This is a genomic window from Streptomyces sp. NBC_01314, from assembly GCF_041435215.1.
Classification (GTDB): domain Bacteria; phylum Actinomycetota; class Actinomycetes; order Streptomycetales; family Streptomycetaceae; genus Streptomyces.
This window is the reverse complement of the sequence record NZ_CP108394.1, coordinates 7,353,637-7,411,307: the sequence shown is the minus strand read 5'-3', so window position 1 is coordinate 7,411,307 and position 57,671 is coordinate 7,353,637. Positions and strand designations below refer to the sequence as shown.

Sequence of the window (57,671 nt, the reverse complement as noted above, 5' to 3'; positions counted from 1 at the left end):
GGACCCACCAGAGGCGGAACAGGCCCATGACGTGGTCGATGCGGAGGGCGCCCGCGTGGCGGAGGAGGGCGCGCAGGAGGTGGCGGTAGGGGGCGTAGCCGGACTCGGCGAGGCGGTCGGGGCGCCAGGGGGGCAGGCCCCAGTCCTGGCCGCGGGAGTTGAAGGCGTCGGGGGGCGCGCCGACGGACATGCCGGCCGCGAAGTGCTCCTGCTGGGCCCAGGCGTCGGCGCCGCCGGGATGGACGCCGACGGCCAGGTCGTGCACCAGGCCGATCGGCATGCCCGCGTCGCGCGCGGAGCGTTGCGCGGTGCCGAGTTGGGCGTCGGTCAGCCAGGCCAGGCGGGTGTGGAAGTCGACGCGGTCCATCAACTCGCCCCGGGCGCGGGCCGTTTCGGCGGAGCGCGGGTCGCGCAGGCCCGTCGGCCAGCGCGACCAGTCGGAGCCGTGGACCTCGGCGAGCGCGCACCAGGTGGCATGGTCCTCCAGCGCCTCGCCCTCCTCGGCGAGGAAGTCCCAGTAGGCGGCCCGCCGCCCGGGACCGAGCGGCACGGCGCGCACCAGTTCCAGGGCCTCGCGTTTGAGGTCCCACACCGCGTCCCGGTCGATCAGCTCGCCCTTGGACAGGACGGACTCCCGCAGGCGCACGGCCCGTTCCAGCAGCGCGCCGACGCGGTCGCGCTCCTCGGGGGACGAGGAGGCGGAGGAGAGGGCGTACGGGTACTCCGGTACGTCCTCGACGCGCAGGTGGACGGGGTCGGGGTAGCGGCGGGACGAGGGGCGGTACGGGGAGGGGTCGGTGGGGGTGCCGGGGACGGCCGCGTGCAGCGGGTTGACCTGGACGAATCCGGCGCCGAGGGCGCGGCCGGCCCAGGCGGTGAGTTCGGCGAGGTCTCCGAGGTCGCCCATGCCCCAGCTGCGCTGCGAGAGGAGGGAGTAGAGCTGGACGAGGAGACCGTACGTGCGGCCGGGCGGGGCGGGCAGCCGGGCCGGGGCCACGACGAGGTTGGCCTCGGCGGTGCGGCCGTCGGGGGCGGCGGCACGCAGGGCGTGGACGCCCGGGGGCAGCTTCTCGACGCCGGAGCGGAGTTCGCCCTGCTCGGTCTCGATGCGCAGCCGGGTGCCGTCCGGGAGGGCGGTCAGCGCGGCGGGGGGCCCGCCGTCGGCCCAGCAGACCACGGTCGGCGGCAGCAGCCGTGCGCCCAGCTGCCGTTCGCGTGCCGCGAGGGCGGCGGTCACGGCCTCGGGGGTGCTCGCGTCGACGTCCAGTGCGGCGAGAGCGGCCACGACCGCGCCGCCCGAGGCCGCGACCGTACGGTCCGGGGAGGGGCTGTAGGAGGTGGCGACGCCGTGCAGGGCGGCGAGCCGGGCCAGCGGGGTCTCGGGCATCGGGCTCGAACCCCCTGGGTCTTCGTGCATCTAGACCCCCGATGCGGCGCCGTGGGACGTGGGTTCACTGGTGAGGGGGGCCGCCTCGGTGAGGGGCGGCTCGCTGGTGAGGGGTTCGGCGTCGGGGAGCGGAGGCTCGCTGGTCAGCGGAACGTCGGCACAGGGGCCCTCGGCGCTGAAGACGCAGACATGGGGCTCGTGGAGCTCGTAGGGCTCCGCCGTGCGTTTGGAGCGGGCCGGGGTCGGAAGGTGAGCCGGTGCGGCCATGGGGGGCCTCCTTGTCGTCGTACGGCGATGGGGTGCGGGTCCGGGGTACTCCAGCCCTACCCAGCGGGCGCCGCCGCAGACGTGGGTGACCGTACATCGTGGTTTTGGTCACTTGTACGGAGGGGCCCCGGCTCCTCCGGCATCGGCATGGCCGGACCGTTCCTCCGATCACTATTCACTCAGTACATGTACTCAGTGCATACTGATCTCCATGAGCACCCGTCACATCCTGTTGGGCCTGCTCGCCAGTGGGCCGAGCCATGGCTACGACCTCAAGCGACGGCACGACGAACGCTTTCCGCAGGCCCGCCCGCTGGCCTACGGGCAGGTCTACACGACCCTGCAACGGCTGGTCCGCGACGGGCTCGCGGAGATCGACGGCACCGCGGCGGACAGCGGCCCGGAGCGGACGTCGTACCGCTCCACGGACAAGGGGGCCCGCGAACTGGCCGAGTGGGCCGGGGAGATCACGCCGCCCGCGCCGTTCGTCACGAACGAGATCTTCGCCAAGCTCGTCGTCTCGATCCTCGCCGACGGCGACCCGGCCGCCTACCTGCGGGCGCAGCGCACCGCGCACATGGCACGCATGCGGGAGCTGACCGCCGTGAAGACCGCGCCGGGTGCCGATCTCGCGACCGTGCTCGCGGCGGACTACGCCCTCAACCATCTCGACGCCGATCTCCGCTGGATGAACACCACCGCGGCCCGGCTGACCACCCTGACCGCGGAGGTCGACGCAGCATGAACGAGAAGAACCCCAGCCCTGTGCCGCTGCTCGCGGCCCGCGGCCTCGTGAAGGAGCACGGCAGGACGCGGGCGCTGCGCGGCACCTCGGTGGAGCTGGGCGAGGGCGAGATCCTCGCCGTCACCGGGGCCAGCGGCAGCGGGAAGTCCACGTTGCTGCACTGTCTCGCGGGCATCGTCCGCCCCGACGAGGGCTCGGTGGCGTACGCCGGGAAGCGGCTCGACCAGCTTCCCGAGAAGGAGTTGAGCGAGCTGCGCCGGACGGACTTCGGGGTCGTCTTCCAGTTCGGGCAGCTGATACCGGAGCTGACGGCCGTCGACAATGTCGCGCTGCCGCTGCTGCTGGCCGGCACGGCCCGCAAGGAGGCGCGGGAGCGCGCCGGTGAGTGGCTGGAGCGGTTCGGCGTGCGTGGGCAGGAGGAGCAGCGGCCCGGTGAGATGAGCGGCGGGCAGGCGCAGCGGGTGTCGCTGGCGCGGGCGCTGGTGACCGCGCCGAAGGTGGTGTTCGCGGACGAGCCGACCGGGGCACTGGACTCGCTGGCGAGCGAGCAGGTGATGGCGGCGCTGACGCACGCGGCCCGGGAGTCCGGTACGGCGATGCTGCTGATCACGCACGACGCGCAGACCGCGGCGTACGCGGACCGGGAGGTCACGCTGAAGGACGGGGTCGTGGCGTCCGAGGCCGACGCCGCGCTGGAGGTGACCCGGTGAGCACGCTGGCGAACGATCTCCGGCTGGCCGTCCTGCTGACGCGGGGCTCCGACCGGCGGGAGTGGTGGCGGGTGACGCTGACCGCCCTCGGGGCGGCCCTGGCCACCGGCTTCGGCATGGCGGCGGCCGCACTGGCCTCGCTGGAGGGCCAGTACAGCGTGCAGTTCGCCAGCGGGCTGCTGAACCACCCCGGCGAGCGCTCCGGGGTGATCGTCACCCTGCTGCTCCTGCTGGTCCCGGTGCTCGGGTTCCTCGGCCAGTGCACCCGTGTCGGCGCCATGCACCGTGACCGGCGACTGGCCGGGCTGCGGCTGGCCGGGGCATCGGCGGCCCAGGTGCGCCGGATCGCGGCGCTGGAGACGGCAGCGGCCTGTCTGGTCGGCTCCCTGGTCGTCACGGTCTTCTTCGTGCTGCTTCTGCTGGGCGTGTGGTCCAGCCCGCCCGCCCTGGCCTGGGTCGGCATCGCCCTGGTGGCGCTGGGGGTTCCGGCGCTGGGCGCGGTCGCGAGTGCGCTGGCGCTGCGCCGCGTGGTGGCCTCTCCGCTGGGCTGGGTGCGCCGGGTGCGGCCGAGCACGGGCCGTGGGCCCGGGTGGGTGTTCCTGGGCGCGGTGGCGCTGGTGGTGCTCGGGGCACTGCTCTTCGTCGCCAACACCAACCGCGACATGCCTGACCGTTCACCCAGCTACGCCCCGCTGACCATCTCCGGCGCACTGCTCGCGGTGGGCGCGGGCGCGGTGTGGCTCTCGGGCACGGTCTCGAAGCTCACCGGCCGACTGCTCGCCGCGCGCGCCGAGACCCCGGCGGTGCTGATCGCCGCCGAGCGGCTGCGCGACGACCCGTGGACCTCGGCCCGCACCCACGCGGCCGTCCTCATGGGGACCGTCGTGGGCAGCGGGTTCATCGGCATACGGCAAGGACTGCTCGCGGTGGTGAACGGCACCGACTACCTCGCCGAGAGGGCGTTCTACGTCACCGGGCTGAACCTGGCGGCCGCCGCGATCCTCGTCGGTTTCGCCATCACCCTTTTCGGGCTGGCCGTCGGCACCGCCGAGTCGCTCGCCACCCGCCGCCGGGGCCTGGCCGCGCAGGTCGCCGCGGGGGTGCCCTACGAGGTGCTGGGCCGGGCCCTGCTCCTGGAGACCGCCCTGCCGCTGGTGCCGTCGATGCTGGTGGCCGGGGTCGGGGGCACGGCGATCGCCATCTGGTACGCCCTGGTCGTGGGCGGCGTCTCGATCCTGCCGCTCGGGGCACTGCTCGTCCCCCTCGTGGTGTACGGGGCCTGTCTGCTGGCGGCGGCCACATCGCTGCCGCTGCTGCGCCGGTCGGTGCGTCCGACGGAGCTGCGGTACGCGTAGGGCCTCAAGACCGGGCGTCCCAGGAGGCACGGGGGTGTTCCTGGGCCGCCGGTAGGTGCGGGGGAGCAGTGGGGGCGCCCGGAGAATTCCGGGCGCCCCCACTGTCATGCACAACCGCTAACGCGCGTCGCGCTACTTCGGCGCCCCCGAAGGCGCGATCGGCGTAGCCCGCTCCGACTGCGGGGACGTGCTGGAGGCGTAGGCCGACGGGGGTGAGACGCCGGCCGACGGGTCGGCGTCCGGGTTGTCGGCCGCCTGGGCCGGAGCGCCGCCGACGATGGGGATGTCGGCGGCGTCGAAGGCCTTCTTGATGCGCCAGCGCAGTTCGCGCTCGACGGTGAGGGCCTTGCCGGGCATGGTCTTGGCGGAGACGCGGACGACCATCGAGTCCAGGAGCACGTCGTCGAGGCCGAGGACCTCGATGGGGCCCCAGAGAAGCTCGTTCCAGGGGTCCTCCTTGCTCATGGCCTCGCCGACCTCCAGGAGGGTGCGGCGGACCTTGTCGAGGTCCTCGTCGTAACGGACGGTGACGTCGACGCCGGCCGTGGCCCAGCCCTGGGAGAGATTGCCGATGCGCTTGACCTCGCCGTTGCGGACGTACCAGATCTCGCCGTTGTCACCGCGCAGCTTGGTGACGCGCAGGCCGACCTCGATGACCTCGCCGGAGGCGACACCCGCGTCGACGGTGTCGCCGACGCCGTACTGGTCCTCCAGGATCATGAAGACGCCGGAGAGGAAGTCCGTGACCAGGTTCCGGGCGCCGAAACCGATGGCGACGCCCGCGACACCGGCTGAGGCCAGCAGCGGTGCGAGGTTGATCTCGAAGGTGGCGAGGACCATCAGGGCGGCGGTGCCCAGGATGAGGAAGGACGCGACCGAGCGCAGTACCGAGCCGATGGCCTGGGAGCGCTGGCGGCGGCGCTCGACGTTGACCAGCAGACCGCCGAGGGTGCCGCCCTCCACGCCCGGCACGGAGCGGTTCATCCGGTCTATGAGCTTGGTGATCGCCCGCCGGACGAACACTCTCAGCACCACCGCTATCACCACGATCAGCAGGACGCGCAGACCGATGGCCAGCCATGTGGACCAGTTCTCCTCCACCCAGCTGGCGGCGTTGGTCGCGCTCTCCTGGGCGTCCTCCAGCGACGGCACCGCGGGGGTCGTCGACGTCTCCGAGGGGGACGGCGACGGCGTGGCGGCGGCCAGTAGGAGGGACAGGGAAGAAACGGACGACACGGCGGGTACCTCCAGGTGCGTTATCTGCCCTCCGGTGCGGCGGTCAAGATCCGTCGGGTCACGGATGGGTCACCGGACGGGCATGCCCACCACACTAACGGGGCATTGTGTGGAGGTCGTCGCCATGTTCGAGGGAGACAGGGCGCTCACCAGGGAGTGAAGGGAGCACGCGGCGGGGGATGTATCAGGGTGTGGTCGAAAACACTCCCAGCCCGTTACCGGGACATGGTGGCGCTTCCACCAGGCATGAGGGGAGACTGACTACGGATCGTCCACGGCGCGAGCCACGCGCCGCCGGCGTACAAGGAGGCATCCGTGCCGCACGTCCTGGTCCTCAACGCGTCGTACGAGCCGCTCGGTGTCGTACCGCTCCGCCGCGCGCTCGTCCTCGTCCTGGAGAACAAGGCGGTCGCCCTGGAAGAATCGGGCGCCTATCTGCACAGCGCGACCGTCACAGTCCCCGCACCCAGCGTGGTCCGGCTCAAGCGATTCGTCCGGGTTCCCTATCGGGGGCCCGTTCCTCTGACCCGTCGGGCACTGTTCGCCCGCGACGGGGGCCGGTGCATGTACTGCGGTGGCGTCGCAACCAGCGTCGACCACGTCATCCCGCGCAGCCGCGGGGGCAAACACGTCTGGGACAACGTCGTCGCGTCGTGCCGCCGTTGCAACCATGTCAAGGCCGACCGCCATCTCGTCGAGATCGGCTGGCGGCTCCGTCACAAACCCGCTCCGCCCTCGGGTCTGGCCTGGCGCATCATCGGCACCGGCCATAGGGACCCGCGTTGGCTGCCCTACCTGCAGCCGTTCGGCGCGGACGACGCGTTGGCCCGGATCGACGGCATCTCCGCCTGACGGTCCGGGTTTTTGCATGTCCGGGTTTTGCATCTCCGGGTGCCCCTCACGGGGGCACCCGGAGCGCTTGCATCCGCTTGACCTGCGCATTCATTACCGTCTTCACAGGTACCCCGCGTTCCCCACACAAGCGTGATCGCCTAGTGTCACTCCTACAGGGGGCGGGGCCCTTGTTCTGGAGCGAAACGCCCAGGGGCCCGCTTCGAATGTGGGGACTCATGCGCAAGCTCGCCATAGGTGCCGCCGTGTCCGGCGCCCTGGCTCTCACCGGCCTGGCCGCGCCGACCGCGCTGGCCGACTCGCCGGACCTGACCTTCGGCGCCATCACGGTCAACAGCGGCAAGCCGATCGTGGTCGGTACCAAGGCCAAGGTGACCGTGCCGGTCACGTACAGCTTCACCCGGCCGTCGGATCTCGCCATCGACTACAAGAACAACTTCCTGGGCGTCGCCCTCTACCGGGGCAGGCTCGCGGAGCCCGACAACTCCATCGAAAGCTCCTCCAAGAAGCCCACCTGCACGACGACGGCGACGACCGACACCACGGTGACCGAGTCCTGCGCGACGACGCTCACCATCGCTCCTCGGTCGTACCTCTACGAGGGCGCGGACGCGACCACCTGGAAGGCGGCCGCGTTCTACACCGACGTGGCGATCGACGAGGACGACTCCGACGACCACATCGGCTTCCACGTGGGGTCCGACATCTGGGGCAACCTCGGCACCGCCAAGCTCCAGCGGCTCGCGAAGGCCACCGTCAACGCCACCCCGGAGCCGGTCACCAAGGGCAAGACCCTGACCGTCAAGGGCAAGCTCACCCGCGCGGACTGGAACACCCGCAGCTACGCGGGCTACAAGGGCCAGAAGGCGACCCTCCAGTTCAAGGCCAAGGGCGCCCCCGCCTTCACGGACGTGAAGACGGTGACCTCCGGCACGGCCGGCGCCCTGTCCACCACGGTGAAGGCGTCGAAGGACGGCTCGTACCGCTACACGTTCTCGGGCACGTCCACCACCGCGGCCGTGACGTCCGCGTCGGACTACGTCGACGTGAAGTGACGTGAAGTGAAGTGAGATGAAACGGCACCGCCTTCCGCGGTGCCGACACCGCCCCCGGGTAACGACTCCGTTGCCGGGGGCGGTTTTTTGTTGGCCGGATATTGACGCTCATCTGGTCTAGTCCTATCGTCCTGGTATCCGACAGGAAACTTTCCTAACAGTTGACAGGTGGCGGACCATGGCAGGAACCCCCCGTGTACTGCGCGCCATGAACGACCGCGCCGCGCTCGACCTGCTGCTGGAGCACGGGCCGCTCTCCCGGACCCGGCTCGGCAGGCTGACGGGGCTGTCCAAGCCGACCGCCTCGCAGCTTTTGGCCCGCCTCGAAGCCGCCGGGCTCGTGATCGCCACGGGCACCGACACGGACGGACCCGGCACGGACGGGCCCGGCGAGAGCGGATCCGGGGCGGGCCGGCCCGGCCCCAACGCCCAGCTCTACGCGGTCGACCCGACCGCCGCGTACGCCGCGGGCCTGGACGTCACCCCCGAACGCGTCCTGGCCGCCGTCGCCGACATCACCGGCCGTACGGTCGGCGAGCACGCCGTCCCCACCCCCGGACGACGCCCCGCCGAACCCGTCGTACGGCAGGTCACCACCGCCCTCGACGGGGCGGTCAAGGCCGCCGGACTCGTCCGGTCCGACGTGCGCCGGCTGGTCATCGGCACGCCCGGCGCCTTCGACCCCAACACCGGGCGGCTGCGGTACGCCTCGCACCTGCCCGGCTGGCACTCCCCCGCCCTCCTCGACGAACTCGCCGCCGCGCTGCCGATGCCGGTGGAGTACGAGAACGACGTCAACCTCGCCGCCCTCGCCGAACAACGGCTGGGCGCGGCCAGGGGCCACGAGGACTTCGTCCTGCTGTGGAACGAGGGCGGTCTCGGCGCCGCCGTGGTCCTGGGCGGACGCCTGCACCGGGGATTCACCGGGGGCGCCGGCGAGGTCGGGTTCCTGCCGGTCCCCGGTGTGCCGCTGGTCCGCCACGTCACCAAGGCCAACAGCGGCGGCTACCAGGAGCTCGCCGGTTCGCAGATCATTCCCCGGCTCGCCCGTGAGCTGGGAATCTCTCCCGTACCGGAGGGGGCGTACGCCGAGGTCGCGGCGGCGCTCGTCGCCCGGGCCGCCGCCGACATCGACTCCGGGTCCCACCGACAACTTCTGGCCACCTACGCCACCGGGCTCGCCACGGGTATCGCATCGCTCGTAGCCGTACTCGACCCCGAACTCGTCGTCCTCAGCGGTACGGCGCTGACCGCCGGCGGCGAGCCGCTGCGGGCCCTTGTCGAGGCCGAGCTGGCGGAGCTGGCCGCGTCCAGGCCGCGGCTCGTTCTCGGTGACGTGCGTGAACACCCCGTGCTGCGGGGGGCGTTGGAGAGTGCGCTCGCCGCGACCCGGGACGAAGTCTTCGACACGTTGACGCTCCGCTGAATCGACCGCGTCACAGACCGTCCGAAAACTGCGGGCCGTTCGTGGCTGGTCGCGTCGCGCCCACGCGGCGGAGCCGCACATCGATACAGCCCCGCGCCCCTTCGGGGCACTTCACCTCATCCCTCTCCTCAGGAGGCCTCGCCATGTCCGGAATATCCAAGAAAGCGGCGATCGCGCTCGCCACCGCCGCCTCCCTCTCCCTCCTCGCCACCGCCTGTACCGGTGAGGCCGGCACCGCCGCCTCCGACGACCCGAGCGCCAGGACGACGATCACCTTCTGGCACGGGTGGAGTGCGCCCGGTGAGGTGAAGGCGATCCAGGCGAACGTGGACCGGTTCGAGAAGGCACACCCGAACATCACGGTGAAGGTCGTCGGGAACATCAACGACGACAAGCTCAACCAGGCGCTGCGGGCGGGTGGTTCGAACGGGCCCGACGTGGTGTCGTCGTTCACGACGTCGAACATCGGCAAGTTCTGTTCGTCGGGGGCGTTCCTCGATCTGAAGCCCTTCATCGACAAGTCGAAGCTCGATCTCGACAAGATCATCCCGAAGCCGATGCTGGACTACACCCAGTTCGAGGGCACCCGGTGCGCACTGCCGCTGCTGGGTGACGCGTACGGGCTGTACTACAACAAGGACGCGTTCGAGGAGGCGGGCATCAAGTCGCCGCCGAAGACGTGGACGGAGTTCGCGAAGGTCGCGAAGAAGCTGACCAAGGCCAAGGGCGACAGCTACTCGCAGCTCGGGTTCATGCCGAACTACCACGGCTACGAGACGGTCGTGGACCACTACATGTCGCAGTGGGACCACGCGTACTTCAACGCGGAGGGCAGGTCGAACATCTCCGAGGACCCGGCGTTCGCGGAGATGTTCACGTACCAGAAGAACCTGGTGGACTCGCTCGGCGGCTTCGCGAAGCTGGAGAAGTACCGCAACACCTTCGGCGACGAGTGGGGCGCCAAGCACCCGTTCCAGACCGGCCAGGTGGCCATGCAGCTGGACGGCGAGTGGCGGCTCGGGATGGCGAAGGACGCCGGGACCGACTTCGAGATCGGCACCGCGCCGATGCCCGTGGCCGACGACGAGGTCGACGAGTACGGCAAGGGCTTCCTCTCCGGCACGATCATCGGCATCGCCCCGCAGAGCCAGAAGCAGAACGCGGCCTGGGAGCTGGTGAAGTACCTGACGACCGACACCGAGGCCGTCGTCTCCTTCGCCAACGCCATCCACAACGTGCCGTCCACGTTCGCGGCCCTGAAGTCGCCCGACCTGACGGTGGACGAGGGCTTCCAGACGTTCCTGGACATCACCCAGAACACGCACTCGAACACCCCGCCGGCCTCCATCAACGGCTCCACGTACCAGACCACGCTCCAGGACTTCGGCTACCAGTACGAGTCCGGCAAGGTGACGGATCTGCACAAGGGTCTGGAGAAGACCGCGGCGCAGATCGACACCGACATCGCGCAGGCGAAGTAGCGGTACGGAATACCGGAAACGGAAAACGGGATCCGTCCTATGTCCACGCACTCCCCGCGCGTGACCCTCGCGTCCACGCACACGCTCCGTTCGAAGCGCCGCCGGTCGGCGCTTCGTACGGTGGCCTTCCTGTCACCCTGGCTGATCGGGTTCGGCGTCTTCTTCGCCTATCCGCTGGTGTCCACCGTGTACTTCTCCCTGATGAAGTACGACGGCTTCGGTACTCCGGTCTTCCGCGGCCTGGGCAACTGGTCCTACGTCTTCAACGACTACCCGCTGTTCTGGCCGGCCCTGCGCAACACGCTCTGGCTGGTCCTCGTGATGGTGACCTGCCGGGTGGCGTTCGGACTCGGCGTCGGCCTGCTGATCACGAAGATCAAGACCGGCGCGGGCGTCTTCCGCACCCTCTTCTACCTGCCCTACCTGGCGCCGCCGGTCGCCGCGACGCTGGCCTTCGTCTTCCTCCTCAACCCCGGGACCGGGCCGGTCAACTCCCTCCTCGAAGGGCTGGGCCTGCCGACGCCCGGCTGGTTCACGGACCCCGCCTGGTCCAAGCCGGCGCTCACCGCGCTCGCACTGTGGGGCGTGGGCGACCTGATGGTCATCTTCATGGCCGCGCTGCTCGACGTGCCGAAGGAGCAGTACGAGGCCGCCGAACTGGACGGGGCCTCGGCCTGGCAGCGGTTCCGGTACGTGACGCTGCCGACCATCTCGCCGATCGTGATGTTCGCCGTGGTCACGGGCGTGATCCAGACCATGCAGTACTACACGCAGCCCCTGGTGGCCGGGAAGGTCGCCTCCGGCATCATCGGCGGCTCCGGTCAGCAGTTCGAGCCGGGCTACCCGGACAAGTCGACGCTGACACTGCCCCAGCTCGTCTACAACCTCGGCTTCCAGCGCTTCGACTACGGCTCCGCGTGCGTGGTCGCCCTTGTGCTGTTCGCCCTGTCGATGGTGTTCACGGCGCTGCTGATGCGGCGCCGAGGCGGACTGATCGGAGCGGGTGACTGATGACCCAGGTACTCGACAAACCCGTACTCGTGGGCGCGCCGTCGGCGAGTGAACGCACCGCCCGCCGCCGGGCGCTGCTGGAGTGGATAGCCGTCCACTCCCTGGGCGTGGCCGTCGCGCTCTTCTTCACCCTGCCCTTCGTCTTCGTCGTGCTGACCTCGCTGATGAGCGACCAGCAGGCCCTCACCCGCGATCTGGTCCCGGACACCTGGGAGTGGGGCAACTACCGCCAGGTCCTCGACACTCCCGGCTTCCTGACCTGGTGGAAGAACACCCTGATCTACGCGGGACTCGGCACCGTCCTGACCGTCGTGTCGTCGATCCCGGTGGCGTACGCGCTCGCCAAGTTCCGCTTCCGGGGCCGCAATCTGGCGTTGATGCTGGTCATCTCGATGATGATGCTGCCGCCGCAGGTCGTCGTGATCCCGATGTACCTGTTCTGGGCCAAGCAGATGGACCTGTCCGGCTCACTGTGGCCGCTGATCATCCCGATGGCGTTCGGCGACGCGTTCTCGATCTTCCTCCTCCGGCAGTTCCTGACGACCATCCCGAACGAGTACCTGGACGCGGCGAGGGTGGACGGCTGCGGCGAACTGCGCACCCTGCTGCGGGTCGTCCTGCCGATGGCCAAGCCGGGCATCGCCGCCGTCGCGCTCTTCCAGTTCTTCTACGCCTGGAACGACTACTTCGGCCCGCAGATCTACGCCTCCGAGAACTCGGCCGCCTGGACGCTCAGTTACGGCCTGGAGTCCTTCAAGGGCGCGCACCACACCGACTGGAATCTGACCATGGCCGCGACCGTCCTGGTCATGGCCCCCGTGATCCTCGTGTTCTTCTTCGCGCAGAAGGCGTTCGTCGAGGGCGTCACCCTGACCGGCGTAAAGGGTTGATCCACGTATGCAGTGCTTTCCCGGGGGACACCCCCCGATCCCCCGGCCGCCGTCTCTCGGCGTAACCCGTGTCCTGAAGTCAGGGAGTCGTCAGTGAAGCTCACCGTGGTCGGCGGAGGGTCGACCTACACACCCGAACTCGTCGACGGGTTCGCCCGGCTCAGGGACACGCTGCCGATCGAGGAGCTGGTGCTCGTCGACCCGGCCGCCGACCGGCTGGAGCTGGTCGGCGGCCTGGCCCGGCGGATCTTCGCCCGCCAGGGGCACCCCGGGCGGATCGTCACCACCGGCGATCTGGACCGGGGCGTCGAGGACGCCGACGCCGTCCTCCTCCAGCTCCGCATCGGCGGCCAGGCCGCTCGTGAGCAGGACGAGACCTGGCCGCTGGAGTGCGGCTGCGTGGGCCAGGAGACCACCGGCGCGGGCGGCCTGGCGAAGGCGCTGCGCACGGTCCCGGTCGTCCTGGACATCGCCGAACGGGTCCGCCGTACCAACCCCGACGCCTGGATCATCGACTTCACCAACCCGGTGGGGATCGTGACCCGCGCCCTGCTCCGGGCCGGCCACAAGGCGGTCGGCCTGTGCAACGTGGCGATCGGCCTGCAACGGAAGTTCGCCGCGCACCTGGGGGTGACCCCGGCCGAGGTCCACCTCGACCACGTGGGCCTCAACCACCTCACCTGGGAGACCGGCGTCCGCCTCGGCGGCCCCTCGGGCGAGGACGTCCTGCCGACGCTGCTGGCCGGCCACGGCGGCACCATCGCCGCGGACCTGCGTCTGCCCCGCCCTGTCCTGGACCGTCTGGGCGTGGTCCCCTCCTACTACCTGCGCTACTACTACGCCCACGACGAGGTCGTACGGGAGCTGGCGACCAAGCCCTCGCGGGCCGCCGAAGTGGCCGCGATGGAACGGCAGTTGCTGGAGATGTACGCCGACCCGGCGCTCGACGAGAAGCCCGCGCTGCTCGCCAGGCGGGGCGGGGCCTTCTACTCGGAGGCGGCCGTGGACCTGGCCGCGTCGCTCCTGGGCGACGGGGGCAGCCCGTACCAGGTGGTGAACACCCTCAACCACGGCACGCTGCCCTTCCTGCCCGCCGACGCGGTGATCGAGGTGCAGGCCGCCGTGGGCAGGCAGGGGGCGGCACCGCTGCCGGTGCCGGCCGTGGACCCGCTGTACGCGGGCCTGATGGCGAACGTGACCGCGTACGAGGACCTGGCCCTGGACGCGGCCCTGCGCGGCGGCCGGGACCGGGTCTTCCGGGCGCTGCTCTCCCATCCCCTGATCGGGCAGTACGAGTACGCCGAGGCCCTCACCGACCGGCTGCTCGCACACAACCGGGAGCACCTCGCGTGGGCGTGAGCGACGAGGTGAGCGACGAGGTGAGCGACGGCGCGAACGACAACGTGCGCGCGGGTTGGGACGCGGGCGGGCGTACGGGTTCGGACATCGGCGTGCGCCGGCGCGACGGCGGGCGCGGGAGTGTGCTCGCCGTCGACGCGGGCAACAGCAAGACCGACGTCGCCGTGATCGCGCCGGACGGGGAGGTACTCGGCGCGGCGCGCGGCGGCGGGTTCCAGCCGCCGGCCGTGGGCGTGACGCCGGCGGTCGACGGCCTCGCGGAGGTCGTACGGCAGGCTTTCGCCGAAGCCGGGGTCGGCTCGGTCGACCATGTCTCGGCCTGTCTCGCCAACGCCGACTTCCCCGTGGAGGAGGAGCGGCTGGCGGCGGCGCTGCGCACGCGCGCGTGGGGCACGACCGTCGAGGTCCGCAACGACACCTTCGCCATTCTGCGGGCCGGCGTGGCCGAACCGCGGGGCGTGGCCGTGGTGTGCGGAGCCGGCGTGAACTGCGTCGGGATGCGCCCCGACGGCCGTACCGCCCGTTTCCCGGCGCTCGGCCGCATCTCCGGGGACTGGGGCGGCGGCTGGGGCCTCGCCGAGGAGGCGATGTGGCACGCGTCGCGCGCGGAGGACGGCCGGGGCGGCCCCACGGCCCTCGCCACCGCGCTGCCCGCGCACTTCGGCCTGGACTCCGTGTACGCCCTGGTCGAGGCCCTGCACCTGGAGCACATCCCGGCGATCCGCCGCCACGAACTCACCCCGGTCCTCTTCGCCACGGCGACCGCCGGCGACCCCGTGGCCCGTTCCCTGGTGGACCGCATGGCCGAGGAGGTGGTGGCCATGGCGACGGTCGCCCTGACCCGCCTCGACCTCCTCGGGGAGGAGACCCCCGTCCTCCTCGGCGGCGGTGTCCTCGCCGCCCGGCATCCCCTCCTGGACGCCCGGGTCCGCGAGGCGCTGGCGGCCGCCGCGCCCAAGGCCGTCCCCCGGGTGGTCACGGCCGCTCCGGTGCTGGGCGCGGCGCTGCTCGGGCTCGACCACTTGGGGGCGCCGAAAACCGTGCACGCGCGCGTGCGGGCGTATTACGAAGGAGGGTGAGCCGACGGCCCGTGCCACCCCCGATCTCCCCCTCGAACGCGTTCGAACCCCAGGGAACCGAACCCGACCGAAGTGCGTATTCATGGGCAGGGGGTGGTGCGGAGGGCCTTGTGCTGCGCCGGAATTCGACAAGCGCAGCACGTACGGACACGATCGGGGAACAAGATCGAGTCAAGGTCTGTGCGTTGTCAGTCCCGACGGCGATACTTGCGGCCGTGCACCTCTGTCCGTGCGAGCGGGCGGACGTGACGGACGGATGACCAGGGGGAGGTCAGGTGACATTCACGCCGGAGGGCAGCACGGCACCGACGGCACCACCCGCGGGCCCGGGCCCGGCCGTGCCGCCACAGGCCTCGCACCCGCCGAGGCCCCCCGTGCCGTCCCCGGACCCGCACGGCGGCCCGCCCCGCCGGACGGCGTTCGCGGAGGGCGTCGACCAGCTGCGCGCCGCCGCGACGACCGAGCCCGGCCGGCTGCGCATCATCGGCGCCGTCCTCGCCCTCCTGGTCGTCGTGTTCGGCTCCGTCACCGCCTGGCAGATGAACGACCGCTCGGCCGCCGCCGACGACGTACTGCACGGCAGCCAGCCGCTGAGTTCGGCGGCGGCGGAGATCTACAGTTCCCTGGCCGCCGCCAACACCGCGGCCTCCAGCGGATTCCTGGCGGGCGGGCAGGAGACCGAGGAGTCGCGCGAGGAGTACGAGCGGGAGATGCGGGAGGCCGCGAAGCAGCTGGCCCTCGCCGCGACCGCGTCGGAGGCCGGCTCCGAATCCGAGGAACGCATCGCCAAGCTGAACGCCCTGCTGCCCGAGTACAAGGGCCTGGTCGAGCGGGCCCGCGCCAACAACCGGCTGGGCTACCCGCTGGGCGGCGCCTATCTGCGCTACGCGAACGACAAGATGCAGAAGATGCTCGAAGAGGCGCAGAGCATCTACGACAACGAGAACGAGCAGCTCCGCGACGACTACGCGGACGCCACGTCGTATCCGTGGGCCGCGATCGCTCTCGGCGTCCTCGCCATCGGCGGCCTCGTCTGGGCCCAGCGCCGTAACTACCAGCGAACGAACCGGGTGTTGAACCACGGTCTCGTCGCGGCGACGGCCGCGTCGGCCGTCGTCCTGCTGTGGCTGGCCGGCGGTCACACCCTCGCCCGCTCGGGACTCAACGACTCCTACGACAACGGTGTGCGGTCCCTGACCGTGCTGAACGACGCGCGCATCGCCTCCCTCACCGCACGCGGCAACGAGAACCTGACCCTGATCAGCCGGGGCGCGGAGACCACCGAGAACGCCAAGGGCGACAGCGTGGACAAGTTCGACTACGCGTTCGAGGCCAGTATGGCGAAGCTCAAGAAACAGCTGGCCGCCGCCGAGCGGGTCGCCGACGACGCCGGTGGCGAGAAGCCCCTTCAGGCCGCCGGCGCCGGCATGGAGGAGTGGCAGGCTCGGCACAAGAACGCCCGCGCGGCCGACAACAAGGGCGACTACCAGTGCGCTCTCGCCCAGGTGATCGGTGGCAAGTCCACAGCCGCCTGCGAGAACGGCGACAAGCCGACCGGCGAGTGCTTCGACCAGGTCGACAAGAACCTGGGCATCGCGAGCGTGTACGAGGCGAAGGAGTTCGAGCGAGCAGCCCAGGACGGCCGCGACGCGATGCTCGGCCTCCCCGTGGGCGCCGCGGTGCTGGCCGTGATCGGCGCGGCGGGCGCGGTGCTCGGCATCGGGCGCAGGCTTTCGGAGTACCGGTGACGGCGGCGGGAGGAGGCGCGGTGGAAGGGGTCGCGATGAATGCGGTACGACGCCTGCGGGCCGGTCTCAGGGGCTGGGGCGGCGTGGGCGCGATGGCGGTCCTCTGCGCCCTGGCCGTGGTCTTCGCCCTGGTGCTGCCGGTGAGCGGGACACGCGGCGACGGCGTCACGGGCAACGGGGGCCAGGGGGTCACCCGGGGAACGCAGGCGCGGGCGGACGACTGCAAGAAGAAGGGCGACCCGCAGAACCGGAGCCTCAGCCCCTCCTCGGACCAGTCCGGCAAGACGATTCAGCGGATCAGGGACAAGGACTACATCACGGTCGGCGTCGACCAGAACAGCTTCCGCTGGGGCTACCGCGACCCGAACAGCACGAACGACGACGCCCAACTGGAGGGCTTCGACATCGACATCGTGCACCGCATCGCCAAAGAGATACTCGGCAACCCGGACAAGGTGCGCCTCAAAGCGATTCCCACGAACCAGCGCATCACCGCCCTCCAGAAGGGGACCGTCGACATGGTGGTCCGCACCATGACGATCAGCTGCGATCGCATGGCGGAAGTCGCCTTCTCCCAGCCGTACTTCAAAACCGGGCAGCAGGTCCTGGCCCCCAGGTCCTCGACGATCAAGGGCTACGGCAAGACACTGGCGGACAAGAGGATCTGCACGGCGGCCACGTCCACGGCCCTGTCCGCCCTTACAGCCGGCAAGGACTCGGGCCAGGTACCCGCCTCCACCGACATATCCCTGCAGGTCCCCAACCAACTCGACTGCCTGGTAAGGCTCCAGCTCGGCGAGGTCGACGCCGTGGTCACCGACGGCGCCCTCGCCGCGAGCCAGGCGGCGCAGGACCCGACGGTCGATCTGAAGGGTGAGCCGTTCACCACCGAGTACTACGGCGTGGCGATGAACCTGGAGGCGGATGATCTGGTACGCCGGGTCAACCAGGTACTGGTGGACTATCTCAAGGACGGCTGGCAGGACTCGTACACCACCTGGCTGTCCGCCACGATGGTGGGGAACGCGGAGAAGTCCCGGCCGCCCTCCCCCCAGCAGTACCGCGACTGACGCGGCAGGACCGACGTACGAGGACCGCGTTCAACTGACGTACACCGACAGCAGCGAGAGGTGATCGATGGGCGTCGCGGGATCCACCGGGCCGGTGATGGACCGGGACGAGGTGGACCGTGCGCTCGCGCGGCTCGGGGCGGAGCACGAGGCCATCGAGACCTCGCTGCTCGCCCTGCAGGACCACGCGGGTCGCAGACTTCTCGAAGGCGCCGCGCTGACCGGCATCACCAAGGAACGCTGGACGTCGGCGGACGCGTCGATCACGCTGCTGTGGGCGTACTTCGACGCATACGCGGACGCGCTGCGCTCCGCCCGGGAGATCCGTTCGCGGCGCCGCTGGTCCAGCCGCGAGGACCTGGTGGACCTGACCGAACTGCTGCGCGGTGAGGCGGTGACGGTCGCGGGCAGTGCCACGGCGATGGCGAACGCGCCGACGCTGCAGGGCGCGAGCCGGCTCAGCGAGCAGTTCTCGCTGGTCACCCTCGTGGACCGGATGAACGACCTGTACGCGTCCTCGCTGGACATGGTCGTGGCCGCCGACGCGGTGTGGTCCGCGCTGCCCGCCCGGATCGATCTGCTGGCCGCCGAGCTCCAGCGCACCCGCCAGCTCGCGCACTCCGTCGGTGTACGTCCCGGCGAGCACCCGGCAGGCGACGACCTGGAGCGGATCACCCGCACCCTGACCCGGCTCCGCGAGCAGGTCATCTCCGACCCGCTCGCCTTCTGGGTCCCCACGCCGGGCAGTTCGGCGCCCGGCGGCGGCCGACCGGACACCACGACGTACGACCGTGAGGCGCGTGCCCTGGAGGACGTACGGCGGGAGATCGACGCCGTGCTGACGGTCCGGCAGGACGCGGAGTCGCGGCTGCTGAAGCTGCGGGACGTGCTCAGCCGCGCGGACCGAACGCTCGCCGAGGCGCGCAGCGCGCGCGGTGAGGTGCTGGCGAAGATCGCCGCGACCGAGGTGCCCGTGGTGAGCGGCCCGCCGACCGTGCTGCAGGAGCAGTTGGCGATGGCTGCGGAGTACCGCAGACACGCGCAGTGGCACCGGCTGTCCCCGCTGCTGGAGTCGTTGGAGCAGAAGGCGGACGACGAACTGCTGCGCGCCCGGGAGTCGTTGACGGCGGTCACCGCGCCGCTGGCGGTCCGCGCGGAGCTGCGCGGCCGACTCGACGCGTACAAGGCGAAGGTCGCCCGGCACGGCTTCGCGGAGGACTCGCTGCTGATCGAGCGGTACGACGCGGCGCGGCGCATGCTGTGGAGTGCCCCCTGTGACCTGCGCGTGGCCGAGATGACGGTGCTGCGCTACCAGCAGGCGGCCGCCGAGTTGCTGGGCCAGTCGGTGCCGGCCCGGCCCGCGCCCCAGGACCGGAGGGAGGAGGAATCGTGAGTGGGACGAACGAAGGCCTGACGAACGAAGGCCTGACGAGCGAAAGCCAGGCAGGCGAAGGTCAGACAGGCGAAGAGGCTCCGCAGCAGTCGTGCCAGCGGCCCGGTTGCTCGGGATCGTACGAGGACATGGGCGGCGGCGAGCTGTACTGCGACACCTGCGGTCTCGCGCCGGTCGTCTCGGCGAGCGGCATGGTCAACTCCCCGCCCACCGGCATCACCGGAGGCGGCAGGGGCTCACGCGGCTCCGGTTCCAGCAGTTCGCGCGCCTCGCGCTCGTCCGCGCGCTCCTCGCAGTCCCGGCGCTCGGTGTCCGGGCGGCTCTCGCGCGCCCTGTCGGGCAGGACGACGGGCCGTTCGGTGTCGGTGCGCAGCTCCGGCAAGACCGCCGGCTCCTCGGGGCGGGCCCGCCTCGGTGTCGGTCTCGTGCAGGTCCCGGATGTGCCTCGTCCGGACCCCCGCGCGATGGTCCTGGAGACCGCCGAGGTGCCCGAGCGCAAGCGGTTCTGCTCGCGCTCCGACTGCGGGGCGCCGGTCGGGCGGGCGCGCGGTGAGCGGCCGGGGCGCACGGAGGGCTTCTGCACCAAGTGCGGCCACCCGTACTCGTTCGTGCCGAAGCTGCACTCGGGCGACATAGTGCGCGGCCAGTACGAGGTCGTGGGCTGTCTCGCGCACGGCGGCCTGGGCTGGGTCTACCTGGCCATCGACCGGGCGGTGTCGGACCGGTGGGTCGTACTGAAGGGCCTGCTCGACACCGGCGACCAGGACGCGATGGCCGCAGCGATCTCCGAGCGCCGCTTCCTCGCCGAGATCGAGCACTCCAACATCGTCCGCATCTACAACTTCGTCGAGCACCTCGACCAGCACACCGGCTCGCTGGACGGGTACATCGTCATGGAGTACGTCGGCGGCAAGTCCCTCAAGGAGATCGCCAACGACCGCCGCACGCCGGACGGCCGCCGGGACCCGCTCCCGGTCGAGCAGGCGTGCGCGTACGGCATCGAGGCGCTGGAGGCGCTCGGTCACCTCCACAGCCGCAACCTGCTGTACTGCGACTTCAAGGTCGACAACGCGATCCAGACCGAGGACCAGCTCAAGCTGATCGACATGGGCGCGGTGCGCAGGATGGACGACGACGAGTCGGCCATCTACGGCACGGTCGGCTACCAGGCACCCGAAGTCGCCGACGTGGGCCCGTCGGTGGCCTCCGACCTGTACACGGTCGCCCGGACGCTCGCGGTCCTCACCTTCGACTTCCAGGGCTACACGAACGTCTTCGTGGACTCCCTGCCCGACCCCGACAACATCGAGGTCTTCCGCCAGTACGAGTCCTTCTACCGCCTGCTGGTCCGTGCCACCGACCCCGACCCGGCCCGCCGGTTCGCCTCCGCGCAGGAGATGTCGGAGCAGCTGACCGGTGTGCTGCGGGAGGTCGTCTCCCTCCAGACGGGCCGGGCGCGACCCGCCCTGTCCACGATCTTCGGCCCCGAGGTGAAGGTCACGGACACGGAACTGTTCGCGAAGCTGGACAGGGATGTGTCCCGGCTGGGGACGCGGGTGATTCCGGTGGCGAAGGGCCTCCGGCGAGGCACGGTGGCGACCGCCCGGAACGGTGGTTCGGCTTCCGCTCCACCTGCCACGAACGGAGGTTCACCTTCCGCTTCGCTCGTCGGAAGCGGAGGATCGCCTTCCGGTACGCCCGCTCCGCTGACCGGCGGCGCGGCCGTTCCCGTCCGGCTCACCAGGGAGCTCGACACCGCCGCCGCGGCCCTCGCGCTGCCCGTGCCGCGCGTGGACCCGGGAGACCCGAACGCCGGGTTCCTGGCGGGGCTCATGACCTCCGCGCCCACCGAGCTGATCACGGCGCTGCACTCGGCCCCCAGCGGCTCACTGGAGCTGCGGCTGCGCGAGCTGCGGGCCCGGCTGGAGATGGGCGAGTTCACCATCGCCCTGGCCACCCTGGACGCCCTGGAGCGGGACCACCCCGACGACTGGCGGGTGGTCTGGTACCGGGGCGTGACCGCGCTCGCCACAGGCGACCACGAGAACGCCGCGCTGTCCTTCGACGCGATCTACGACGCCTTCCCGGGCGAGCCCGCCCCCAAGCTGGCCCTCGGTCTGTGCGCCGAGGTGCTCGGGCAGCTGGACAACGCCGCCGAGTACTACCGCCTGGTGTGGACGACCGACCCCAGCTTCGTCAGCACCGCGTTCGGGCTCGCCCGGGTCCGGCTGACCGCCGGGGACCGGCAGAACGCCGTGCACACCCTGGAGTCCGTACCGGAGGCGTCCATCCACTACACCGCCGCCCGGGTCGCCGCCGTACGGGCGCGGCTCAGACACCGTACGGAGGCGACGCTCGGGTCCGGGGCCGTGCTTCCCGGGGCCGTGTCGCCCGGAGCCGCTCCGTCCGGGAGCGTGCCGGACACGCCGTTCCTGGACGACCTGACGGCGGCCGCCGGGCAGGTCGAGGCGCTCGGCGGGTACGGTCTTGACGCGGTGCGCCGCGAGCAGTTGTCCACAGAGGTCCTTGGCTGCGCCCTGGACTGGGTACTCTCCGGGGGCCAGGGTGCCGCGCCCCCGGCCGGCGGTCGGGTGCTGCTCGGCAGCGCGCTGGACGAGCGCGGCCTCCGCTTCGGACTGGAGCGGTCGTACCGCACACTGGCCCGGCTCGCCCAAGGCGGCGAGGAGAGGATCGACCTGGTGGAACGTGCCAACCGTTACCGCCCCCGGACGTGGGTGTAGTTGATGTCGCAGATGCCCCAGCCGACCGCGCTGACGAAGTGCCCGATCTGCGAGTGGCCCCTCGCCTCGGACGACCGCTTCTGCGGTGCGTGCGGCCATGACCTCTCGGCGGTGCCCGCACCGCCGGAGGACCAGCCGACCGTCACCCTGAACGGGACGACGGGTGACGCGCCCGACGAGGCCACGCCCGTGGACTGGCCCCTCGCCTCCCAGCCCAGCACCGACACGCCCCCGCCGGTGGTCCGCCCCACCGACATCCCGGGCACCGACTCCGGCGGCGGCGAACTGCCCGGTCCGGGGCGGGGCGTACGGTTCGACCGGCCCCGCGAGCCCGACGAGTACCCGCTGGCCGCGCCCCAGCCGCCGGATCCGCGCACCGCCGACCTCGCCACCCCGCCGGCCGGCACGAAGGTGTGCGTGGCCTGCCGCGCGGGCCATGTCGACCGGGACGGCTACTGCGAGAACTGCGGGCACGCCCAGCCACGCGAACGTGACCACATGGAACTGGAGTTGGGCGCGGTGGCCGCGGTCAGCGACCGAGGCCTGCGCCACCACCGCAACGAGGACTCGTTCGCGATCTCCTCGACCGCGCTGCCGGACGGCTCCCCCGCGGTCGTCGCGATCGTCTGCGACGGCGTGTCCTCCGCGACCCGCCCCGACGACGCCTCGCTCGCCGCGGCCCGCGTCGCCAACGAGACCGTGCTGGACTCGCTGCCGCGCGGCACCCATCCGCAGCAGGCGTTGCACGACGCGATCGTCGCCGCCGCAGCCGCCGTCAACGCCCTGGCGGAGGAGCCGGAGACGGCCCAGGAGCACGCCCCGCACCAGAACGCGCCGGCGTGCACCATCGTCGGCTCCGTCGTCACACCGAGCCTGCTGGTCGTCGGCTGGGTCGGCGACAGCCGCGCCTACTGGGTCCCGGTGGACCGGAGCGCACCCCCGGCCCGGCTCACCGAGGACGACTCGTGGGCGGCACAGATGGTGTCCGCGGGACTGATGAGCGAGGCCGAGGCGTACGCCGACGAGCGCGCCCACGCGATCACCGGCTGGCTCGGCGCGGACGCGTACGAACTGGAGCCGCACACCGCTTCCTTCAAACCGGACCGGCCGGGTGTGGTGGTGGTGTGCACCGACGGACTGTGGAACTACGCGGAGGCCGCCGAGGAGATGGCCGAGGCCGTGCCCCTCGACGCGGCCGAGCGACCGCTGCACTGCGCGCAGGTTCTGGTCGGCCGGGCCCTCGACGGCGGTGGCCACGACAACGTAACAGTGGCCGTCCTGCCGTTCCCGGCCCCTCCTCAGGGGGCAGGATCGGCCTGAGACTGCTCGCGGGCGGGGTGTCCGCGAGCGTCCCGGCGGCCGGACGGGAAGGGCCGACGGGCCGGAGGGGACCGGTCCGGTTCAGGCGGGCAGGCACAGTCATCACCCCACAGGCTGTGGGGCCAACAGTGGGGCTGCTAGGGGGATCTGAGTAGGCATGGCCAATTTCTCGAAGTCGAACGTGCCGCAGTTCTCGGTCGAGGTGTACCAGAACGAGTACCTGCCGGAAGGCGGCCGCGAGGTCAACGCCATCGTGACGGTCAGCGCGACCGGCGGCGGCACCATCGGCACCGCGGTCGCCGCGCCGCACCTCTACTCGCCCGGCCAGGGACCGTCCGCCGCCGTGGCGCTCATGGTCGACTGCTCGGGGTCGATGGACTACCCGCCGACCAAGATGCGCAACGCCCGGGACGCCACGGCCGCCGCGATCGACACCCTGCGGGACGGCGTCCACTTCGCGGTGATCGACGGCACCCATGTGGCCCGGGAGGTCTACCCCGGCAACGGCCGGCTCGCGGTCGCCGACTCCGCCACCCGGGACCAGGCCAAGCAGGCGCTGCGCAGGCTCAGCGCGGGCGGCGGCACCGCCATCGGCACCTGGCTGAAGCTCGCGGACCGGCTGCTCGCCTCGGCGGACGTCGCCATACGCCACGGCATCCTGCTCACCGACGGCCGCAACGAGCACGAGTCCCCGGAGGATCTGAAGGCCGCGCTGGACGCCTGTGCCGGACGGTTCACGTGTGACGCGCGTGGAGTGGGTACCGACTGGGAGGTCAAGGAGGTCACCCAGATCGCCTCCGCGCTCCTCGGCACCGCCGACATCGTCGCCGACCCAGCCGCCCTGTCCGCCGACTTCACGCAGATGATGGAGGCGGCCATGGGCAAGGAGGTCGCGGACGTCGCCCTGCGGCTGTGGACCCCGGTCGGCACACAGATCAAGTTCGTGAAGCAAGTGGCGCCCACGGTCGAGCAGTTGACCGACCGTCGCATCGAGGCCGGACCGCGCGCCGGGGACTACCCGACCGGCTCGTGGGGAGACGAGTCCCGCGACTACCACGTGTGCGTCGAGGTACCGGCCGCCTCCCTGGGCCAGGAGATGCTGGCCGCCCGCGTCTCCCTCGTCATCCCCCAGCCCGACGGCACCGCGCAGAACCTCGGCGCCCAGGGCCTGGTGAAGGCCCTGTGGACCGACGACATGGTCGCGTCCACGTCGATCAACCCCCAGGTCGCGCACTACACGGGCCAGGCCGAACTGGCGCAAGTCATCCAGCAAGGTCTGGATGCTCGCAAATCCGGTGATTTCGACGGAGCAACGGCCAAGCTGGGGCGGGCCGTTCAACTCGCCAGCGCGTCGGGGAACGCGGATACTGCGAAACTGCTTGCGAAGGTGGTGGACGTGGTCGACGCGGCGACAGGTACTGTGCGACTGAAGGCGAAGGTCACGGAGGCCGACGAGATGACTCTCGAAACGCGGTCGACAAAGACTGTTCGTGTAAAGAAGTAGGTAGAAACAACCGGTAGCACCGCTGCACGTCAGCCTGGCTCCCCACCGGGGATCCGGACAGAACCGGCCACACCGGCCCGTCGCGGCCACAGGAACCGGCCGCGAGGTCGGAAAGGAGAGGGGGAAGCGCCGACATGCCGACCTGCCCGAACGGACACCAGTCGGGTTCCGACGACTGGTGCGAGGTCTGCGGTCACCGTATGGCCGGTGCCGTACCCCCGCCGCCACCACCGCCGCCCCCGGGCGCCGGTTACGGATATCCGCCGCCCGGTTCACCTCCCCCGCCTCCGGGTCCGGGTGGCCCCGGGGGTCCCGGTGGACGCCCGCACCTCGCCGCCGAGCCGGAACTCTGCCCGCAGTGCCGCACGCCCCGCGAGGGCGGCGCGCCGTTCTGCGAGGAGTGCCGGTGGAACTTCCTGACCAACACCGCGACGACGTACACCCCGGCCGCGCCCCGGCCGGGATCCCCCGGACCCGGCGCGGGTCCGGGTCACGGCCCCGGCGGCCCCGGTCAGGGCCCCGGCCCTGGTCCCGGTGCCGGTGGGAACCCGGCACTCCGGTTCCAGCAGCAGCCGCCGCCCCCGCCGTCCTACGGCGGCGGCGGTGACGGGTACGACTACCAGGGCTCCCGCCCCTCACAGGTGAACCGCCCCGCCGAGCCGATCCCGCCGGGACCGCCGTACGGCGGAGAGCCGTCGGGCCCGGGTGGGCCCGGCGGTCCGGGTGGAAACGGTGGGTTCGGCGGTCCTGCCGGCCCTGGGGGTCCTGGCGGCCCCGGTGGCCCCGGCCGCCCGGGTGGGCCCGGCGGTCCCGGTGGCCAGTCGGGGCCGGGGGGTCCCTCCGGGTTCGGCGGCGGCCCTTCGGGTCAGCCCGGCCGGCCCGGCCCGGGGCAGTCCGGCCGGCCCGGTCCGTCCGCGTTCGGCGGTGACCCTTCGCGACCTGGGCCCTCGGGCTTCGGCGGTGACCCTTCACGTCCCGACCCTTCAGGCTTCGGCGGCGACCCCTCAAGGCCCGGCCCGTCGGCCTTCGGCGGCGATCCTTCCCGTCCCGACCCCTCGGGCTTCGGCGGCGATCCTTCCCGATCGGTTCCTCCGCCGCCCGGCCCCACGCCGGGTGGACCCGGTGGGCCTGGCGGCCCCGGTGGGGCCGGTTTCCCCGGTGGGTCTGGTTTCCCCGGCGGTCCCGGGCCCGGCGGTCACGGCGGCCAGGGGCCCGGCGGCGGCCAGGGCGGCCCCCATGGTGGTCAGGGTCCCGGTGGGGCGCCCCAGTCGTTCCAGCAGGCGGGGCAGCCGGCTCCGCCCGCCTTCCCGCAGGAGACCCGGCGACCGCATCCCGGGGGTCCTGGCGGTCCCGGTGGACCGGGTGGTCCCGGCCCCGGGGGTCCTGGCGGTCCCGGTGGCGGCCCGTCCTTCGGTGCCGACGACGACTGGGTGATCTCCCCGCCGTCGACCGGTCCCGGCGGATCCGGTGGTCCGGGTGGACCCGGCGGCCCTGGCGGTCCCGGTGGCTACGACTACCCGCAGCCCGGCGTCACCCAGGCCCCGCCCGGCCCCGCGTACCCGCAGGCGCCGACGACCTGGAGCGCGACCATCGGCCCGGACCGCGACTACTTCATGGCGATGATGCAGCGCTCGGGCCCCGAGGCCACGGGTCTGAACCTGCCCGCGTACTCCCCGGAGCAGCGGCGCGCCCTCACCGGCAACCAGATCACCATCGGGCGCCGCCGACACTCGACCGGCGACACCCCCGACATCGATCTCTCGGTGCCGCCGGAGGACCCGGGCGTCTCCCACCAGCACGCGGTGCTGGTGCAGCAGCCCGACGGCAACTGGGCGGTCGTCGACCAGAACTCCACGAACGGAACCACCGTCAACGGTTCCGAGGACCCCATCCAGCCATTCGTCCCGATCCCCCTTCAGGACGGGGACCGGGTACACGTGGGCGCGTGGACGACGATCACGATCCGCCGGGGCTGACCGGCCCGCACCAGCGAAACGACCAGGGCCGACTGAGCGACTTCAGTCGGCCCTGGCCATTACCCCGAGACACCGATCGGTTACCGGTTACCGGTGATCGGTGATCGGTGATCGGTTGCGATACTCCGGTCGCTCCCGGGCGAACTCGTGCCCTCAGCCCGGGAGAGGCCAGGCGTACGGCCCCTCCGGGTCGTCCAGCCATGCCCAGGCGTGGTCGCCGCGGACCGTGATGCCGTAGCGCTCCCGGGAGGGCATGCCCTCGCGCTGCCACAGGGCGAGGGCCTCGTGCGGGTCGAGGCTGCCCGCCGTGAGTGCCAGCAGGAACCGGAAGAGCTCGTGGTCCCTGGCCCGGCTCGGCAGCCCGCCCAGGTGCGGATGCATCGCCTCCGGCTCACTGCCTCCGCGCAGCGGCACGAAGTACGCCGACGTGTGCAGGAAGCGCCCCTCGGCATGCTCGGCGTCCTCGACCAGCAGCCGCACCAACCCCGTGGCCAGCGGCGTCAGGATGCGTGCGCCGGGGGTGCACTGGGCGAGCCAGGCGCGCGGGATCGAGTGCAACGTGCAGGTCGCGATGATCCGGTCGTACGGCGCCCGCTCGGGCACCCCGCGCGCCCCGTCACCGGTGACGACGGTCGGGTGGTATCCGGCTGCATCCAGATGTCTGCGCGCCGCCTCCGTGATGTCGGCGTCCAGATCGACGGTCGTGACCAGGTCGTCCCCGAGCCGGTGCGCGAGCAGGGCGGCGTTGTAACCGGTGCCGGCGCCGATCTCCAGCACCCGGTCGCCGTCCTCCACCTCCAACTCGACGAGCATCGTCGCCATCAGCGACGGCTGGCTGCTGGAGGAGATCAGCTGCCCGTCGCGCACCCGCGTGGCGAGCGGGGCATCGGCGTAAGCGCCCCGCACCCAGCGGCCACGCCGCCGCGGGTCACGCTCCTCGCCCCACAGCCGCTCGAAGCCACCCACGGCACTCACGTAGTAGTACGGCACGAAGAGATGCCGGGGGACGCTCTCGAACGCCTTCCGCCACTCCGGGTCGGCGTCCCACGCCCCGCTCGCCTCGATCTCGCGCACCAGCGCCGACCGGGCCTCGGCGGCGAGGCGTTCCAGATCGTGATCCACAGCGTGCGTGCCCATACCTCCACTGTGCGGCCGGACGCCTCCGGAGGCGAGCACCACGCCATACCAGTCCGGAATCAACCGGTCCGCCCCCTTCGCCCGGCGCCCGTCTCCCGACCGGCGCCCTGCCCGGGCCACCGGCCTCCCCTCGGGCCCTTCGGCTGCCCCTTCGATGGTCCTAAGCCTCAAGTCCTCCGCCGCCGCGTCTGAGACCATGGGGAACGTGAATGAGATTCCGCGCGGCACGCTTCAGGAGCAGACCTTCTACGAGCAGGTCGGCGGCGAGGCGACCTTCCGGCGCCTCGTGCGCCGTTTCTACGCGGGTGTCGCCGAGGATCCGATCCTGCGGCCCATGTATCCCGAGGAGGATCTGGGCCCGGCCGAGGACCGTCTCACGCTGTTCCTGATCCAGTACTGGGGCGGCCCCACCACGTACAGCGAGAACCGCGGTCACCCCCGGCTCCGTATGCGCCACGTCCCCTTCACCGTCGACCGCGCCGCCCACGACGCCTGGCTGAAGCACATGCGCGACGCCGTCGACGAGCTCGGCCTCTCCGAGGAACACGAGCACACGCTGTGGAAGTACCTCACGTACGCCGCAGCCTCGATGGTGAACGCCCCGGGCTGAGCAGCGACCACGGGGCCCGGGACCACCGCCGGGCAACCACTCTCGGCCCCTGGCTACTGGCCCTTGCCCCTGCCCCTGCCCCTGCGGAACACGGCAGGCATGCTCAGCGAACGCTGACGCCGAACGCCCCGAGGCCCGCCCTGCGTACGGCGATCGAGCCGTACGGGGTACGCAGCCTCAGCCACGCGCCCGACGAGAAGAGTCCCGGTGACGCCTCCTCTGGTGGGCCGGCCGGCCGTGGGGTGCGGAGGAAACCGAGCGACTGGGCCGCGTGCACGGCCCGCACCGGCAGAGGCGTGTTCCCGACCGTCCGTGACCAGATCTCCCGCCCGATTTGGTCGAGCTCGGCCCGCGTACGGCGCTCGGGCACCAACTCCTCGGTGCGGGAGCGGAATTCACGCACCGCCGCGGAGACCATCGCCCGCAGGGCATCCGGCGCGGGCAGCCCCGGCTCCGGCCGCCAGCCGCCGCGCGGAGGAAGCACCCCGGCCCACGGCGGCCCGGTCACCGCGGCCGGCACGACCGCCGTCGCCCCGGAATCGTCGATGGACTCCAGGAGTTCACCGGCCGACACGGTCACGTCGAGCGTGCCGTCGAGCCCGTGCTCGTACGGCTTGGCGAGGCGCGTGGCCCGGATCGCCAGGACCTCGAAGGACGGTGGCCGGCCGAATACGGCCAGTGCGGTGCCGGCCGCCTGGAGACGCACCGCCGCTCCGCGGTCGTAGTGGAGCAGCCTGGAGAGGAAGGCCGCGAGATCCGCCGCCTCCCCCTCGTCGGCGAGGTGGAGCACCGTCATGCGGCGACGGCCTCCGCCTCGTCGTCCCTGTACTCCTCCAGAAACTCGCGTTCCTCGGAGGTGAGCCGGCGGGGCCGTTGGGTGGCGAAGTCGAACGGCACTATCACCGTGGAGGCCCGGACGTAGACCTGGTCCGGGTCCTTGACCTCGTAGGCGATCGTGAACGACGCCGCTTTTATCTCCGTGACCCACAGCTCGATGTCCACCGGCTGGTGCCGGTGCACCAGCTGACGCTTGTAGTCGATCTCATGGCGTGCCACCACGGACCCCTGCTTGAAGTCCTTCTCCGGGCGGAACAGGAAGTCGATACGGGCTTCCTCCAGGTAGCGGAGGAAGACCACGTTGTTGACGTGGCCGTACGCGTCCATGTCCGCCCAGCGCAGTGGGCAGCGGTAGATGTGCCGCAAGATCGATCAGCCCCGGGTCAGCTTCTTGTAGGTGGCGCGGTGCGGGCGGGCTGCGTCGGCACCGAGTCGCTCGATCTTGTTCTTCTCGTACGACTCGTAGTTACCCTCGAACCAGAACCACTTGGACTCGCCCTCGTACGCGAGGATGTGCGTCGCCACGCGGTCCAGGAACCAGCGGTCGTGGGAGACGACCACGGCGCAGCCCGGGAACTCGAGCAGCGCGTTCTCCAGCGAGGACAGGGTCTCGACGTCGAGGTCGTTGGTCGGCTCGTCGAGGAGCAGCAGGTTGCCACCCAGCTTGAGGGTGAGCGCCAGGTTGAGGCGGTTGCGCTCACCGCCGGAGAGCACCCCGGCCGGCTTCTGCTGGTCCGGGCCCTTGAAGCCGAACGCGGAGACGTAGGCGCGGGAGGGCATCTCGACCTGGCCGACCTTGATGTAGTCCAGCTCGTCGGAGACGACGGCCCACAGCGTCTTCTTGGGGTCGATGTTCTCGCGGCTCTGGTCGACGTAGGAGATCTTGACGGTGTCGCCGACCTTGATCGAACCGGAGTCGGGCTCCTCCAGAGCCTGGATCATCTTGAAGAGGGTCGTCTTGCCGGCGCCGTTCGGACCGATGATGCCCACGATGCCGTTGCGCGGCAGGGTGAAGGACAGGTCGTCGATCAGGACCTTCTCGCCGAAGGCCTTGTTGAGGTTGTTGACCTCGACGACCACACTGCCCAGGCGCGGGCCCGGCGGGATCTGGATCTCCTCGAAGTCCAGCTTCCGCATCTTGTCGGCCTCAGCCGCCATCTCCTCGTAGCGGGCGAGACGGGCCTTGGACTTGGCCTGACGGCCCTTGGCGTTGGAGCGGACCCACTCCAGCTCTTCCTTGAGCCGCTTGGCGCGCTTGGCGTCCTTCTGGCCCTCGACCTTGAGACGGGACTGCTTGCTCTCCAGGTACGTGGAGTAGTTGCCCTCGTAGCCGATCGCGCGGCCTCGGTCGAGCTCCAGGATCCAGCCCGCGACATTGTCGAGGAAGTACCGGTCGTGGGTGACGGCGACGACGGTGCCGGGGTACTTCGCGAGGTGCTGCTCCAGCCACTGCACGGACTCGGCGTCCAGGTGGTTGGTGGGCTCGTCGAGCAGCAGCAGGTCGGGGGCTTCGAGCAGCAACTTGCACAGCGCGACGCGGCGGCGCTCACCACCGGACAGGTTGGTGACGGGCCAGTCGCCGGGCGGGCAGCCCAGGGCGTCCATGGCCTGCTCCAGCTGGGTGTCCAGGTCCCACGCGTTCGCGTGGTCCAGGTCCTCCTGGAGCTTGCCCATCTCGTCCAGGAGCGCGTCCGAGTAGTCGGTCGCCATGAGCTCCGCGACCTCGTTGAAGCGCCTGAGCTTGCCCATGATCTCGGCGGCGCCGTCCTGCACGTTCTGCAGGACCGTCTTGGACTCGTCCAGCGGCGGCTCCTGGAGGAGCATGCCGACGGTGTAGCCGGGCGACAGGAACGCGTCACCGTTGGAGGGCTGCTCAAGGCCCGCCATGATCTTGAGAACGGTGGACTTACCGGCACCGTTAGGACCGACCACACCGATCTTCGCGCCGGGCAGGAAGCTCAGCGTGACGTCGTCAAGGATCACCTTGTCGCCGTGCGCCTTGCGTGTCTTGCGCATCGTGTAGATGTACTCAGCCAAGAGAAACCGTCCGGCAACTTGAAATCTGGCAGTGGGCAGTACCACCCATCTTGCCGCACTGCCAGCCCTCTACGGAAACCGCGTGGTGAAGCCCCCCGGACGGGCGACGCGGCCCCGGCGCCTCGAGGGCGTACCGGGGCCGCGTCGCATGCGCGTGTCACCACGCGGTCACTCACTGTTGAGTTACCAAGGAGCGTTTTCTCTCACGGATCCACTTCGAGGTCCCTCCGCGGACCTTCGCGGTTCTCTCGGCTCTCTCGGTTCTCTCGGCTCTCTCAGCGGATCCCTCTTCACGAATTCCGCTTGCGGAGGAGGACCATCACCGCGCCGCCGATCACAACCAGCCCGATGGCGATGCCCCCGATCACCGGGGTGGCGCCGGAGCTGCCGGTCTCGGCGAGGTCGGTGCCGATGTCGGTGGCCGTTCCACCGCCCACCGTCGCCGGGCTCGGCTCGCTCAGCGTCTGGGCCGAGTCCCCGTCGGCACTCGCCGCGGTCTCCGTCCGGCAGTCGAGTACGCCCCGGAACTGCTTCGCGAAGCCGTTCGGCCCCTCGATCGTGAAGTCGTACGCCTGGTCCTCCTGGAGCGGGATCGTCACCGTGCGGGTCTCACCCGTGTCAATGGTGTACGTGATCCCCATCAGCTCGAACGTGAAGGGCTTGTCGCCCTGGTTGGCGGCCGTGATGTCCAGGCCGCCCTCGGCGCAGCTCTTCTCGGCGGACAGTGCGGGTATCGCACCCTTCTCGGCCCAGTGCGCGGTCGCCGTCGCGGAGACCGTGGACTCGCTGGAGCCCGCGAGGATCTGGGTCTGGCTGCGGGTCTCGGAGGCGAAGGCACGGCCGACCGGCACGGTCGTCGAGGCCTGCACGGTCAGCTCGGCCGAGCCGTCCGCGGTCTTCTCGGGTACCTCGAAGTACAGCTCGCTGCCGTCACCGGCCGAGGTCACGGCCTCGCCGTCCGCGTCGACGACCCGCACGCCGTCCGCCGTCCCGTCCGAGGGCGGGGTCACGGTCACGCCGTCCGCGTTGGTGTGGACCGTGACCGGGCCGAGCCGCTCGCCCGGCAGGCCGGAGACCGCCGGCGGGTCGAGCGTCAGGGAGGCGGCCGGTTCCGCCAGGTTCCGCGCGCTCTTCTCCAGGTAGTCCGCGAGCTTCTCGGCCTCCGGGTCCAGGGCCGTCACCTCGGCCCCGTCCGAGTACCGCCAGATCGCCACCTGCGTTCCGGTCGCGGCGTCCTCCTCGGTGAGCCCCTTGGCCCCGGCCTTTCCGGCGAGCGCCGCGAGGTCGTTCACCTGCGGGTAGGAGTTCTGCAGGATCCAGCGGATCTTGCCCGTTTCCTTGTTGGCGCCCAGTGAGGTGCCGCTCCAGGGGGTCTCCTGGTACTTGGCGTCCTTCTGCGTCGGGTTCTGGATGTCGACGCAGTAGGTCTGCAGAGTGCCGCCGCCGTCGACAAACATCTCGAACAGCCCTGCGGGAAGCTGCTGTTCCTGGCCGTCGTCGGTCCGGAGCACGGCCGTCCCGTACGTCTTGAGGCCGCCTATGGTCGCGGTCGCTCCGCCCGAGCTCTGCGCCGTCTCGTCGGCGACGGCCGGGCCCGCGGTGACGATCGCACCCGCGACGGCGAGCCCGGAGGCGAGTGACAGTGCGGCGACGCGGGCCGCCACTCGCCTGCGCGCGGCCCACCCGGACCACCCGGAGAGCGACGCCGAGAACGAAGAAACCACAGAATTTCCCTTCGAGCAGGACCCGTTGACGTGGGGGGTTGTGGTCCCGCCAGCAGAATCAGAAGCCCCGCGAGCTATGCCCGGCATCCTAGGGATGCGGCGCACCACTCTTCCCAGTCGTATCGCCGGACAACCGATCCGAATCGGAATCGTTATCGCTTGCACAGCTCATGAACAGTTCTTATCGACAAATCGATCAGACTCACGCACGGACTCTTCACAACGCATTCGCCGATATGCCGGCACGACCGGAACCGCAGGCTGAGGTCACGTCACCCCCACTGGCTCCGGCCGGAGTTCGGCCACCGGGTCGAGCCGGCTTCCGGGCGGCGGTGTCTCCCAGTTCGGCTCCGGCTGGGACGGGGACTGAGCCGGAGCCGACGTCTCTCCCCTGGGCGTCCGCCGGAACGCCGACGTGCCCCGCGACAGATCGTGGCCGATGGTGACCGCGTCGACGTCCGCCGAGGCCCAGCTCTGCCCGTCCCGCTGTTCGGTGCGCACCTTCAACCGCCCCTGCACCACCACCGGATCACCCAGGGCCACGGACGACGCCACGTTCGCGGCGAGTGTGCGCCGCGCCCACACCGTGAAGAAGTTGGTGTGCCCGTCGGCCCACTCGTTCTTCTCCCGGTTCCAGTACCGCGAGGTCACCGCCAGCCTGAACCGGGCCGACGCACCCGTCGACAACTCCCGGCAGACCGGCTGGGTCGCCACGTTCCCCACCACGCACACCATTGTCTCGTTCATCTCGCCAACCCCTCCTGCACGCCGGCACCGACGCCGGCGCCGGCCGGACACGCGTACGGGCCCGTCCCGTACGGCTGCTGCGTCTGTCGTGCGGCGGTGCTGTGATCGCCGCGTGTTCAGACTGCCGCCGTCGGGCCGAGCCCGCTGAGCCCTGTGCGCTACCCGCCGGTTGTGGACAACTCCGTCACCCGATGGGGTGAACCACCCGCGCGAGAGCCGCCTCTCACCCCGGAGGCGACGCCTCGCAAGCCTCCGCCACCGCCCGCCGCCCGCCGGGGTGTCGCGCGACACCCCACCGGTGTCGCGTCTCACCCCACCCGCCACCGCGCTCACCCCACCCGCCACCGCGCTCACCCCACCTCACCCCACCGGCGCCGCCCCCAGCACCCGCCCGTACTGCTCCCGCACCTCCCGGTACCGCAGCAGCTCGGCGGCCACCGGATCCAGTACCCGCGCCCGGCCGCACCCGGCGGCGGCCTCCCGCAGCCGCCGTTCCGCCTCGTAGCCGTACCGCCTCGCCGGACCACGTGCGGCGAGGCGGCAGCCCCACTCGACGGCCGGGCCCCCGACGATGCCGATCACCATCAGCAGCACCGGCACTCCGAGATTCGGTGCCATGAAGCCGATGATCTGCCCCAGCAGCCACAGCCCACCGACTACTTGGAGAAGGGTCATGGCCGCCTGCGCGAGCACCGCGGCGGGCCACCAGCCCGGCCGCGGCGGCCGCCCCGTAGGCGCCCCGACCCGCATCGCCAACTCGTCCAGCGCCTCGGGCAGCTCCTGCGCGCCGCGTACAGCCGCCTCGCGCACCGCCTGGGCCCAGGGCGTGGGCAACCCCGTCGAGGCGCGCTCCGACAACGTACGCACGGCCTGTTCGACGCGCTGTCGGGCGGTGGACTCCTCGTCCACGGGCGTCGCCAGGGCGAGCCGCCCCGTAGGGGGTTCGCTCCGGTCCTGGTACCACCGCCACAGCCGTAGCCAGGGTGTGCCGCACGCGCGGTTGGCGTGGCGCAGCCAGACGCGTTCGGCGGCCTCGCCCGCGGCGGTGGCGCCGACGGCGTCCGCGAGCCGCGCGGCGAACTCGTCCCGGGCCCGCTCGCTGAGCCCCGCGCGCCGCTGATTCGCGTACACCGGCCACAGTCGCGCGGCCGCCGCGTCCAGATCGGCGCGCACCCGGCGGGCGGGCGCGCCCCGCTCGGCCACGAACTGCTCCAGCGCGTCGCGCAGTTCCCCCACCCCGTCTCCGGTGAGCGCGGACAGCGCGAGCACGGTGGCGCCCGGTTCGCCGTGCTCCCCCAACGCGATCCCGTCCTCGTCGAGCAGTCGCCGCAGGTCGTCGAGGACCTGGTGGGCGGCCTCACCGGGCAGCCGGTCCACCTGGTTGAGGACGACGAACATGACCTCCGCGTGACCGGCCAGCGGCCGCAGATAGCGCTCGTGGAGGACGGCGTCGGCGTACTTCTCCGGGTCGACGACCCAGATGACCGCGTCCACGAGCGCCAGGATCCGGTCGACCTGCTCACGGTGCTGCACGGCCGCCGAGTCGTGGTCGGGCAGATCCACCAGCACGAGACCGCGCAACTGGGCCTCCGCCTCCGGGCTCTGCAACGGCCGCCGACGCAGCCGTCCCGGAATGCCCAGCCGGTCGATGAGACTCGCCGCGCCGTCGCTCCAGCTGCACGCGATGGGCGCGGCCGTGGTGGGCCGGCGTACGCCCGTCTCCGAGATCGCCACCCCCGCGAGCGCGTTGAACAGCGTCGACTTGCCGCTGCCGGTGGCGCCCGCGATGGCGACGACCGTGTGCTGCCCCGAGAGTTTGCGCCGCGCCGCGGCCTCGTCCAGAACCCGTCCGGCCTCCGCCAACGTCGTGCTGTCCAGTCTCGTACGGGACAGCCCCACCAGCTCCCGCAGCGCGTCGAGCCGCGACCTCAGGCGCCCGTCGTACGCGAGCGGGGTCACCGCCTGCCCGGCCGAAGCCCTGGCCTCCGCGGCCGGAACCCGCTCTGCGGCGCTGGTCTCGATCACCCGCCGGGCGATGAGCCCGTCGTCCCACGGATCGCCGGCTTCCGTACGAGCGGACGGATCACCGGACGTCCCCCCGCCCGAACGGTCGGGCACGCGCGCGTGGACGTCGTTCTCGCCCTTGGAACGCCGCTCGCCGCTCGGCCGGGCCGGTGAAGCGGCGGCCCGGTCCCGCGCCTCGCTCTGCTCAGAACGCCGGCCCTCGGCGCTCCCGTACGGCCTCCCGTCCGGGTCCCTCGGGCGCCTTTCTTCAGCAGTGGCCTCCACGGGGACGGAGAAGCCCCTCCCACCAGCGCCACGCTTCCCGTCAACCTTCTCGTCACCCTTCCTGTCGCCCGTCTTGTCGCCCGTTTTGTCGTCACCCGTCTCGGGGACGTCGTCTCCGGTCTGATCCGTGTGGTCAGCGACGGCGGTCACTGCGGTCACCTCTCCTTCTGCAGTACGGACAGGGCGGCGATGAGTTCGGCCTGTGGTTCGGGGTGTACGTCGAGTGCGTCGAGCGGAGCGAGACGTCGTTCGCGCTCGGTGTCGAGGGCCCGGTCGAGGTACTCGGTGAGCAGCCGTCCGCCCCGGTCGCGCAGCCGCAGCGCGCCGTGCGCCCCGATCCGTTCGGCGAGCCCCTCCCCGGCGGACCGGGCCCGCCGGCCGCCCAGCAGGGCCGTGGCGCCCAGGGCGGCCACCACCTCCACGTCCGGCGCGACGCTCCGGTCGAGGGCGCGCACCTCTTCCTCGGCGTACTCCTCCAGGACGCGCCGCCAGCGTCGTACGGTCATTCCGATCCGGTGTTCGACGCTCTCCCCCGTGGCATCACGTTCCGTCAGCCCTGCGGCCACGGCGGCGGGTTCGCGGCGCCAGGCCTCGCTGATCCGCTCGTCGGCGGCGGTGACGGCGCACTGCAGCAGGGTGCCGAGGCTGTCGACGAGGGCGTCGACAAGTTCGCCGGCGGTGCAGTCGAGCGGATAGCTGCGCCACCGCTTGAGGGCGTCACCCGCGAGCACGGCCCCCGACTGCAGCCGCCCCTTCACGCGCGCGTGCTCGCTGTCGTACGCCGTGTCGACGGCCGCGGTGAGCCGTAGGGCGGCGGAGTACTGCTGGGCCGCCGCGCTCGCCAGCTCGGGCATCCGGGACCGCAGCGAGTCGAGAACCCCGTGCGCGGTGCGGGCCGCGGCCTCGTGCCGGGCACCCGGATCGGTCGCCTGCTGGACGAGCCAGGCCCGCAGCGGTGCGACGGCGGTGCCCGGCAGCAGCCCGCCGCCCCAGGCCGACTCGGGCAGCTCGGGCACGGTGAACCGGGGCACGTCGCCGAGCCCGGCCTTGGTCAGCAGCGCCCCGTACTGCCGGGAGACCTCGGACACGATCTGGTGGGGCACCCGGTCGAGCACCGTCACCAGGGTCGCCCGGTGTTCCTTCGCGGACCGCAGCAGATGCCACGGCACGGCGTCGGCGTAGCGGGAGGCGGTGGTGACCATCACCCAGATGTCGGCGGCGCAGATGAGTTCGGCGGCGAGTACGCGGCTGTCGGCGTCCAGGGAGTCGACGTCGGGCGCGTCGAGGAGGGCGAGACCGGGTGGAAGGCTGTCGGCGGTCTCGATGCGCAGGATGCGCTCGCCCTCCTTGCCGCCGTCCCTGCCCGGCGGGAACGACGCGTCGGCCGGATCCTGACCGGACTCCTGCTGAGGTACCCACGCGCGGGTGAGGTTGGGCAGCACGCGCATGCCACTGAACCAGTGATGGTCCTCGGGATGGCAGATCAGTACGGGCGTGCGGGTCGTGGGCCGCAGCACGCCGGCCTCACTGACCTTCCGCCCCACCAGGGAGTTGACGAGAGTGGACTTGCCGGCTCCGGTCGACCCCCCGACAACGGCGAGCAACGGCGCTTCGGGTTGCTGCAACCGGGGCACCAAGTAGTCGTCAAGTTGCGCGAGTAGTTCGTCGCGGTCGGCACGCGCACGCGGGGCTCCTGCCAGGGGCAGCGGGAAGCGCGCGGCGGCGACACGGTCGCGCAGGGCGGAGAGCGCGTCGAGCAGCTGGGGCCGTACGTCCAAGGTCACCACATGCGAAGAATGCCCAACTTTATGGACATTCTGAAGCATATAAGTACGTCTGCGCGCCGACAGAACACACGGGACGGAGGGGACGAGAGGGGCGCAGGCATAACGAGTGCACAACACCCGAGGCCCGAGGCCTCAAAAGAGGTGCACGATTCGTACCTGCCTGCGATTATCAGGACCGCTTCACCGAACCTCCACATTGAGCCACGGAGGCGAAGCAATAGGGACAAGGACTCGGGAGCCCTATCCTTGTCCCCGGCAACGTCACGGATCAGCCCACACCCGGGCACCACGACAGAGGCCACCACACCCGGCCCCCGTAGCTCAGTGGATAGAGCAGGCGCCTTCTAAGCGCTTGGCCGCAGGTTCGAGTCCTGCCGGGGGCGCAAGTCTCAGCTCTCCTTCGGGAGGGCCTTTTTGCTGGTCAGAGCAAGTTTCACTCACACGCCACAGCCCCGGACACTCCCCCGACGATCAAGGGGCAGGCTCCGGGGCTGTCCGGCTGTCACCGGGTTTTCGCGGGTGGCCGTGTCGAATACGTGTCGAAATTCTCGGCGAGAAGCCTCAGCTTGCGTCGGGCAGTTCCGGGAAGGCCAAGGCCACCGGAGTCCAGTTGTGGCCGATCAAGCAGGAATCCAGCCAGGCCACTGTGGAGGGACGTTGCTCGCAGGGCAGAGGCCAGAGTCGCCTGGATAACCGTCCAGCGTCCCTCGGCTCGCGAAGAGCCACCACGCCAGCCCCACCGTCGCAACAACCACCAGCAACGTCGACAGCGAGACCCGAACCACCGTCCGCGGGCGGAGCACCAGGCGTCGACCGATGGCCCACGCCACAAGCCCGACGAGCGCTTCGGCTCCCACTACGAGAGGAAGCAGGAAGTTGAGTTCGAAGCGTCCGCCGGCGTCGTAGCCCGCGTCACAGTACGCGCGCGCCCAAACGGTCAGAGACCAGGCGCCGCAGCCGATAGCAGCTCCGAACAGCGCGGAGGCTACCCAGGGGAGGCATGAGTCGGGTCTCGGCTTGGCTATGTCCACGGCATGACACGACATCGAACACACCGCATACGGTTCCGCGAATGGACGGGTACCCCTGGAGGACGCCGTCGGCAGCGTGACTGAGGCCAGTGGGGATACAGCGAGGCACACGCACTCCTGGTCGATCGACGCACCCGCCGTCATGGCCAACAGCAACACCACCGTGAAGTGACCGCCAGTCCCCGCAACGACACCATCGAACGTATGCCGGGTGACCGGGTTCCATGTCCCGGCTGCCGGGAGCTCAAGTCTCCGACTCCCGCTGGAAAGGCTTTTTTGGGAACCACACGTCGGCGCAGATCTCGTTCGCCGACCCCATCGCCGCCAGCCCGAAGGCGTTCTCAGCCGCGGCCGTGCGCTCCTCGTCGGCGAAGTCGTCGAGCACCTGGTCCTCGTCCGGCCTCCCGTCTCCGCGGAAGGTCAGAGTGGTCGTACCTGCTCGGGCCGCATACTCCCACTCCGCCTCGCTGGGCAGCCGGAAGGGCAACGCCCCGAGCAGGTCGTCCAAGTCGTCCTGGAACCGGGCCGTGCTGGTATCCGATTCGGCGAAGCTGTCCTCGTAGTCGGGCAGCCAGTGCCGTGCCTGCGCCACCGTGAGCGGATGCCGGGCGATCAGGGATGGCGTCCCTCGTCGTGGTGTAGCCGATCACGGTTAGGGAGTGCGCCGGGGGCGTGTGCCGATGGGCTTTCGCTCCCTGCCTGCAAGGTGGGCCATCGTGCAACTCTCCGTAGTGAACGGGCAGTTCAACGCGGGAGGTGCAGGATGGCCCTGTCTCAGCATGACTTACTCCGGCTGCTTGAGTCACTACGTTCGTCGGACGGGCTCGAACTCGTCCGCAGTGTGGCTGAGCGGATGCTCCAGGAGCTGATCGAGGCCGAGGCCACGGCCCGGATCGGCGCGGAATGGAACGAGCACACCTACACGCGCACCGCGCTTCGCAACGGCCATCGCGACAAGACGCTCAGCACCCAGGCCGGCGACCTGGACCTCGCGATCCCCAAGCTGCGGTCGGGGAGCTTCTTCCCCGCGCTGCTGACGCCGCCGCATCGACCAGGCCCTGTACGCGGTCATCATGGAGGCCTATGTCCACGGCGTGTCCACGCGGTCGGTCGACGACCTGGTCAAGGCCCTCGACGCGGAGACCGGGATATCCAAGAGTGAGGTCTCGCGGATCTGCCAGGACCTGGACGGCCAGCTGACCGCGTTCCGTGCCCGGCCCCTGGACCACGTCCGCTTCCCGTACGTCTATCTGGACGCGACCTGCTGCAAGGCGAGGGTCGAGCACCAGATCGTGTCCCGCGCCGTGGTGATCGCCATCCAGTCCACCAACCCGCTGGAGCGGATCAACCGCGAGGTCAAGCGCCGCACCGACGTCGTCCAGGTCTTCCCCAACGACGACGCGCTCCTGCGGCTGGTCACCGCCGTGCTCTTCGAACTGCACGACGAATGGATCGCCTTCCCCCCGCCGCTACCTGCCCGAGGGAAGCATGGACCGGCTCTACCCCTCCGAGCGCCCCGAAAGCGCCCCCGCGCTACCCAACACCACCAACACGACCGCCGAATGATCGGCTACACCACAAGAAGGGACACGACCGGCGGCCGGCTGCCGCGGCCCCGCGTCGGACTCCCGCCAGATCCCCCCGAGCCGGGCCCGCACACCTGGCGGTTCCCCCGTACGGCTGATCGGCCGAGAACCCCAGGTACCCCGAACCCGGAACCCGCTGCGCCACAGTCGCGCCCTCAGGCGCCCGGGAGCACCCGAACTGCCGCCGCAGTGCCCCAGATCCACCAGGTCCCGCGGGCCTCGGCCTTCCGCCACCGGTCGGCAGGGACCGAGCACATCGCGTAGCGCCACCGGCGCGACCGCGCGCAATTCGGTGACCGAACAGTGCCACGGATGGACCGGGTGGGTCGGCGAGATCTTCAGCACCCCGCAACGAACGAACGAACGGCGTCGGTCAACCCGCGACGGCGGTCGGCACCTGCCCAGCCTCCTGCCGAGCCGGCCGTGGTGAACGACCGGAGCTAAATGCCTTGGCCAAAGCTCTTCCAGCGCCCTGCGTCGATCAACAACAGGTCGCAGCAGAATGCCCGGCGTCGCGTGCGAAGCCCGGTGCGGGTGGGTGCGGCCCCGCGCAGGCCTTCGGTCGGCCCACCCGCAGAGGGTCGTGCCTGCTACGCGTACCGATAGACCGAGCTGTAATCCTCCAGTTCCGCCGGGGTCACGTCCCACGGCGGCAACGTCTCGTGCCGCGCGACGACCCGGCCGCGCTGGGCATCCCCCGGGCCGGGCGGCTCCGCGGGGAGATAGCCGGCGTCCTGGTGCCGCTGCTGCCAGCGGGACCACAGCAGGTCGACGAAGGCGTGGTGCATCCAGAAGACGGGATCATTGACGGAGGCGCCGCTCACCATGTGGCCGCCGACCCATCGGTGGACCCGGTTGTGGTTGCGCCAGGACATCGCGCCCTGACCCGGTCCCCACCCCTCCAACTTGTTGCGGAACCCTTTGGCGGACGTGGAGTTCCAGGGGGCCGTGTCGTAGACCGGGTCCGCGAGGGCCCTCTCCACGTCTCCGGCCGTGGGCAGGGCGATCGGGTCCGGGGAGCGGCCCAGGTCCCGCATGAGGTACTTGGCGTCGGTGATCCCCTCTTTGACGGTCCACCGGCCATGGCGGTAGGCGAAGGGGCCCGTCATGACCTGCCGGTCGGAACGCCGCCCGGTGCCGCCGAGCAGATCCTCGGTCCACGGGACGTCCGTCGAGGCGCGGTCGCGTGTCCAGTCCCAGTACGGCACGGTCACCGACTCGTCCACGCGGCGCAGCGCCTGCTCCAGGTCCAGCACGAACCTGCGGTGCCAGGGCAGGAAGGAGGGCGCCATGTGGGCCGTGCGCGAGCCGTTCTCGCCGTCGGGAAGGAAGTACCGGACGTGCATGCGGACGAACTCGTCGTACTCACCGCGGCGCTTGACCTCGATCAGTGCGGCGACGAACCTGCGCCGCTCGGAAGGAGTGAGCGTGCTGACGTCCTTACGCGTGTACACCATGGTGGTGATCCCCCTCGGTACCCCGGCCGCCGTTCGGCGTACCGCTGTCGTCCATGCGGCTGCCTGTTCCGCCCGACGCGCCCAACCGCACAGTGGGGCCGAGTTCGTCCACCGCCGCGCGCGCCGCGGCGAGTGGCGTCGGATACGACTGGTAGTGGTCGACCATGGTCATCCAACTGCCGTCGACACGACGCATGAGGTGCAGCGGCCGCCCGTCCACCGTGACGTGCCATACGCCAAGGACGTGGTCTCCCAACCGCCGGGCGTCGTCCGCGATGCCGACGATGCGCCGTCCGCGATACGTCTCGCGGAACCACGCCCCCTCCCGCCCGGTCGCCACCGATGCCGCCAAGGACGGTGCGAGCACCACCACGGCCGCCGACGCGAACAACCCCCGCAGCACCTGCCTCCGCCCGGTGGGCTCCGCGGGGTTGACGGCGAGCGACGATCCGGCCACGGCCTCTCCGGGGCTCGGCCTCGCCGACCGACGACCGGCCTCGGACAGCCTCTCACCCGAGCGGTGCATACGCGCCAACATGATCACACAAAGCGGTCTCCAAGACCCTCGTCCAGAGCTTCGCGCCCACTCGTAAGTCAGCACCAAGAATTTCCCGTTCTTTCCAATTGGCCCCCGGACACCCGCACATTGCCTGAACAAGGGACTCCCGGCATCACGAGTGCAGGCTCACCCTTTATGAAATGAACCCGGCCGTGGAAGCCACACCGTGCGCCCGGCAGTCCGGGCGACGAAGAGGCCGACACCGCACGGCGCGGAATCGGCCTCTTCGGAGAAACCACCGGGAAATGCCAGAAGCGCCGGATCAAGACGCGGCCGGCATGACGGCCGGGGACGTTCTCACTTCTGCGGCGACAGACCGCCCAGCAGCGGAGTGCCCTTGCCCAGGGCGGTGGACGTGCGATCCACCGTCTTCACCAACGCCTCCTTCTTGTCCGCGACATCGAGCACTTCACCCTTCAGCGACTCCAGCTTGGCGGGGGCCTTGTCGAGCGTGTTCACCGCGGTGTCGAGGCTCTTGTGCACCACCTCGGTGGAGTTCAGCGCGAACGCGGGCGCGGCGGCACCGGCGATGATCAGGGATCCGGTGACGACAGCAGCAGCCTTCAGAGACTTCATGGAGTTCCTTTCTTCGGCAATGTGGGTAGCCGGGGCGGATTCTGACGTCGTGCACAACGAGCGCCGACCGGTCCGGAAACCCACGTGCAGAAGGTTTCCGAGTACTCATATGAAACCCCTGAAGGATTTAACTCCGTACGTCGGGACGGGCCATGGGAAAGAGCGGAAAGGAACAACGTCGCGCCGGCACGGTTCGACCATGGGCACCCTTCACCCCGTCACCGAGCCTGCCGGTCATCGGAGTCGGCTGGGCGCGCTACGCCGCGCGGGCGGACCGCGCCCGGGGGCTCCCCTCAAGCCATGGGCCCGCTTCCCGCTTCCCCTTGCGAGGCGGCAAGCAAGTCCAGGAAGTCCCCTGCTTCACCAATCCGACACACTTGTTACGTTTGACAAGATTATGTCCCAATATCAGCTAGAGTTTGCGCACCTCTTGACGCGTTCCCACAGCACCCGCCTCGCTTCTTGCCGCTCCTCCCCTGACACTCCGCCTTCCCGAAAGGGCAACGCCGGTCATGCGCTATTCCCTAGCCCTCCTGCTGCGCCGTACAACGGTGAGCGCCCTCGCCCTCGCCGGGATGTGGGCTCCCACCGGCGCCGTGGCGGTCGCGCCTGTCACACCGTCGTCGCAGGAGGCGGACCGTCTTTCCTTCGCCCAGCGGTACCACGCCCTCCAGCGCGGCGGGATCGTCCGCGCGGCCAACGTCTCCATCACCTGCCGTATGCCACGGGCCGCCCACCAGTTCCTGCCCTCCACAGCGCGATCCTGCCCAGCCACTCGTGGGGGCGGGACCGGGGTGAACGGCGACTTCGACATGACGTACGTCGATGTCGACAAGGACCCGAACACCTATAACTCCTCCCGCGCGGAGGTCCGTGTACCCGAGGGCTCACGGGTCAGCTACGCCCGGCTGTACTGGGGCGGCAACCTGCGCGTCGGCGAGCAGAAGCCGCCCAAGGACAACGGTCGGGTGCTGATCGCCGAACAAGGCGGGGAGTACAAGGAGGTCCTCGCGGACACGGTCGTCGGCCACCGTGTGGCGCACGGCGCGGATGCCTTCCAGGCCTCGGCGGACGTCACGAAGCTGGTGCGGGAGAACGGGCCGGGTCTGTACACCGTGGCCCAGGTCAACGTGGCGATGGGAAGGTCGGCGGCCGGCGCGTGGGGTGGCTGGACGCTGGTGGTGGCGTACGAGAACCCGAAGCAGCCGTTGCGGCACCTCACCGTCTGGGACGGCTTCGACGCCCTGGAGTCCGGTGCGGGGCAGGAGATCAGCCTGCGCGGAATGCGCTTCCCGGCAGGCGCGGGCGGCCGGGCAGGCCTGGTGACGTACGACGGCGACCAGGGCGAGACCGGCGACACGCTCACCCTCACGACCACCCGCACATCCTCCGCCTCGCTGCCCCACCGCACCGACGTCACCTCCCTCACGGACCCCGCCAATCCCCGCGACGACGTCCTGAACTCCACGATCAGCGAACCGGGAGCATCCCAGCCGGAGCGGGTGCCGGCGTACGCCCGCACCCTCGGCTACGACTCCGATGTGTTCGATCTCGGAACGGGCCTGCGACACGGCGGCGACCAGCTGGCCTTCCGAGTCCTTTCCCAGCGGGACTTGATCTGGGCCGGAGTGCTCTTCGTCGCCGTAGACGCCCAGCGGTAAGTCGTCTTCCCTCCCGTCCCGAGCGTCACCGTGAGCGAGGACATCGCGCATGCACACGTCATCAACCTGCCCTCGGTCGCGAGTCCTTCACCTCACCCAGCCCGTGGAAGGCGGGGTCGCCCGCGTCGTGACGGACCTGGTACAGGCGCAGCTCACGGCCGGCCTGGCCGTCACGGTGGCCTGCCCCGACAGCACGCTCAGCACAGGGCTCCGGCGACTGGGCGCGGACGTACGGCACTGGCACGCGACGCGGTCACCGGGTCCGTCACTCGTCCGGGAGGTACGACACCTCACACAGGTGATCGATGAAGTGCGCCCGCATCTGGTGCACGCGCACAGCGCGAAGGCCGGGCTCGCCGGGCGGCTCGCCGTCCGCGGGAGGATCCCCACCGTCTTCCAGCCGCACGCCTGGTCGTTCGAGGCCACCGGCGGGGCCACCTCGGCGCTCGCGCGGGCGTGGGAACGGTGGGGGGTGCGCTGGGCCTCCCAGGTGGTGTGCGTGAGCGAGGCGGAGCGCATGACCGGCGTGCGCTCCGGGATCGACGGGCGCTGGAGCGTCATCCCCAACGGCGTCGACCTGCAGCGCTTCCGCCCCGCCCCCGTCGCTGCCATACGGGCTGAGCTGACGCCCCTGCACGAGGTCGATCCCGCCGCGCCGCTCGTCGTCTGTGTAGGGCGGCTGTGTCGGCAGAAGGGCCAGGAAGTCCTGCTGGAGGCGTGGAGTACCGTCGCCCGCAGGGTGCCCGGCGCACGTCTCGTCCTGGTCGGCGACGGTCCGGACCGCGACCGGCTTCGGGCGCTCGCCCCGAAATCCGTGCTGTTCGCGGGCGCCGTCGCCGATGTCGTCCGCTGGTACCAGGCCGCAGATCTCGTCGTTCTGCCGTCCCGCTGGGAGGGCATGGCGCTGGCCCCGCTGGAGGCGATGGCCTGCGGCCGGCCGGTGGTGGCCACGGACGTCGACGGTGCCCGCGAGAGCCTGCCTCGCTCACTCGCCTCACGCTGCCTGGTTCCGCCCGAGAACCCGGCGGTGCTGGCCGAGGCCGTCGCCGACCTGTTGCTCGACCCGCTGCTGCGCGCATCGCTCGGCCGCCAGGGACTCCAGTACGTCCTGTCCTCGCACGACGTGCGGCACACCGCCGAGGCGGTCGCGGACGTCTACCGCCATCTGATCGGCGTGCGACCCGCAGCACGCGTCACACCCACGGAGCATGAGGAGTCAATCCAGTCGTGACCGCGGACCGCACCACCTCCTCCCCTGGCGCACAGCCCCGGGATCACGGATCCTCGCCCGTCTCGGTCATGCCGCCGCGCGGCGCCGGCCCGAGGCCCCCGTCCCCCGCCGGCAGGCGGGCGGCGCGGTCGGCCTCGACGGTGCCCCTGCTCGTCGCGGACGGCACGGCCGCCCTGCTGGGTGCCCTGACACTGACCGGGACGCAGCTCCGCCCGCTGCCATCGGCCTTGCTACTGGTCGCATCGCTGCTGCTGCGCCCGCACCGCGCGCGCCCGCCGCTGCCAGGCTTCCTCGACGAACTGCCCGCCATCTGCCGCCGGACAGCGGTGGCCTGGTTGGCGCTCGCCGCACTGATGGCGGCGTACCGGCCGGACGACGCGCTGACCACGCGCACCCTTCTGGTGGGTTTCGCCGTGCAGGCCGCGGTGAGCTGCGCGCTGCGCGGCACCGCGCACGCGAGGTGGCGCGCCGCGCTGCTGCGCAATCCGCGCACCGCGCTCGTCATCGGCCCGGCGGCGACCGCGCAGCGTGTGGCCGCCGCCGTGTTGCGGCACCCTCGGTGCGGGGTGCGGCCGGTGGGGATCGTCGCCGAACGGCAGGACGATGCCGAGGGCCTGCCGGTTCTGACGACCGGTGAAGAGGTCGAGAGGGCGGTCGTCCAGAACAGCGTGCGGGCGGTGCTGGCCGTCCACCCCTCCGTACGGGTCCACCAGGGACCGCTGTTGAGCGCCCTGGCCGAGCGGGGTTGCGTGGTCTGGGAACTGGACGCGGACTCTCCGTCGTACGCGACGAAGGACCGGCTGGCCGGGTTCTCCTGCCGGCGTCTGGAAAGGGCTACGACGCCACGCGACAGCGTGGGCAAGCGGGCGCTCGACGTCCTCGTGTCGGCGACGCTGCTGCTGCTGGTCAGCCCCCTGTTGCTGGTGTGCGCGGTGACACTGCGGATCAGCGACGGGCCGGGGGTGGTGTTCCGGCAGGAGCGCATCGGCAAGGACGGAAAGCCGTTCACGCTGCTGAAGTTCCGCACCCACCGTCCCGTCGACGAGCACGAGGCGGCGACCCGGTGGAGTGTGGCGAACGAGCACGAGATGCGCTGGTTCTGCCGCATGCTGCGGCGCACCTCGCTCGATGAGCTCCTCCAGCTGTGGAACGTGCTCCGGGGCGACATGAGTCTGGTCGGACCTCGGCCCGAGCGCCCCTACTTCGTCGCGCATTTCAGCGAGTCCCATCCCGGCTACGCGGCTCGCCACCGCATGCGGACCGGCATCACCGGCCTCGCCCAGATCCATGGGCTGCGCGGCGACACGTCCATCGAGGACCGCTTCCGGTTCGACAACCTCTACATCGACACCTGGTCGCTGTGGCAGGACGTGTGCATCCTGTTGCGCACCGCGGCCACGCTCATGCGCCCGACGGGAAGCTGAGAGCCGATGAGCCTCGCACTGACGCCGCTCGTGCACCGTGGCGCCGTCCTGACGCCGGTCCTGCCCGTAGTGGCAGTGCTCGCCCTGCTGGCGCTGCCGCTCGACCCGAGCAGCGACGGCGGCCCCGGTCCCGCCGACGCGGTGTCCGGCTTCCTGGTGCTCTTCTGCGCGATCCGCCTCGTACGCGACCGGCGGCGCCCCTTGCCGCGTACGGCCGCCGTGGTGCTGGGCCTGCCGGTCCTCGGGCTGGCCGTCGCTGCCCTGGGGGCATACTCACCCGAGGCCGGGATCACCGGTATGGGCCGTTATCTACAGATCTTCGTGCTCGTGCCCGCGGGGGTCCTGCTGCTGATCCGTGGCCGGGGCGACTTCCGGTTGCTGGCCTGGTCGTTCGTGGGACTCGCGGGCTGGCAGGGGGCTGTCGGGGTGCACCAGTACGTCACCCGGACCGGCGCCTCCTTCCAGGGCGAGCCGATTCGAGCCGTCGGCACGTTCGGGCCACAGGACGTGATGGGGATGGCAACGGTGGTCGGCATCGGCCTCGTGTGCGCGTTCGGCCTCGCGCTCGGGCGGACGTCCGTACGGCAACGGGGAGCCGCCCTCGCGTGCGCGCTGGCGCTGCTGCTGCCGCTCGCGCTGTCCTTCAGCCGGGGCGCGTGGATCGCGACGGCTGTGGCCTGCGCGGTGCAGCTGGTCCTGGCAGGGCTGCGGCGCGCGCTCAAGGTGGCCGCGGTCGCAGCCGCGGCGGGCGTGATCCTGGTCGGCGGCCTCGGTGTCGGCACGGCGATGCTTCAGGAGCGGATCGACAGCATCACGCACATCACCAACGCCCCCGACCAGTCCGTCGCCGACCGGTACACGATGTGGACGGCCGCGACCGACATGTGGCGCGAACACCCGCTCGCCGGCGTGGGGTTGAAGGGCTTCCCCGAGTACCGGGACGCCTACGCCTCGCCGTCGCTGTCGTCGGGCAGTGACACCGATGGCGCGGGGGCCGCGTACCTGAGGCAGCCGCTGCTGTCACCGCACAGCATGTATCTGCTGGTGCTGAGCGAACAGGGCCTGCTCGGGCTGATGGCGTTCGCCGGGAGCTGGCTGGCGCTGCTGGTGTGCGTGCTGCGGACGACGGCGCGGGCACGCACGTCAGAGCCGCAGGGCCTCGACTGCGGGCTGGTCGCCTGCGGATTACTGGTCTGGCAGCTCACCGACTTCGTGTACGCCGACATCGGCGGCCCCTCCACCGTGCTGACCGCCGTGTCCTTCGGGTTGGTGGCGTGGTGGGCACTGGCCGGGAACGGCGAGACGCAGACCACCCCGTCGGTTCCGGCACTCGGAAACGCACGGGAGAGCGTGGCGCGATGCCCGTGACGCCGCCGCAGACTCCGCGTGCCCTCGGTCTCGGGACCGACGGGACGGCCGTGCCCGCGGCGCGGGCAGCCACGCAGGACGTGGACGGCACCGACTCCTCCGGTGCCACCCGGAAGTTCATCGCCAAGGCCACTCTGATCACGGCGTCGCTGTCGCTCGCCGGGGCGCTGCTCGGCCTGGTGCGGGATCAGGCGCTGGCCCAGCTCTTCGGGGCGGGCATCGAGACGGACGCCTTCCTGGTCGCGTGGACCGTACCGGAGTTCGCCGCCACGCTGCTCATCGAGGACGGCCTGGCCATCGCGATGATCCCGGCTTTCAGCCTGGCCCTGGCCCGGCGCGCCCAGGGTGTCTCCGGCGATCCCGTCCGCTCCCTCGTCGCCAGCACCCTGCCCCGCCTGGCCCTCGGCTTCATCGCGGTATCCACGCTGATCATCGTGGGAGCCCCCTACCTGGTCGAGGCGCTGGCGCCCGGACTGCCCGAACCCGACCTCGCTGTCGACTGCACCCGGCTGACGGCGACCTGTGTACTGACCTTCGGGCTCGCCGGGTACTGCAGCGCGGCTCTGCGGGCGCACCGTCGCTTCCTGGCGCCCGCGACGATCTACGTGGCCTACAACGCCGGCATCATCGCCGGGATGTTCCTGCTCGGCGAGCGCTGGGGCGTGCGATCGGCGGCGGCCGGTGTGGCGGTGGGCGGCTGCCTGATGATCGTTGCCCAACTGCCCTCCCTGCGACGGCTGTTGAAAAGCCGCCCCTCCGTTTCCGGCGGCGAGGTCGAGGTACGCCCCTTGAGCCTCGCCCTGATCAGCAGCGTTCTCATCTTCGCCATGTGCCGCCAGTCCCAGGTCCTGATCGAACGCTTCCTCGCCTCCACCCTTCCCGCCGGGGCCATCTCGCACCTCAACTACGCGCAGAAGGTGGCCCAGATCCCGATGACGCTGTCGCTGATGCTGTGCACCGTCACCTTTCCGGTGGTCGCGCAGGCCCTCGCCGACGGCGACACCGAACGGGCTCGCGACCGCGTGGAGCGGGACCTGGCGCTGGCTTGCCGCCTGGTGCTCTTCGGCGCGGCCACGGTGATCGCCTGCGCGCCGCAGATCATCGCGATCCTGTTCCAGCGGGGCGCGTTCACGGCCCAGGACACGGTGGTGACCGCGGACGTCCTGCGCGTGTACGCCCTCGGCCTGCTCGGCCAGACCCTGGTGGGGGTACTGATCCGCACGTACTTCTCGGCCGGCCGGCCCACCTGGTACCCGATCGGCGCCATGATCGCGGGTGTCGCCACGACCACCTGGATCGGGGCGGGGACCGTGGACTCCTGGGGCGTGTTGGCGCTCGCCGCCGCCAACGCCGTCGGCATCACCGTCACGGCCGCACTGCTACTCGTCGGCCTCGCGCGGGATTCGAACGGGCGCGCCCGTCTCACGATCGTACGGCCGGCCGGGAAATCCGGGGGCCCGAGTTCGTTCGTCTTCTCGACCTGGACCGCGGCCCGTCGTCGAGCCGCGCGGCACAGCGAGCCACGCGGGGTCCCCATCCGTACCCGGCACGTGCTGTCCGATCTGGGCAGGCCGCTCGGGGCGGCGGTGGTCGCCACGGCGGCGGGGGCGTTCGCCTCAAGCGCGCCGGGATCCCCGGTGGTGGGTTTCGCGGTCGGCTGCGTGACCGTGGCCGCCGTTTCCCTCCTGCTCGGACAGGCCCTGGGCACCCAGAGCCGCACATCCGCACTTCATTCCGTAGGTGCCGTCACGCGGAGGCTGAGGCATGGCCGTTCCAGTTGAATCCGTCGGCACGGGCAGACGCCGCGCCGCACGCCCCCGTCCGCTCCCGTGGGTGGCGATGTACCACTCCGTGGGTGACTGTTCTGACGACCCGTACCGCATCACGGTCACGCCCGAGCGGCTGGAGCGGCAGCTGGCCTGGCTGCGTCGGCACCGGCTGCGCGGCGTGTCCCTGCGCGAACTGTTCGCCGCCCGCGCCCGGGGCGAGGGACGGCGCCTGGTCGGCCTCACCTTCGACGACGGATACGCCGACTTCCTCGCCCACGCTCTTCCGGCGCTGCGCCACTGGAACTGCGGTGCCACGCTCTTCGTGCTGCCCGCCCGGCTCGGAAGCGTCAACACCTGGGACCCTCTCGGCCCGCGCAAGCCACTGCTGTCCGCGGACGGCGTCCGCCGGGCGGCTGCCGCGGGCGTGGAGATCGGTTCGCACGGGCTGACGCACATCGATCTCACCCGGGCCGACGACGCCATGGTGAGGGCCGAGGTCACCGACAGCAGGGTGCTGCTGTCGGAGCTGATCGAGGCTCCGGTCGACGGCTTCTGCTACCCGTACGGCTCGGTCGACCGGCGCGCCGCCGCCGCCGTACGCGAAGCCGGATACACCTACGCCTGCGCCATCGATCCCGGCCCTCTTACCGGCCCGTACGCGCTCCCCCGTCTGCATGTCGGCCAGAACGACACGGCCTGGCGGCTGCACCTCAAACACAAGCTGCACCGGCTTCGCCGGCGTCCCGTGGAGGGCGTGTGACATGAAAGCGCTGCACATCATCACCGGTCTCGGCGTCGGCGGCGCCGAACAACAGCTCCGCCTGCTGCTGCAGCACCTCGACGTCGACTGCGAGGTGGTGGCCCTCACCAACCCGGGCGCCGTCGCCGACGGCCTCGTTGCCGACGGCGTCCGCGTGCACCACCTCGGCATGGACGCCAACCACGACCTGTCCGCGCTCCCCCGCCTGATCCGCCTGATCCGCGCGGGTGGCTACGACCTGGTCCACACCCACCTCTATCGCGCCTGCGTCTACGGCCGGCTGGCCGCCCGACTCGCCGGCGTCAGGGGCGTGGTCGCCACGGAGCATTCCCTCGGCGACTCCCAGATGGAAGGCCGGAGGCTGACGGCGGGCGTCCGCGCGCTCTACCTCGCCACCGAGCGCCTCGGCCACACCACGGTCGCCGTCTCCCCCGCGGTCGCCGACCGCCTCAGACGCTGGGGCGTGCCCTCCCCTCGCATCGAGGTCGTCCCCAACGGGATCGACCTGGCCCGTTTCCACTTCGACGTGTCCCGGCGCCACCACACCCGGCGACGCCTCGGCCTGCCGGAGAACGCCTATGTCGTCGGCGGGATCGGCCGCCTCACCGCGGGCAAGCGCTTCGACGTCCTCATCCGGGCGATGGCCCGGCTCCCGGCCGACCACTGGTTGTTGCTGGTCGGTGGCGGCCCGGAGGAGAGCGTCCTGCGCCGCACCGCCCACGAGGCAGGCGTGGCCGACCGCGTCCTGTTCACCGGCGAGCGCCCCAACGTTCCCGACGCCTCCCTGGGCCCCGACGTGCCCTCGCTCACGTTCGCCATGGACCTGCTCGCCTCGCCGTCCCCGGAGGAGTCCTTCGGGCTGGCGGTGGTGGAGGCCCTGGCGTCCGGCCTGCCCGTCCTCTACACATCCTGCCCGGCGATCGAGGACCTGTCTCCGCAGGCCGCCGCCTGTGCCGTCCGTGTGCGCGGCGGCCCCGAGGCGTACGCCCGTGCCGTCGCCGCAGTGCGCGCGGCCGGCCCGCGGTCCCGTACGGCTGCGGACGCCGCTCACCGCTACAGCATCTCCCGCAGCGCTGCCCGGCTCATGGACGTGTACACGGCAGCGGTGTCCAGCTCATTGCCCCCCTCACTTCAGGGAGCCAGTTCGTCATGACCGACAATCTCACCCGATTCCGTCGGCAGCCCGGCCAACCGGCCCTCGCCGGCATCCTGCGGCCCTGGTTGCTGCTCGCGACCGGCACGCTGGTCGGCGGCCTGCTCGGCGGTGCCTACGGCACACTCAAGGCCCCGACGTACACGGCGACCAGCTATGTCGTCGCCGTACCCACAAAGAATTCCGACCCGGCTTCCGCGCTCGGCTTCGCACAGGCGTACGGCCGCGCCGCCACGCAGCTCGCGGTGCTCGGGGACGCGCAGTCGTCGGCGGGCGTACCGGTGCGGACGCTGCGGCGGAACGTCCGGACGGCCACCTCGCCGGACGCGCCGATGATCGCCGTCTCGGCCACCTCCCCGCGCCCCGGCCTCGCCTCCGAAATGGCCAACGCGGTCACCCGAGCGCTGACCCGCCACGCGAACAAGACCAAGGGCAGCACCCACGTCGAACTCCTCCAGTTCTCACCGGCGGTACGGCCGACCGAGCCGACGTCCGCGTCACCGATGGTGACCGGCCTGGTCGGCACGAGCGCGGGCGGCCTGCTCGGCGGCCTGGCGCTGCTCGTACGGCCGAAACGGACGGAAAAGGACGACGCCGACATCGCCCTCCCCGCCTCGGTTCCCGGCCCGGCCACCGCCGCCGCCGTGCCCGGACAGCTGTGACAGCCGTGTACACGACGGAAATCGTCACCGCGGAACGCGCGTTCGCCGAGATGGCCCCGGCCTGGGGGCGGCTGTACGAGCGGTGCGGCGCGGCGACCCCGTTCCAGAACCACGCCTGGCTGCATTCGTGGTGGCTCTCGTACGGCAGTCCGGGCCGGCTGCGGCTCGTGCTCGTGCGCGAAGGTGCCGAACTCGTGGCCGCCGCACCCCTGATGCTCCGGCGCGGCCCGGTGCCCAGGCTCGTACCGCTCGGCGGGGCGATCTCCGACTACGCGGACGTCCTCATCGACGACGAGCGGGTGGACCGGGCGGCCACCGTGCTCGCCGAGACGCTGTCGGCCGCCGCCCGCACCGCGCTCATCGACTTCCGCGAGGTGCGGCCGGGCGGAGCCGTCGAGCACGTCTACGAGCGCTGGAGCGGGCCGCGCCGCCGGCTTCCGGACTCACTGTGCCTGGAGCTGCCCGCCGTGCCCATGGACGAACTGGCGTCCCGGCTGGCGTCCGGCAAGGCCCAACGGGTCCGCGCCAAGCTGCGCAAGCTGAAATCGCTCGGCGTGGAGCGCCATGTCGTACCGCCTGACCGGGTGGGCGCGGCGCTTCAGCGGCTGCTCGAACTGCACCGGCTGCAGTGGCAGGGCCGGAACGTGACGTCGGAACATCTGCAGACACGCTTCTGTGAGCACCTGGTGCGCTCCGTGGGACCGATGGTGTGCTCCGGCGACGCGGTGGTCACCGAGTTCCGACTGGACGACGACGTGGTGGCCGTGGACCTGACGCTGTTGTCACGGCAGCTCGCGGGCGGCTACCTGTACGGCGCCCATCCACGCCTGCGGGAACGCAAGGCGGACGTGGCGGTGATGCTCCTCGACGCCTGCGCCCAGCACGCGGGGGACGGCGGACTGGGCACGCTGAGCCTGCTGCGCGGCGACGAGCCCTACAAGCACCACTGGCGCCCCGAACCTGTCGTCAACCAGCGGCTGCTGCTGGCCCGGCGGCGCACGGCCCCGCTGATGTCGGCGGTGGTCGGCGACGTGGCCGCGCGGCGGCAGGGCAAGGAGTTGCTGCGTCGCTTCCGGGAGCGGACCAGTGACAGCGGAACCCGCGAGAATCCCGCCGCCAGCGACCGCTATCGGGCCCGCCACCACCAGTCGGAACGCAGGCACGGCCTCCCGCCGAGCCAGTACCCGGCCCAGCCGCCGAGGCGCAGCGGCGAGCAGCCCGTGGATGAGAGCGGTGCGTCGGGCACGGGCCAGGGCGTCGGTCCGTCCGCGCTGCCGGAGAGGGCGGACCGGTAGACCAGAGAAGACCTGGGATTGGCCGCGCACTGCCAGACTCCGTGCGGGCAGTAGTCGGTCAGCGTGTTGTACAGCGGCTTGTACTCAGCGATCCAGGCGAGCATCCGCCGCATGTATTCGGGGTTGTCACCGTTACGGAAGAGCCCCCATTCGGGATAGGAAATGGGCTTGTCATGGGATTTCGCGAAGTCCACTTGCGCTTGAAGCCCGTGAGGCTCTTTCACCTGCTCGTCGAAGGAAATTCCTCGCGGCTGGTCGTACGTGTCCATGCCGATGATGTCGACCGTGGCGTCCCCCGGGTAGCACTGCGTCCAGGAAACGGCGTCCAGGCCCCGGCTCGGCGCGAAGTCGAACCGGAATTTCTGGCCGGGCACCGAACGCATGGTGGTGACGATCCTGTTCCAGTACGACTTCCATGCCGTCGGGTCGGGTCCGCAGCGATGGGTGTAGGTCGTGCCGTTCATCTCCCAGCCGAGCACCAGTACCGTGTCCGGCACGTTCAACGCGACCAGCCGCGCGGCCAGTGCACGGAAGTGATGGTCGAAGTTCCCGGCCGCGCCCTGCCGCAGCAGCAGCCTGACCTCGGCGTCGGAGGCACCCTTCTCGTTGCGCTCCTGCATGGGCACGTTGAGGACGAAGATCCGGTCGTCCTTCGCCGTGCGCCAGCGCGCCCACGGCGCAAGGAAGCGGTAGGTGCCTTCGATGTTGCTCCACCGGTCCCCCGGCAGATAGGTGTGACCGACGCGCGGCTCGGCGCCACCCAGCCACCTGCCGAGGCGCGTCAGGCCGTACGCGCCCCGGACTCCGGAGTCGAGGAAGGCTCCGAAGGCGGGGCGCTCACGGCCGTGGGCCGAGGTCGTCGGTGCGGTGGAAGAGCTCGGTGCGGCGGAAGAGCTCGGCGGGGCGGCCGGTTTCGGCGGCGCGGCGACGGGCGGGGCCGTGCGGCCCGGGGTGACCGCGGATGCCTGCGGTGCCGACGGCGCGACCGATGGGTCCACCGCGGGCAACGTCGAAACCGACGGCGCGACCGATGGGTCCACCGCGGGCAACGTCGAAACCGACGGCGCGACCGATGGGTCCACCGCGGGCAACGTCGAAACCGACGGCGCGACCGATGGGTCCACCGCGGGCAACGTCGAAACCGACGGCGCCGGGGTGGCCGCCGTCGGAGCGGGAGAACCGGCGAAGGACCCCGTCCCCGCTGCGAAGCCGGCACCGGAGGCCATCGTGGCCGAAACGGCGACCGCCGCCGCGACGACCGCCAGCCTCCGGGCCCGACACTGCTGTAGAACCATGCCTGCTCCTTTCTCCGCTCTCCTGCTGTCTTCTGCCCTGGATCTTCTGCTGCCGCTGTAGGTCTTCTGCATTTCTTCCCACATTCCTGACACCTCGTCACATAAAGTCAGTCACATGAAATGGCATAACGCCACTGTCGCTACGGCTTTCGAGTGCCTCGCTCGCCCGTACGGGTGAGCCGATCGGAAGGAGTGAAGTCCATGCAGCTGCTCGACACGCGCGTCCCCGCCGTTCTACTGAGGATCGACCGGAATCCCTTTCACCACGGGACACTGGGCGCCGTGCGTTCTCTCGGCAGAGCGGGCGTGGAGGTGCATGTGGTCGCCGATTCCACGGGAAGTCCCGTACCCAGATCGCGTTTTCTACGAGAAATGCATCCCCCACCACCACCCGGGTCGTCCTCCCGCGAGATCGCCACCGCGCTGCGCCGGGTGGCCACCCGGATCGCGCGCCCCGCGGTCCTGATCCCGATGGACGACGCGAGCGCGGTCGCCGTGGGCCGCATGCGTGAGGAACTCGCACCCTCCTTTCTGCTGCCCGCCGGGCCCTGTGCACTGCCCGAACGCGTCGCCGACAAGGCCGGGCTGGCCTCCGTGTGCGCGTCCTTGGACATCGCTCACCCGGTGACCCTGGTCCCGGAAAGCCCGGCGCAGGCCGCCGATGCCGCCCGGCGGCTGGGACTACCGCTGGTGGCGAAGTGGAGTCGGCCCTGGCTGGTGCCCGTCGGCAGCGCGCTGCACAGCACGGTGCTGGTGAACTCCGCTCAGCAGGCCCGGGAGCTGTATCTGCGCACCGGGGAGGCCGGCAGCCCGCTGCTGCTGCAGGCCTATCTGCCGCCGGGTCCGAACCGCGACTGGTTCTTCCACGGATACGCCGACCGTTCCGGTGCTGTGCGCGCGGGCGGGCCGGGCCGCAAGCAGCGGGCGTGGCCGCGCGAGGCGGGCCTGACCGCCGTCGGCTGCTGGACTGCCAACCCGCAGGTGCAGGCGCTCGCCGAGCGGCTCACCCGTGAGCTCGGCTACCGCGGCATCTTCGACCTCGACTTCCGCCGCTGCGGCGCGACGGGCCTCTATCACCTGCTCGACTTCAACCCGCGCCCCGGCGCCCAGTTCCGGCTCTTCTCCGACTCCGCCGGACTTGACGTCGTACGCGCCCTGCATCTCGACCTGACGCACCGCCCCCTGCCGACAGCCGCACCACTGGAGGGGCGGATGTTCGTGGTGGAGAACTACGCACCCCTCACTGCCCTGCGGCCCGCGCCGCGCGGACGCGAACTGGCCTGGCACGCCCCGGACGACCCTGCCCCCGGCCGGGCGATGTGGACCCTGTGGCGCCGCCACGTGTCCCGTCGACTGCGGGAACGGCTGCGCGCGGTCCTGTCGGCACCCGTACCGACACGCGCGGTCCGTCAGGCGGCCGCACAGCCCCTCACCCACGACGAGAGAGCGAGCAGTTGCTGATGTACGACTTGCTGGTGGTAGGCGCCGGCCCATACGGACTGTCCATCGCGTCGCACGCCGCGGCCGCCGGGCTCGACCTGCGTGTCCTCGGTCGACCGATGGCGTCGTGGCGGGCTCACATGCCCCGCGGCATGTACCTGAAGTCGGAGCCGTGGGCCTCCAACCTCGCCGACCCTGACGGCCGGTGGCGTCTGGACGCATACTGCGCGGCCTCCGGGCTCACGGCGTGTCACGCGGACCCGATTCCGGTGGAGACGTTCGCCGAGTACGGCCTGTGGTTCGCGCGCAACGCCGTGCCCGAGGTGGACGAGCGCATGGTGAGCCGGGTGGCGACCGGTCCGGTCGGCTTCGAGGCGGTCACCGAGGACGGAGAGGTGCTGCGCGCCCGGACGGTGGCGCTGGCGGTCGGCGTCCTGCCCTTCACAGAGGTGCCTCCCCCTCTGCGCGGCCTGCACCCGGGACTCGTCACCCACAGCAGCCACCACCACGACCTCGGCCGCTTCCGAGGCATGGACGTCACGGTGATCGGCGGCGGACAGGCAGCCCTGGAGACAGCGGCACTCCTCGCCGAACAAGGCACGCGCGTACGACTGCTTGCGCGGGCGCCACA

At 71.1% G+C, this 57,671-nt stretch carries 46 protein-coding genes, 1 tRNA gene and 2 pseudogenes (2 of these 49 only partly in view); 32 read left to right on the top strand and 17 right to left on the bottom strand.

From position 1 onward, the window contains the following. Positions 1 to 1,387, bottom strand: partial view of a 4-alpha-glucanotransferase gene (gene malQ / locus OG622_RS32720; protein WP_371580223.1) — the 5' portion only. Its footprint begins 695 nt before the window's first position; 1,387 of the gene's 2,082 nt are visible here — the first part of the coding sequence; it begins with the start codon at positions 1,385 to 1,387; its stop codon lies beyond the left edge, outside the window. Between the two features lie 30 nt (positions 1,388 to 1,417). Then, positions 1,418 to 1,654: a hypothetical protein gene (locus OG622_RS32715; RefSeq protein WP_371580222.1), complete on the bottom strand. Its 237-nt coding sequence runs from the start codon at positions 1,652 to 1,654 to the stop codon at positions 1,418 to 1,420. A 211-nt stretch (positions 1,655 to 1,865) separates the two neighbouring features. Here OG622_RS32715 and OG622_RS32710 point away from each other — a divergent pair, with 211 nt between their 5' ends. From OG622_RS32710 to OG622_RS32700, 3 genes are read left to right on the top strand one after another with little or no spacing between them, the layout of a single operon-like run. Next, the gene (locus OG622_RS32710) at positions 1,866 to 2,399 is read left to right on the top strand and encodes a PadR family transcriptional regulator (RefSeq protein WP_371580221.1); all 534 of its coding nucleotides are present in this window, start codon (positions 1,866 to 1,868) and stop codon (positions 2,397 to 2,399) included. Further along, a complete protein-coding gene (locus OG622_RS32705) occupies positions 2,396 to 3,109 on the top strand; it encodes an ABC transporter ATP-binding protein (RefSeq protein ID WP_371580220.1) in 714 nt (237 codons plus the stop codon). Before OG622_RS32710 ends, OG622_RS32705 begins: the two co-directional genes overlap by 4 nt. Then, positions 3,106 to 4,464: an ABC transporter permease gene (locus OG622_RS32700; protein WP_371580219.1), complete on the top strand. Its 1,359-nt coding sequence runs from the start codon at positions 3,106 to 3,108 to the stop codon at positions 4,462 to 4,464. The genes OG622_RS32705 and OG622_RS32700 overlap by 4 nt, the downstream gene beginning before the upstream one ends. 132 nt (positions 4,465 to 4,596) lie before the next feature. Here OG622_RS32700 and OG622_RS32695 read toward each other — a convergent pair whose 3' ends face one another. Further along, positions 4,597 to 5,700 (bottom strand): mechanosensitive ion channel family protein, encoded by a 1,104-nt coding sequence (locus OG622_RS32695; RefSeq protein WP_371580218.1) that lies wholly within the window; start codon positions 5,698 to 5,700, stop codon positions 4,597 to 4,599. A 315-nt stretch (positions 5,701 to 6,015) separates the two neighbouring features. Here OG622_RS32695 and OG622_RS32690 point away from each other — a divergent pair, with 315 nt between their 5' ends. From OG622_RS32690 to OG622_RS32620, 15 genes are all read left to right on the top strand, one after another. Next, complete coding sequence (locus tag OG622_RS32690; protein WP_371580217.1) at positions 6,016 to 6,552, top strand: HNH endonuclease; 537 nt, start codon at positions 6,016 to 6,018, stop codon at positions 6,550 to 6,552. A 218-nt stretch (positions 6,553 to 6,770) separates the two neighbouring features. Next, positions 6,771 to 7,607, top strand: coding sequence for a hypothetical protein (locus OG622_RS32685; protein ID WP_371580216.1), 837 nt, complete (start codon positions 6,771 to 6,773; stop codon positions 7,605 to 7,607). A 178-nt stretch (positions 7,608 to 7,785) separates the two neighbouring features. Beyond that, entirely contained in the window at positions 7,786 to 9,033 is a 1,248-nt protein-coding gene (locus tag OG622_RS32680) for an ROK family transcriptional regulator (RefSeq protein WP_371580215.1), read from the top strand. 143 nt (positions 9,034 to 9,176) lie between these two features. After that, entirely contained in the window at positions 9,177 to 10,514 is a 1,338-nt protein-coding gene (locus OG622_RS32675; RefSeq protein ID WP_371580214.1) for an ABC transporter substrate-binding protein, read from the top strand. Positions 10,515 to 10,553: 39 nt separating this feature from the next. Next, on the top strand, positions 10,554 to 11,525 hold the full coding sequence (locus OG622_RS32670) for a carbohydrate ABC transporter permease (protein ID WP_371580213.1): 972 nt from the start codon (positions 10,554 to 10,556) through the stop codon (positions 11,523 to 11,525). Further along, positions 11,525 to 12,415, top strand: a complete 891-nt coding sequence (locus OG622_RS32665) for a carbohydrate ABC transporter permease (protein WP_371580212.1) — start codon at positions 11,525 to 11,527, stop codon at positions 12,413 to 12,415. The genes OG622_RS32670 and OG622_RS32665 overlap by 1 nt, the downstream gene beginning before the upstream one ends. 93 nt (positions 12,416 to 12,508) lie before the next feature. After that, positions 12,509 to 13,774, top strand: coding sequence for a 6-phospho-beta-glucosidase (locus tag OG622_RS32660; protein WP_371580211.1), 1,266 nt, complete (start codon positions 12,509 to 12,511; stop codon positions 13,772 to 13,774). Positions 13,775 to 13,896: 122 nt separating this feature from the next. Beyond that, the gene (locus tag OG622_RS32655; RefSeq protein ID WP_371584293.1) at positions 13,897 to 14,853 is read left to right on the top strand and encodes an N-acetylglucosamine kinase; all 957 of its coding nucleotides are present in this window, start codon (positions 13,897 to 13,899) and stop codon (positions 14,851 to 14,853) included. A 275-nt stretch (positions 14,854 to 15,128) separates the two neighbouring features. Continuing rightward, the gene (locus OG622_RS32650; RefSeq protein ID WP_371580210.1) at positions 15,129 to 16,601 is read left to right on the top strand and encodes a hypothetical protein; all 1,473 of its coding nucleotides are present in this window, start codon (positions 15,129 to 15,131) and stop codon (positions 16,599 to 16,601) included. 35 nt (positions 16,602 to 16,636) lie between these two features. After that, a complete protein-coding gene (locus tag OG622_RS32645; protein WP_371580209.1) occupies positions 16,637 to 17,671 on the top strand; it encodes a glutamate ABC transporter substrate-binding protein in 1,035 nt (344 codons plus the stop codon). Between the two features lie 67 nt (positions 17,672 to 17,738). After that, positions 17,739 to 19,064, top strand: a complete 1,326-nt coding sequence (locus tag OG622_RS32640) for a hypothetical protein (protein ID WP_371580208.1) — start codon at positions 17,739 to 17,741, stop codon at positions 19,062 to 19,064. A 128-nt stretch (positions 19,065 to 19,192) separates the two neighbouring features. Further along, positions 19,193 to 21,805, top strand: a complete 2,613-nt coding sequence (locus OG622_RS32635) for a tetratricopeptide repeat protein (protein WP_371580207.1) — start codon at positions 19,193 to 19,195, stop codon at positions 21,803 to 21,805. Next, a complete protein-coding gene (locus tag OG622_RS32630) occupies positions 21,806 to 23,125 on the top strand; it encodes a PP2C family serine/threonine-protein phosphatase (protein WP_371580206.1) in 1,320 nt (439 codons plus the stop codon). Positions 23,126 to 23,282: 157 nt separating this feature from the next. Continuing rightward, positions 23,283 to 24,629: a VWA domain-containing protein gene (locus OG622_RS32625; RefSeq protein WP_371580205.1), complete on the top strand. Its 1,347-nt coding sequence runs from the start codon at positions 23,283 to 23,285 to the stop codon at positions 24,627 to 24,629. A 134-nt stretch (positions 24,630 to 24,763) separates the two neighbouring features. Further along, a complete protein-coding gene (locus tag OG622_RS32620; RefSeq protein ID WP_371580204.1) occupies positions 24,764 to 26,605 on the top strand; it encodes an FHA domain-containing protein in 1,842 nt (613 codons plus the stop codon). Between the two features lie 153 nt (positions 26,606 to 26,758). Here OG622_RS32620 and OG622_RS32615 read toward each other — a convergent pair whose 3' ends face one another. Continuing rightward, positions 26,759 to 27,742, bottom strand: a complete 984-nt coding sequence (locus OG622_RS32615; RefSeq protein ID WP_371580203.1) for a methyltransferase domain-containing protein — start codon at positions 27,740 to 27,742, stop codon at positions 26,759 to 26,761. Positions 27,743 to 27,938: 196 nt separating this feature from the next. Here OG622_RS32615 and OG622_RS32610 point away from each other — a divergent pair, with 196 nt between their 5' ends. After that, on the top strand, positions 27,939 to 28,352 hold the full coding sequence (locus OG622_RS32610; protein ID WP_371580202.1) for a globin: 414 nt from the start codon (positions 27,939 to 27,941) through the stop codon (positions 28,350 to 28,352). 103 nt (positions 28,353 to 28,455) lie between these two features. On the opposite strand, the gene OG622_RS32605 is transcribed toward OG622_RS32610, so the two are convergent. The 7 genes from OG622_RS32605 to OG622_RS32575 all read right to left on the bottom strand — a co-directional run bounded on the left by OG622_RS32605 (position 28,456) and on the right by OG622_RS32575 (position 37,812). Then, entirely contained in the window at positions 28,456 to 29,148 is a 693-nt protein-coding gene (locus tag OG622_RS32605; RefSeq protein ID WP_371580201.1) for a hypothetical protein, read from the bottom strand. Then, complete coding sequence (locus OG622_RS32600) at positions 29,145 to 29,555, bottom strand: acyl-CoA thioesterase (RefSeq protein ID WP_371580200.1); 411 nt, start codon at positions 29,553 to 29,555, stop codon at positions 29,145 to 29,147. The genes OG622_RS32605 and OG622_RS32600 overlap by 4 nt, the downstream gene beginning before the upstream one ends. Before the next feature lie 6 nt (positions 29,556 to 29,561). Beyond that, positions 29,562 to 31,226: an energy-dependent translational throttle protein EttA gene (gene ettA, locus OG622_RS32595; RefSeq protein ID WP_371580199.1), complete on the bottom strand. Its 1,665-nt coding sequence runs from the start codon at positions 31,224 to 31,226 to the stop codon at positions 29,562 to 29,564. A gap of 290 nt (positions 31,227 to 31,516) precedes the next feature. After that, on the bottom strand, positions 31,517 to 32,950 hold the full coding sequence (locus OG622_RS32590) for a TQXA domain-containing protein (RefSeq protein WP_371580198.1): 1,434 nt from the start codon (positions 32,948 to 32,950) through the stop codon (positions 31,517 to 31,519). A 267-nt stretch (positions 32,951 to 33,217) separates the two neighbouring features. Continuing rightward, positions 33,218 to 33,697 carry a single-stranded DNA-binding protein gene (locus OG622_RS32585; RefSeq protein ID WP_371580197.1) on the bottom strand — a complete coding sequence of 160 codons (480 nt, stop codon included), beginning with the start codon at positions 33,695 to 33,697 and terminating at the stop codon, positions 33,218 to 33,220. A 360-nt stretch (positions 33,698 to 34,057) separates the two neighbouring features. Then, positions 34,058 to 36,145 carry a GTPase gene (locus OG622_RS32580; protein ID WP_371580196.1) on the bottom strand — a complete coding sequence of 696 codons (2,088 nt, stop codon included), beginning with the start codon at positions 36,143 to 36,145 and terminating at the stop codon, positions 34,058 to 34,060. Continuing rightward, complete coding sequence (locus tag OG622_RS32575; protein ID WP_371580195.1) at positions 36,142 to 37,812, bottom strand: dynamin family protein; 1,671 nt, start codon at positions 37,810 to 37,812, stop codon at positions 36,142 to 36,144. Before OG622_RS32575 ends, OG622_RS32580 begins: the two co-directional genes overlap by 4 nt. Before the next feature lie 271 nt (positions 37,813 to 38,083). Here OG622_RS32575 and OG622_RS32570 point away from each other — a divergent pair. After that, a tRNA-Arg gene (locus OG622_RS32570) sits at positions 38,084 to 38,156 on the top strand. A 237-nt stretch (positions 38,157 to 38,393) separates the two neighbouring features. Here the strand turns inward: OG622_RS32570 and OG622_RS32565 are convergent. Beyond that, positions 38,394 to 38,804, bottom strand: coding sequence for a hypothetical protein (locus tag OG622_RS32565; RefSeq protein ID WP_371580194.1), 411 nt, complete (start codon positions 38,802 to 38,804; stop codon positions 38,394 to 38,396). Between the two features lie 244 nt (positions 38,805 to 39,048). Next, complete coding sequence (locus tag OG622_RS32560) at positions 39,049 to 39,396, bottom strand: formylglycine-generating enzyme family protein (RefSeq protein ID WP_371580193.1); 348 nt, start codon at positions 39,394 to 39,396, stop codon at positions 39,049 to 39,051. 171 nt (positions 39,397 to 39,567) lie between these two features. Here OG622_RS32560 and OG622_RS32555 point away from each other — a divergent pair. Beyond that, a pseudogene (locus tag OG622_RS32555) lies at positions 39,568 to 40,370 on the top strand (transposase). A gap of 610 nt (positions 40,371 to 40,980) precedes the next feature. Here OG622_RS32555 and OG622_RS32550 read toward each other — a convergent pair. The 3 genes from OG622_RS32550 to OG622_RS32540 form a co-directional block, all read right to left on the bottom strand. After that, positions 40,981 to 41,847, bottom strand: a complete 867-nt coding sequence (locus OG622_RS32550) for a tyrosinase family protein (protein WP_371580192.1) — start codon at positions 41,845 to 41,847, stop codon at positions 40,981 to 40,983. Beyond that, positions 41,831 to 42,304 carry a tyrosinase family oxidase copper chaperone gene (locus OG622_RS32545; RefSeq protein WP_371580191.1) on the bottom strand — a complete coding sequence of 158 codons (474 nt, stop codon included), beginning with the start codon at positions 42,302 to 42,304 and terminating at the stop codon, positions 41,831 to 41,833. The genes OG622_RS32550 and OG622_RS32545 overlap by 17 nt, the downstream gene beginning before the upstream one ends. Positions 42,305 to 42,703: 399 nt before the next feature. Further along, positions 42,704 to 42,982, bottom strand: coding sequence for a hypothetical protein (locus OG622_RS32540; protein ID WP_371580190.1), 279 nt, complete (start codon positions 42,980 to 42,982; stop codon positions 42,704 to 42,706). A gap of 512 nt (positions 42,983 to 43,494) precedes the next feature. Here OG622_RS32540 and OG622_RS32535 point away from each other — a divergent pair. From OG622_RS32535 to OG622_RS32495, 9 genes and pseudogenes are all read left to right on the top strand, one after another. Next, the gene (locus OG622_RS32535; RefSeq protein WP_371580189.1) at positions 43,495 to 44,643 is read left to right on the top strand and encodes a DUF3344 domain-containing protein; all 1,149 of its coding nucleotides are present in this window, start codon (positions 43,495 to 43,497) and stop codon (positions 44,641 to 44,643) included. Between the two features lie 49 nt (positions 44,644 to 44,692). Next, positions 44,693 to 45,874 carry a glycosyltransferase gene (locus OG622_RS32530; protein ID WP_371580188.1) on the top strand — a complete coding sequence of 394 codons (1,182 nt, stop codon included), beginning with the start codon at positions 44,693 to 44,695 and terminating at the stop codon, positions 45,872 to 45,874. After that, the gene (locus tag OG622_RS32525) at positions 45,871 to 47,298 is read left to right on the top strand and encodes an exopolysaccharide biosynthesis polyprenyl glycosylphosphotransferase (protein WP_371580187.1); all 1,428 of its coding nucleotides are present in this window, start codon (positions 45,871 to 45,873) and stop codon (positions 47,296 to 47,298) included. Before OG622_RS32530 ends, OG622_RS32525 begins: the two co-directional genes overlap by 4 nt. Positions 47,299 to 47,304: 6 nt before the next feature. Further along, entirely contained in the window at positions 47,305 to 48,666 is a 1,362-nt protein-coding gene (locus OG622_RS32520) for an O-antigen ligase family protein (RefSeq protein WP_371580186.1), read from the top strand. Next, positions 48,657 to 50,447, top strand: a complete 1,791-nt coding sequence (locus tag OG622_RS32515; RefSeq protein ID WP_371580185.1) for a lipid II flippase MurJ — start codon at positions 48,657 to 48,659, stop codon at positions 50,445 to 50,447. The genes OG622_RS32520 and OG622_RS32515 overlap by 10 nt, the downstream gene beginning before the upstream one ends. Next, positions 50,431 to 51,195, top strand: a complete 765-nt coding sequence (locus tag OG622_RS32510) for a polysaccharide deacetylase family protein (protein WP_371580184.1) — start codon at positions 50,431 to 50,433, stop codon at positions 51,193 to 51,195. Before OG622_RS32515 ends, OG622_RS32510 begins: the two co-directional genes overlap by 17 nt. A 1-nt stretch (position 51,196) precedes the next feature. After that, positions 51,197 to 52,348: a glycosyltransferase gene (locus OG622_RS32505; RefSeq protein ID WP_371580183.1), complete on the top strand. Its 1,152-nt coding sequence runs from the start codon at positions 51,197 to 51,199 to the stop codon at positions 52,346 to 52,348. Then, a complete protein-coding gene (locus OG622_RS32500; RefSeq protein ID WP_371580181.1) occupies positions 52,345 to 53,010 on the top strand; it encodes a lipopolysaccharide biosynthesis protein in 666 nt (221 codons plus the stop codon). The genes OG622_RS32505 and OG622_RS32500 overlap by 4 nt, the downstream gene beginning before the upstream one ends. A gap of 50 nt (positions 53,011 to 53,060) precedes the next feature. Next, a pseudogene (locus OG622_RS32495) lies at positions 53,061 to 54,101 on the top strand (GNAT family N-acetyltransferase); the annotation flags it as partial. A gap of 35 nt (positions 54,102 to 54,136) precedes the next feature. Here OG622_RS32495 and OG622_RS32490 read toward each other — a convergent pair. Beyond that, positions 54,137 to 55,600 carry a hypothetical protein gene (locus OG622_RS32490; RefSeq protein ID WP_371580180.1) on the bottom strand — a complete coding sequence of 488 codons (1,464 nt, stop codon included), beginning with the start codon at positions 55,598 to 55,600 and terminating at the stop codon, positions 54,137 to 54,139. A gap of 201 nt (positions 55,601 to 55,801) precedes the next feature. On the opposite strand from OG622_RS32490, the gene OG622_RS32485 reads away from it, so the two are divergent. Beyond that, positions 55,802 to 57,061 carry an ATP-grasp domain-containing protein gene (locus OG622_RS32485; protein ID WP_371580179.1) on the top strand — a complete coding sequence of 420 codons (1,260 nt, stop codon included), beginning with the start codon at positions 55,802 to 55,804 and terminating at the stop codon, positions 57,059 to 57,061. Further along, positions 57,061 to 57,671, top strand: partial view of an NAD(P)-binding domain-containing protein gene (locus OG622_RS32480; RefSeq protein ID WP_371580178.1) — the 5' end (the start) only. Its footprint extends 643 nt past the window's final position; only the first 611 of its 1,254 coding nucleotides appear in the window; the start codon lies at positions 57,061 to 57,063; the stop codon falls past the right edge of the window. The genes OG622_RS32485 and OG622_RS32480 overlap by 1 nt, the downstream gene beginning before the upstream one ends.

Excerpts from the sequence above, each read along its gene's own strand:
- OG622_RS32685 (WP_371580216.1), top strand. The coding sequence starts at position 6,771 with ATGCGCAAGCTCGCCATAGGTGCCGCCGTGTCCGGCGCCCTGGCTCTC.
- OG622_RS32670 (WP_371580213.1), top strand. The coding sequence starts at position 10,554 with ATGTCCACGCACTCCCCGCGCGTGACCCTCGCGTCCACGCACACGCTC.
- OG622_RS32705 (WP_371580220.1), top strand. The coding sequence starts at position 2,396 with ATGAACGAGAAGAACCCCAGCCCTGTGCCGCTGCTCGCGGCCCGCGGC.
- OG622_RS32645 (WP_371580209.1), top strand. The coding sequence starts at position 16,637 with ATGAATGCGGTACGACGCCTGCGGGCCGGTCTCAGGGGCTGGGGCGGC.
- OG622_RS32615 (WP_371580203.1), bottom strand. The coding sequence starts at position 27,742 with ATGGGCACGCACGCTGTGGATCACGATCTGGAACGCCTCGCCGCCGAG.
- OG622_RS32540 (WP_371580190.1), bottom strand. The coding sequence starts at position 42,982 with ATGAAGTCTCTGAAGGCTGCTGCTGTCGTCACCGGATCCCTGATCATC.
- OG622_RS32640 (WP_371580208.1), top strand. The coding sequence starts at position 17,739 with ATGGGCGTCGCGGGATCCACCGGGCCGGTGATGGACCGGGACGAGGTG.
- OG622_RS32625 (WP_371580205.1), top strand. The coding sequence starts at position 23,283 with ATGGCCAATTTCTCGAAGTCGAACGTGCCGCAGTTCTCGGTCGAGGTG.
- OG622_RS32530 (WP_371580188.1), top strand. The coding sequence starts at position 44,693 with ATGCACACGTCATCAACCTGCCCTCGGTCGCGAGTCCTTCACCTCACC.
- OG622_RS32610 (WP_371580202.1), top strand. The coding sequence starts at position 27,939 with ATGGGGAACGTGAATGAGATTCCGCGCGGCACGCTTCAGGAGCAGACC.
- OG622_RS32575 (WP_371580195.1), bottom strand. The coding sequence starts at position 37,812 with ATGCTTCAGAATGTCCATAAAGTTGGGCATTCTTCGCATGTGGTGACC.
- OG622_RS32665 (WP_371580212.1), top strand. The coding sequence starts at position 11,525 with ATGACCCAGGTACTCGACAAACCCGTACTCGTGGGCGCGCCGTCGGCG.
- OG622_RS32490 (WP_371580180.1), bottom strand. The coding sequence starts at position 55,600 with ATGGTTCTACAGCAGTGTCGGGCCCGGAGGCTGGCGGTCGTCGCGGCG.
- OG622_RS32535 (WP_371580189.1), top strand. The coding sequence starts at position 43,495 with ATGCGCTATTCCCTAGCCCTCCTGCTGCGCCGTACAACGGTGAGCGCC.
- OG622_RS32715 (WP_371580222.1), bottom strand. The coding sequence starts at position 1,654 with ATGGCCGCACCGGCTCACCTTCCGACCCCGGCCCGCTCCAAACGCACG.
- OG622_RS32680 (WP_371580215.1), top strand. The coding sequence starts at position 7,786 with ATGGCAGGAACCCCCCGTGTACTGCGCGCCATGAACGACCGCGCCGCG.
- OG622_RS32515 (WP_371580185.1), top strand. The coding sequence starts at position 48,657 with ATGCCCGTGACGCCGCCGCAGACTCCGCGTGCCCTCGGTCTCGGGACC.
- OG622_RS32485 (WP_371580179.1), top strand. The coding sequence starts at position 55,802 with ATGCAGCTGCTCGACACGCGCGTCCCCGCCGTTCTACTGAGGATCGAC.
- OG622_RS32585 (WP_371580197.1), bottom strand. The coding sequence starts at position 33,697 with ATGAACGAGACAATGGTGTGCGTGGTGGGGAACGTGGCGACCCAGCCG.
- OG622_RS32510 (WP_371580184.1), top strand. The coding sequence starts at position 50,431 with ATGGCCGTTCCAGTTGAATCCGTCGGCACGGGCAGACGCCGCGCCGCA.
- OG622_RS32620 (WP_371580204.1), top strand. The coding sequence starts at position 24,764 with ATGCCGACCTGCCCGAACGGACACCAGTCGGGTTCCGACGACTGGTGC.
- OG622_RS32710 (WP_371580221.1), top strand. The coding sequence starts at position 1,866 with ATGAGCACCCGTCACATCCTGTTGGGCCTGCTCGCCAGTGGGCCGAGC.
- OG622_RS32520 (WP_371580186.1), top strand. The coding sequence starts at position 47,305 with ATGAGCCTCGCACTGACGCCGCTCGTGCACCGTGGCGCCGTCCTGACG.
- OG622_RS32505 (WP_371580183.1), top strand. The coding sequence starts at position 51,197 with ATGAAAGCGCTGCACATCATCACCGGTCTCGGCGTCGGCGGCGCCGAA.
- OG622_RS32550 (WP_371580192.1), bottom strand. The coding sequence starts at position 41,847 with ATGGTGTACACGCGTAAGGACGTCAGCACGCTCACTCCTTCCGAGCGG.
- OG622_RS32675 (WP_371580214.1), top strand. The coding sequence starts at position 9,177 with ATGTCCGGAATATCCAAGAAAGCGGCGATCGCGCTCGCCACCGCCGCC.
- OG622_RS32500 (WP_371580181.1), top strand. The coding sequence starts at position 52,345 with ATGACCGACAATCTCACCCGATTCCGTCGGCAGCCCGGCCAACCGGCC.
- OG622_RS32605 (WP_371580201.1), bottom strand. The coding sequence starts at position 29,148 with ATGACGGTGCTCCACCTCGCCGACGAGGGGGAGGCGGCGGATCTCGCG.
- OG622_RS32635 (WP_371580207.1), top strand. The coding sequence starts at position 19,193 with ATGGGCGGCGGCGAGCTGTACTGCGACACCTGCGGTCTCGCGCCGGTC.